This is a genomic window from Clostridium sp. AN503 (genome assembly GCF_040719375.1).
GTDB lineage: Bacteria > Bacillota > Clostridia > Lachnospirales > Lachnospiraceae > Brotaphodocola.
On sequence record NZ_JBFDTP010000002.1, the window covers coordinates 3,193,358 to 3,243,687 of the forward strand.

46 protein-coding genes and 1 pseudogene (1 of these 47 cut by a window edge) are annotated in these 50,330 nt (G+C 46.6%); 1 reads left to right on the top strand and 46 read right to left on the bottom strand.

Annotation, left to right across the window (positions count from 1 at the left end):
• From AB1I67_RS22195 to AB1I67_RS22250, 12 genes are all read right to left on the bottom strand, one after another.
• Positions 1-2,489, bottom strand: partial view of a hypothetical protein gene (locus AB1I67_RS22195; RefSeq protein ID WP_367032518.1) — the 5' portion only. Its footprint begins 793 nt before the window's first position; 2,489 of the gene's 3,282 nt are visible here — the first part of the coding sequence; the start codon lies at positions 2,487-2,489; the stop codon falls past the left edge of the window.
• Positions 2,490-2,866: 377 nt separating this feature from the next.
• Positions 2,867-3,493 carry a L(+)-tartrate dehydratase subunit beta gene (gene ttdB, locus AB1I67_RS22200; RefSeq protein ID WP_367032519.1) on the bottom strand — a complete coding sequence of 209 codons (627 nt, stop codon included), beginning with the start codon at positions 3,491-3,493 and terminating at the stop codon, positions 2,867-2,869.
• Positions 3,493-4,392: a L(+)-tartrate dehydratase subunit alpha gene (gene ttdA, locus AB1I67_RS22205; RefSeq protein ID WP_367032520.1), complete on the bottom strand. Its 900-nt coding sequence runs from the start codon at positions 4,390-4,392 to the stop codon at positions 3,493-3,495. The genes ttdB and ttdA overlap by 1 nt, the downstream gene beginning before the upstream one ends.
• Positions 4,393-4,430: 38 nt before the next feature.
• On the bottom strand, positions 4,431-5,696 hold the full coding sequence (locus AB1I67_RS22210; protein WP_367032522.1) for an SLC13 family permease: 1,266 nt from the start codon (positions 5,694-5,696) through the stop codon (positions 4,431-4,433).
• Between the two features lie 253 nt (positions 5,697-5,949).
• Positions 5,950-6,594, bottom strand: a complete 645-nt coding sequence (locus tag AB1I67_RS22215; RefSeq protein ID WP_367032523.1) for a GntR family transcriptional regulator — start codon at positions 6,592-6,594, stop codon at positions 5,950-5,952.
• Positions 6,582-7,217 carry a GntR family transcriptional regulator gene (locus AB1I67_RS22220; protein ID WP_367032525.1) on the bottom strand — a complete coding sequence of 212 codons (636 nt, stop codon included), beginning with the start codon at positions 7,215-7,217 and terminating at the stop codon, positions 6,582-6,584. Before AB1I67_RS22220 ends, AB1I67_RS22215 begins: the two co-directional genes overlap by 13 nt.
• A gap of 64 nt (positions 7,218-7,281) precedes the next feature.
• The gene (locus tag AB1I67_RS22225) at positions 7,282-7,908 is read right to left on the bottom strand and encodes a DUF1847 domain-containing protein (RefSeq protein ID WP_367032526.1); all 627 of its coding nucleotides are present in this window, start codon (positions 7,906-7,908) and stop codon (positions 7,282-7,284) included.
• Positions 7,909-7,926: 18 nt separating this feature from the next.
• Positions 7,927-9,333 (bottom strand): RNA-binding domain-containing protein, encoded by a 1,407-nt coding sequence (locus AB1I67_RS22230; protein WP_367032529.1) that lies wholly within the window; start codon positions 9,331-9,333, stop codon positions 7,927-7,929.
• 261 nt (positions 9,334-9,594) lie between these two features.
• Positions 9,595-11,331 carry a phospho-sugar mutase gene (locus tag AB1I67_RS22235; protein ID WP_367032530.1) on the bottom strand — a complete coding sequence of 579 codons (1,737 nt, stop codon included), beginning with the start codon at positions 11,329-11,331 and terminating at the stop codon, positions 9,595-9,597.
• A 157-nt stretch (positions 11,332-11,488) separates the two neighbouring features.
• Positions 11,489-12,466 carry a spore coat protein CotS gene (locus AB1I67_RS22240; protein ID WP_367032531.1) on the bottom strand — a complete coding sequence of 326 codons (978 nt, stop codon included), beginning with the start codon at positions 12,464-12,466 and terminating at the stop codon, positions 11,489-11,491.
• A gap of 80 nt (positions 12,467-12,546) precedes the next feature.
• Positions 12,547-13,389 carry a glycerophosphodiester phosphodiesterase family protein gene (locus AB1I67_RS22245; protein WP_367032533.1) on the bottom strand — a complete coding sequence of 281 codons (843 nt, stop codon included), beginning with the start codon at positions 13,387-13,389 and terminating at the stop codon, positions 12,547-12,549.
• 36 nt (positions 13,390-13,425) lie between these two features.
• Entirely contained in the window at positions 13,426-14,613 is a 1,188-nt protein-coding gene (locus tag AB1I67_RS22250) for a CCA tRNA nucleotidyltransferase (RefSeq protein WP_367032534.1), read from the bottom strand.
• 229 nt (positions 14,614-14,842) lie between these two features.
• Between AB1I67_RS22250 and AB1I67_RS22255 the strand changes: the two genes are divergently transcribed.
• Positions 14,843-15,418, top strand: a complete 576-nt coding sequence (locus tag AB1I67_RS22255; RefSeq protein WP_367032535.1) for an HD domain-containing protein — start codon at positions 14,843-14,845, stop codon at positions 15,416-15,418.
• Positions 15,419-15,475: 57 nt separating this feature from the next.
• On the opposite strand, the gene AB1I67_RS22260 is transcribed toward AB1I67_RS22255, so the two are convergent.
• The 34 genes and pseudogenes from AB1I67_RS22260 to AB1I67_RS22425 form a co-directional block, all read right to left on the bottom strand.
• Entirely contained in the window at positions 15,476-16,375 is a 900-nt protein-coding gene (locus AB1I67_RS22260; protein WP_367032536.1) for an SH3 domain-containing protein, read from the bottom strand.
• Between the two features lie 21 nt (positions 16,376-16,396).
• Positions 16,397-17,614 (bottom strand): tryptophan synthase subunit beta, encoded by a 1,218-nt coding sequence (gene trpB / locus AB1I67_RS22265; protein WP_367032537.1) that lies wholly within the window; start codon positions 17,612-17,614, stop codon positions 16,397-16,399.
• Between the two features lie 121 nt (positions 17,615-17,735).
• On the bottom strand, positions 17,736-18,566 hold the full coding sequence (locus tag AB1I67_RS22270; RefSeq protein ID WP_367032538.1) for a GH25 family lysozyme: 831 nt from the start codon (positions 18,564-18,566) through the stop codon (positions 17,736-17,738).
• Entirely contained in the window at positions 18,563-20,218 is a 1,656-nt protein-coding gene (locus AB1I67_RS22275) for a hypothetical protein (RefSeq protein ID WP_367032539.1), read from the bottom strand. The genes AB1I67_RS22270 and AB1I67_RS22275 overlap by 4 nt, the downstream gene beginning before the upstream one ends.
• Positions 20,219-20,299: 81 nt before the next feature.
• Positions 20,300-20,632 (bottom strand): hypothetical protein, encoded by a 333-nt coding sequence (locus AB1I67_RS22280; protein ID WP_367032540.1) that lies wholly within the window; start codon positions 20,630-20,632, stop codon positions 20,300-20,302.
• Between the two features lie 443 nt (positions 20,633-21,075).
• Positions 21,076-21,423 carry a hypothetical protein gene (locus AB1I67_RS22285; protein WP_367032541.1) on the bottom strand — a complete coding sequence of 116 codons (348 nt, stop codon included), beginning with the start codon at positions 21,421-21,423 and terminating at the stop codon, positions 21,076-21,078.
• 200 nt (positions 21,424-21,623) lie between these two features.
• A complete protein-coding gene (locus AB1I67_RS22290; RefSeq protein ID WP_367032542.1) occupies positions 21,624-22,145 on the bottom strand; it encodes a barstar family protein in 522 nt (173 codons plus the stop codon).
• A 20-nt stretch (positions 22,146-22,165) separates the two neighbouring features.
• Positions 22,166-22,246 (bottom strand): annotated as a pseudogene (locus AB1I67_RS22295) (hypothetical protein); the annotation flags it as partial.
• Positions 22,247-23,271: 1,025 nt separating this feature from the next.
• Positions 23,272-23,679, bottom strand: coding sequence for a contact-dependent growth inhibition system immunity protein (locus tag AB1I67_RS22300; RefSeq protein WP_367032544.1), 408 nt, complete (start codon positions 23,677-23,679; stop codon positions 23,272-23,274).
• Positions 23,676-23,825 (bottom strand): hypothetical protein, encoded by a 150-nt coding sequence (locus AB1I67_RS22305; protein ID WP_367032680.1) that lies wholly within the window; start codon positions 23,823-23,825, stop codon positions 23,676-23,678. Before AB1I67_RS22305 ends, AB1I67_RS22300 begins: the two co-directional genes overlap by 4 nt.
• Positions 23,822-25,483: an RHS repeat-associated core domain-containing protein gene (locus tag AB1I67_RS22310; RefSeq protein ID WP_367032545.1), complete on the bottom strand. Its 1,662-nt coding sequence runs from the start codon at positions 25,481-25,483 to the stop codon at positions 23,822-23,824. Before AB1I67_RS22310 ends, AB1I67_RS22305 begins: the two co-directional genes overlap by 4 nt.
• 78 nt (positions 25,484-25,561) lie before the next feature.
• Positions 25,562-26,032, bottom strand: coding sequence for a hypothetical protein (locus AB1I67_RS22315; protein WP_367032547.1), 471 nt, complete (start codon positions 26,030-26,032; stop codon positions 25,562-25,564).
• Between the two features lie 225 nt (positions 26,033-26,257).
• Positions 26,258-26,884, bottom strand: coding sequence for a hypothetical protein (locus AB1I67_RS22320; RefSeq protein WP_367032548.1), 627 nt, complete (start codon positions 26,882-26,884; stop codon positions 26,258-26,260).
• 11 nt (positions 26,885-26,895) lie between these two features.
• Positions 26,896-27,420, bottom strand: a complete 525-nt coding sequence (locus AB1I67_RS22325; RefSeq protein ID WP_367032681.1) for an RHS repeat domain-containing protein — start codon at positions 27,418-27,420, stop codon at positions 26,896-26,898.
• Positions 27,421-27,439: 19 nt separating this feature from the next.
• Entirely contained in the window at positions 27,440-27,676 is a 237-nt protein-coding gene (locus AB1I67_RS22330) for a hypothetical protein (protein WP_367032549.1), read from the bottom strand.
• Between the two features lie 165 nt (positions 27,677-27,841).
• Positions 27,842-28,426 (bottom strand): hypothetical protein, encoded by a 585-nt coding sequence (locus AB1I67_RS22335; RefSeq protein WP_367032551.1) that lies wholly within the window; start codon positions 28,424-28,426, stop codon positions 27,842-27,844.
• A complete protein-coding gene (locus tag AB1I67_RS22340) occupies positions 28,381-28,920 on the bottom strand; it encodes an RHS repeat-associated core domain-containing protein (protein WP_367032552.1) in 540 nt (179 codons plus the stop codon). The genes AB1I67_RS22335 and AB1I67_RS22340 overlap by 46 nt, the downstream gene beginning before the upstream one ends.
• 21 nt (positions 28,921-28,941) lie before the next feature.
• The gene (locus tag AB1I67_RS22345; protein ID WP_367032553.1) at positions 28,942-29,406 is read right to left on the bottom strand and encodes a hypothetical protein; all 465 of its coding nucleotides are present in this window, start codon (positions 29,404-29,406) and stop codon (positions 28,942-28,944) included.
• Between the two features lie 870 nt (positions 29,407-30,276).
• Positions 30,277-30,519, bottom strand: a complete 243-nt coding sequence (locus AB1I67_RS22350; RefSeq protein ID WP_367032554.1) for a hypothetical protein — start codon at positions 30,517-30,519, stop codon at positions 30,277-30,279.
• A 1-nt stretch (position 30,520) separates the two neighbouring features.
• On the bottom strand, positions 30,521-31,399 hold the full coding sequence (locus AB1I67_RS22355; protein WP_367032555.1) for a hypothetical protein: 879 nt from the start codon (positions 31,397-31,399) through the stop codon (positions 30,521-30,523).
• A gap of 298 nt (positions 31,400-31,697) precedes the next feature.
• Positions 31,698-32,183: a hypothetical protein gene (locus AB1I67_RS22360; protein ID WP_367032556.1), complete on the bottom strand. Its 486-nt coding sequence runs from the start codon at positions 32,181-32,183 to the stop codon at positions 31,698-31,700.
• Positions 32,184-32,187: 4 nt separating this feature from the next.
• A complete protein-coding gene (locus AB1I67_RS22365; RefSeq protein WP_367032558.1) occupies positions 32,188-32,526 on the bottom strand; it encodes a hypothetical protein in 339 nt (112 codons plus the stop codon).
• A gap of 17 nt (positions 32,527-32,543) precedes the next feature.
• Positions 32,544-33,608: an RHS repeat-associated core domain-containing protein gene (locus AB1I67_RS22370; protein WP_367032559.1), complete on the bottom strand. Its 1,065-nt coding sequence runs from the start codon at positions 33,606-33,608 to the stop codon at positions 32,544-32,546.
• A gap of 165 nt (positions 33,609-33,773) precedes the next feature.
• Positions 33,774-33,992, bottom strand: a complete 219-nt coding sequence (locus AB1I67_RS22375) for a hypothetical protein (RefSeq protein WP_367032560.1) — start codon at positions 33,990-33,992, stop codon at positions 33,774-33,776.
• 444 nt (positions 33,993-34,436) lie between these two features.
• A complete protein-coding gene (locus AB1I67_RS22380; RefSeq protein ID WP_367032562.1) occupies positions 34,437-34,802 on the bottom strand; it encodes a hypothetical protein in 366 nt (121 codons plus the stop codon).
• Between the two features lie 31 nt (positions 34,803-34,833).
• Entirely contained in the window at positions 34,834-35,709 is an 876-nt protein-coding gene (locus AB1I67_RS22385) for a hypothetical protein (RefSeq protein ID WP_367032563.1), read from the bottom strand.
• A 77-nt stretch (positions 35,710-35,786) separates the two neighbouring features.
• A complete protein-coding gene (locus tag AB1I67_RS22390; RefSeq protein WP_367032565.1) occupies positions 35,787-37,307 on the bottom strand; it encodes an RHS repeat-associated core domain-containing protein in 1,521 nt (506 codons plus the stop codon).
• 205 nt (positions 37,308-37,512) lie between these two features.
• Complete coding sequence (locus tag AB1I67_RS22395; RefSeq protein ID WP_367032567.1) at positions 37,513-37,770, bottom strand: hypothetical protein; 258 nt, start codon at positions 37,768-37,770, stop codon at positions 37,513-37,515.
• Positions 37,767-38,588, bottom strand: a complete 822-nt coding sequence (locus tag AB1I67_RS22400) for a hypothetical protein (RefSeq protein ID WP_367032569.1) — start codon at positions 38,586-38,588, stop codon at positions 37,767-37,769. The genes AB1I67_RS22395 and AB1I67_RS22400 overlap by 4 nt, the downstream gene beginning before the upstream one ends.
• A gap of 171 nt (positions 38,589-38,759) precedes the next feature.
• Positions 38,760-38,972: a hypothetical protein gene (locus AB1I67_RS22405; protein WP_367032570.1), complete on the bottom strand. Its 213-nt coding sequence runs from the start codon at positions 38,970-38,972 to the stop codon at positions 38,760-38,762.
• Positions 38,973-39,397: 425 nt separating this feature from the next.
• Positions 39,398-39,763: a hypothetical protein gene (locus tag AB1I67_RS22410; RefSeq protein WP_367032572.1), complete on the bottom strand. Its 366-nt coding sequence runs from the start codon at positions 39,761-39,763 to the stop codon at positions 39,398-39,400.
• A gap of 543 nt (positions 39,764-40,306) precedes the next feature.
• The gene (locus tag AB1I67_RS22415; RefSeq protein ID WP_367032573.1) at positions 40,307-40,693 is read right to left on the bottom strand and encodes a hypothetical protein; all 387 of its coding nucleotides are present in this window, start codon (positions 40,691-40,693) and stop codon (positions 40,307-40,309) included.
• A 9-nt stretch (positions 40,694-40,702) separates the two neighbouring features.
• Complete coding sequence (locus tag AB1I67_RS22420) at positions 40,703-50,152, bottom strand: RHS repeat-associated core domain-containing protein (RefSeq protein WP_367032575.1); 9,450 nt, start codon at positions 50,150-50,152, stop codon at positions 40,703-40,705.
• Positions 50,121-50,330: hypothetical protein (locus AB1I67_RS22425; RefSeq protein WP_367032577.1), on the bottom strand; the 210-nt coding region annotated here is incomplete at its 5' end. The genes AB1I67_RS22425 and AB1I67_RS22420, both read right to left, overlap by 32 nt.

Below are 50,330 nucleotides of genomic sequence, written 5' to 3' on the forward strand. Positions count from 1 at the left end.
TCCTCCAAAAAACCTTGATACAGCTCTATAAATTTCTGGAAACGTTCCGGCGGCACATTCTGGTAAAACAGCAGGACCAACGACAGCAGGCGCTCCGGATGCTCCTTAAAATTATTCTTTTCCTTTTTCTTCCCCTTCCCCGCTTCCTTTTCCAGCTCCCCTCTGTTTTTCTTTTCTTCTCTCTCTTTTGATTCATAAAGCATGCAAAAATATTCACACCATTTCTCCATGATATCTTTGCAGACTGTCATCAATTCTTCCTCATTGATGGCGCCTTCCCGAAGACTGTCGCGATCAATATTTAAGTACTTGGACGCATCCTCATCCAGTATCAGGATATCCCAATACAGAAATCCCGCATGGAGACGCCCCGAACGGTTCGTTGGCTGATAAATAGCAGTCACATCAGAAATCTTGTTGAATTTGTAGCTGATCTGATACAAATTCTGTACTGCTTCCGGAAGATATACCTGCTTCACACCATCCCGCTCCACGATCGTACATGGACGGATGGTGAGGTGATAACAGCGGTTATTCTTTTGATCCCAGTAAAAAGCCATGTTTTCTATGAAATTATATGGACTCTTTTCTGTTTTTAGTGATGAAGGGTACAATTCGCCAAACGGCAGTACCTCTTTTTTTGAGTCTCCCATCTTCATCACCGGGCTGAAAAAGCTTCTGCGCATAGTCATCTTTCTGCTTTTATCGATCGTTCCATCTTTTTCAATTGTGACAAACTGATAAAAAATATTAAAATAATCATATTGGGATGATTTCAGCTTATCCTCACAGACATGTCCCAGTTCTGCCGAAAGCATATCCAGTGTTCCGCCCTCGTCAAACTCCAGATCATAGTAAATAAAAGGACCTCCTCCTGCTCCCCTGCTCCCATGCATCAGTTTGTTTCTGTCAATGGCAATCTTTGCATTTGTCCCCGGCACTGAATTATCGTAGTACAGTCCATCCTCGTTGGGCGGAACCGGACGAGTCGCGATTTTTCCTTTGCTTTGCAGTGAGATCAGCCGTTCCGAGCAATTATGCTGTCTCGTGTAGAATTCTACACAGTCTGTCATCTGGAACACCGACTGAAGCCCAATACCAAACGCACCAGCCGGTTTCATCCATCCAGGCATACTTCCCAGAAGTTCCCGGAAACGCTCATTTTCTTCCCTGCTGGAACCGATATCCGCTATGTATTCCACATCGCTCGGCGTAATGCCAATCCCTTTATCCTTGACAACAAAGAATACCTTATCCTCTTTTTTATCCTGAATCACTTCTACTGTGATGTCGTAATTTCCAAAAATACTGTACCGCTTTTCATCCAGCAAATCCATAAATTCCAATCCAGTCTTCGCGGTGTTTTTGGACAGTTCAAACGAAACGTAACGATTCTGAACAATATCATACCAGAGCTGCAAAAGCGATGCATCCACCGCATTCTGGACCAGCTCCCGGATTCCTGCATAGCGGTCCCCGTAGATATTGGCTCCCTGCAAAAGCTTCATAACCCGGTCCTGGGACATCTGCATTTTTCTTTTGACGGATGAATATGGCCCTCCATCCACAATGATATTGATCTTGATATTGCTGGGCGGACGCCCAAAATCCGGTTGTGCAATCGCATTCCAGTTTGCTACCAGATTATCACATTCTTCTTTCAGCCAGCTGGTCCATTCGCTTACCAGGCCGGCGACCTCATATCCTTCCTGCCCCCTGCCGCAATCCGCCCTGATCTCAATCCTTTCCGGGGTAATCAGAAGGTGGGATACGGCCTCGTGCTTTTTATAATGAATCCCGGAAAGTCTGGGAATGATACTGCAGTCTCTCGCGGTTTCCCGGGCAAACCACAGTGGAAAACGGCCATTATCCAAATCCAGAAGGTCTCCCAATCTCAGCATGGCCGCAATAAATCTGGGATGAAATTCGTCCCCCGCCATCCCGTCAGCCCTGTCTGAAAGTTCAAAGACAGAGCTCATGGGCTGTCCATGACACATGCATATTTCTACAATCCCCTCAGATCCCTTAATAAATCGGTTCTTTACATATCCCTGGAACAAGCCCTGAAAATCATCCCCGATATTCAGCACGCCTCTCCAGTGAAGCGGTCTCAGATACATCTGTACCGTCATCATAATAGAAAGATACATGTCCTGTAAGGAACACTTTGTTTTCATTTCGTTTAGATATTCCAGCAGATTCTTTACCGCCCACAAGTCCTCGTCTTCCAGTCCTGCGGAATTTTTCTCTGTATCCCTCAAAAAATCTTTAAATTTATCACTGCCAAGGATGTTATAAACTTTGTTAAATGTCTGCGCCATACCATAATCATGTGCATACGCACAGGCAAGGAGCATAAAGGTATCGGTAGCTGAGAGCCGACGGATCCTCTCCTCGCCAAGAAACCGCTCGATAGCCTGGATAATCGTACGGCTGTGACTTGCATCATGAAGACTGTAATTTACAAAAACATTTCGAGAATAAATCATTTCATCCTCAATATGTTTTTTTAACATGACCCATAAGCTGTGCAGCTCTTTCACTGAGTCATAACATTCCCTGAGCTCCTCAAAATGCTGCTCTAATGTCAATGGCATATTATATGCACAAAAATCATCCGTACAAGTCATATTTCCACCCCCGTTTCTATGATCATGCCTCAGATATGGTTACAATATATCATTATAAATATATTATAATATTTAATTGTTTCCAAATAGGTCCATTTTCTCCCCCTAAATACACGTTTTCAGGATAAAAAAACAATAAAAAGCGGCAGGCCGCATAGCTTTTCCCTGCCATGCGGCCCGCCGTATCCATTTATCAAATCCGGCAGAATTTGAATTTTACTTTTTATTTGGCAAACTTACTTGATAAACCCAACCTGCTTACAGATTTCCGCCGTAGCTTTTTCCTTCCGCTCATTGAAGATCACCTTATTCTCCTCAAACAGATTGCGCCCCTTCGTGTCGATCGAGACGATCAGAGGACCGAACTCCTTCACGCGGCAGTTCCAGAGTGTCTCCGGCATCCCCAGGTCACGCCACTCGGCAGCCATGATCTCCTCCACCTCTGTGGCAGCCACGACCGCATTGCCCGCCGGGAACACGCAGTGGATCGCCTTGTAAGTCTTGCAGGCATATTCTGTGTTGGGACCCATTCCGCCTTTGCCCACGATAACCTTGACTCCGGTCTTCTCCACAAATTCCTTCTCGAACTTCTCCATGCGCATGGAGGTAGTCGGGCCTACGGAAACCATCTCAAACTTGTCGTCCTCCAGTGGGCGGATGATCGGTCCCGCATGGAAGATCGCGTTATTTCTCACGTCTACCGGCAGTTCCCTTCCATACTCCACAAGGCGGCGGTGCGCCACGTCGCGGCAGGTGGTAAGGCTTCCGTTTAAATAAATAATATCACCGATATTGATATCCGCCAGATCCTCATCTGAGACCGGAGTTGTCAAAATCTTTTTTCCATCTTTCATCTCTACCATTATAAAGTCACCCCCGAATGTGTTGTGATCGTATAGTTCAAATCCTTATCAAAAATAATATGCCCGCGCCGGTGGCTCCAGCAGCCCACATTCACCGCCACGCCGATCGTGGAAGGATGGCGCGCAGAGTTCTCAATATGTACGCCCATAACCGAATACTTACCGCCCATGCCCTGCGGCCCTAAGCCGATGGAATTGATCCCATCCTCCAGAAGCTGCTCCATTTTGGCTGCATTGGCGTTATCGTTGTGGCTCCCCAGCGGGCGCATCAGCGCCTTTTTGGACAGCAGCGCTGCGGTCTCCACAGAAGTCGCAACACCTACGCCCACCAGAAGGGGCGGGCAGGCATTCAGCCCATAGCTGGTCATCACATCCATGACAAACTGGGTCACGCCCTCATAGCCTGCTCCCGGCATCAGCACCATAGCCTTGCCCGGGAGGGTACAGCCGCCGCCTGCCATATATGCATAGATCTCACACTGGTCACTGTCCGGCACAATATCCCAGAACACGGTAGGCGTCCCTTTTCCCACGTTCTTGCCGGTATTGTATTCGTCAAAGGTCTCCACGCTGTTGTGACGCAGCGGCGCTTCAAAGGTTGCCTTCACAACAGCTTCCTTCAACAGTCCTTCCAACTCCCCGATCAGCGGGAATGCAGTGCCGCATTTTACCCAGAACTGCAGCACGCCTGTGTCCTGGCAGCAGGGGCGGTTTAAAGATACCGCCAGCTCCTGATTCCTAAACATGGTCTCATAGATGACCTTGGCAAGCGGCGAATCCTCCTTTGCCCCCAGTTCCTCCAACTTCGCGATCACATCATCCGGCAGTTTCTTACCAATGTGGCTCACAAAATTCGCCATATATGTAGTCAACTGCTCTACTAAAACTTCTTTACTCATAATAGCCTCCTTCAAAATAATATTCTCTTCCAGTCCCTTTACGGGAAAAATGGAAATGCGATCGGCAGGATCACCATGCTGACGATGGTCGCCAACAGGATAAGCGGCGCTCCCGCTTTCACATAATCCATAAAGCTGTAACCCCCGGCGCTGACCACCATCGTATTTGCGGGCATCCCGATCGGTGTCGCATATGCACAGGAACCACCGATGACACACGCCATAATAACTGCTCTGGGATCTGCTCCCATCCCCGCGGCAATAGAAATACAGATTGGGACCATAAGCGCCGTGGTAGCCGTGTTGGACATAAAATTGGTCAGCACACAGCACAGCATAAACACCACAAAGGTAAGCAAAAACGGGGACGGGTTGGCGCCCAGCGCTCCGATCACCGCGTTGGCGATCTGCTCTCCCGCTCCTGTTTCCTTCAGCGCCGCAGCCAGTGACAGCGTTCCACCAAACAGGAAGATGGTTTTTAAATCAATCGACTTCAGTGCATCTTTTTCACTGATAACGCCTGTCAGAATCAGCGCAAGCGCTCCGATGCATCCGCTGATATGTAATTTGATTCCAATCTCCTTTTCGAAGATCATGGCTAACAGGGTCAGGACCAGAATAGCAAGGGACAGGTTCTGCTTCCATACCGGAACATCAGAAAAATCCTTTACTTCATCAAATGCTGTCCCACCGTCCGTTTTATGATTCGGAAGCAGTTTAAATCCTATGGTTGCATAAAAGATGATCCCAACGATCAGGATCGGCATTCCGACTATGGCATACTCGAAAAATCCGAAGGACAGTCCTATCTCCTGAAGAGCCGTCTGACCGATCAGGTTGCCCGGCGCACCAATCAACGATAAATTGCCTCCCATGGTTGCTGCAAACACCAGCGGCATCAGCAGGCGGGAGCGGGCAAACCCGGATTTCGCCGCAATGCCGATCACTACCGGGATCAAAACTGCCGCCGTACCCGTATTGGACAGCACACCGCTCATCAATCCCACGATCACCATGATCGCTACGATCAGCTGACGTTCAGATTTTGCAAAATGAGTCACAATCCCACCCACTTTGTTTGCCATACCCGTCTCAAATAATGCGCCTCCAACGATAAACATCGCTACAAACAAAATCACGTTGCTGTCAATGAAACCGGAAAAAGCAGCTTTCCAGTCCAGGACATTTGTAATGACCAGGCCTACGCAGACGATCATCGACGTCAGCGCCAGCGGGATCTTCTCCGTCACAAACATGACGATAGCAAATACTAAAAACAATAATGTAATTGTTGATGGATTCATGACATCCCCCTTTCTGATTGGATACGTTGTTTGATTATCTCTCGCCGTTCAGGGAACAGTCTCACATCCAGAACAGTCCTTTTGGATTCAGCGGCCGCTTTGTTTTGATATGTGATATATGATAATGTATCCAATTCATATATCTAAAATAAAACAAAGTACGCTCTTTGTCAATAAATAATTGGCCAAAAAACGCACTTTGTTAAAATCTATCAAAGTTGATTGTGTACTTTTCACAAAACCGTACTGCTTTCTAATGATAATGTGTCAGCATATCCTGCATACTGCGGTAGATATGTTTTTCCATCCGTTCATGGGCCAACTTGACGTCGTGCTTACGGATAGCCTCCAGGATCTCTCCATGTTCTTTCCTGGACACCTTTGCATACTGATCCACAGTCACCACATTTCCCATTGACAGACCGTTCCATAATTCTGAAAGCATGCCAACCAGTTTTTCATTGCCGCTGGTTCTCCAGATCTCGTGATGGAACGCATGATTGTAATCCGCATAACCGGAAAACTGCCCTCTGTGTTCCGCCTCCTCAGAAATCCTATAAACATCCTCCAGCCCACTGATATCTGTTCCCTCCCGCGCCGCTTCTGCTGCGGTAAAGCTTTCAAGCACCGCCCGGAGCTGATAATGTTCCCGGATATATTTTTCCGTCACTCCAAGAACCACCGCTCCCTTATTATGGCGCAGCTCAATCAGACCGTCTCTCGCCAGGATCTGGAATGCTTCTCGCACAGGCGTCACAGAAATCTGCAAAAGCGCCGCTACACTTTCCAGGGTCAGAATCTCCCCCTCCTTCAGGGTCTGGGATATGATCGCTTTCCGCAGCTCGGAAGCCGCGCGTTCCCTGGCCGGAGCCAGGTAGATTGGTTTTAATCCCTGCATGTATGTCTCGTCCTTTCCTCCAATATCTTATCTTCCAACAGCCGGTAATACAGCGCAAACAGGCCCGGAACTTCCTGCTTCTGTTCCTGGATATATGCCTGCCGGACATCCTTAAGGATCGCTGTGGTGCCGCCGCCATCGCCAGCCGATTCCATGCCTGCGTTCTGCAGCCCGCAGGCATACTCCACATAAGTGTCCAGCAGATTGTAAAACTGACGGCTCAAATATCCGTTGTCCAGCCAGTCGGCAAACAGGCGGTGAAACGAAACCTCATTCCTGCCGTCCCACAGAGAAATGGCCTGCAAAAATGCTTCCCGCGCCTGGCTCTCCAAAATAAAGCCGCCATACTGGTACTGCAGCACTCCAATCGTCTGGTAGATCTGGCGGAACTGCTCTTTTGTAATCTCCGCCACCACCATATGGCGGGTAGGAAGACGTTCTGCCAGCCCCTGTTCTTCTAAAATCTGGAGCGCCTCCCGGACTGGGATACGGGAAACCCCGAGAGCCTCTGCCAGTTCCTCCTGGGCCAGGCGCATTCCCGCCGGAAAGTTGCCCGACAGGATCTGTTCCCGGATATTTTTTATGATATAATCCCTTGTTCTTACATTTGCTATTGAATTCATCGTTCTTTACTCCTTACATATATATTGTATCCATTTTTTCAAAAGAAGTAAAGAACTATCTTTCTCACAACCCCAGCCGCTTTTTATAATACCCTTCCGCCACATAAACCGCTCCACAGGGATTATGGGCCAGCACCCGGTCTTTTGCGACCAGGGTAGTCACATAGGCGTCCGAATTCTTGCAGAACACAGAATCATGTCCCACGCACAGCCCCAGCGCAATATTGAACTCTGTTTTCTGTTCGTTGAGGAGTACCGCCTGTGCCATGGGGTTGCACATTGGCTCGAACTCACCGGGATGCAGTTTGTGCTCTTCCGGAATCCCCACCTGCTCCTTGGAGATTCCTCCAACCTTACAGATGACGGAAACCACCTCGAACCCATGAACGCGCAGTACCTTCTCCACGATCTTCGCCTCCCTGCGCAGTCCCCTGCAGAATGCAAGGCCGATCCTGTGATAGCCCATGCGGCTGCAGAACTGCATGGTCTCCTCCAGCCTGGTCCACTGCCCATAGCCCAGCGCTTCGATCTCCGAGCAGGCCACATAGAAGTCATGGACCTCCGGCTTCCCATATTCTTTAAAAATCCCATCCATCAACGCCTGATTCCTCATGGGACAGTTGGCCGGAAGCTTCTCCGGCGCTGCCTCACTGCATCCATGGACCGTACAGCTTGCACATGTGTATATCATGATCCGCTCTCCTTTTCTTCACATTTTTACTGCCAGATATTTACTCAGCTTTCCATTGCCCTCCTGGCAGAGCCTGCCTTCCTCACACAATTCCTTTAGTATGCGGAATGCTTTCGTCGTTTTTATATCCAGCAGCTCCTCCACATCCTTCCGGGTGATAAAACCATTGTCCAGGGCATACGCAAGCACCATCTTCTTTTCCTGGTCAAAATCCCGCCTGGTTCTTTTTTCCCCGGCAGTATAAATAACATGGCCCTCCGCCAAACGGTCCGGGTACTGCGCGCTGCGCTGCACCTCATAATATGCGGTATGCGGCTGTGGATGGGCCACTTGGACCACTTCATTCCTGTTCGGCAGGATCGTCCTGAAAGCCCCTTGTGCAGTCTCAAAAACAGGCGCAGCTCCGGTACCGGCATACAGCCGCTGGATCTTGCTGATCCCTGTCCCATAGCTTTCTATCAGTCTCATGCGGTATAGGACTGCGGCCAGGTTCTGATTCCTGGACTGGGACACTCCCATAAAGATCGCCTCTTTTGACAGGCCGGGGACCAGTCCGCCCAGAGACACAAACTCCATCCGGTCATCATACACATTGATCAGGGTGCTCCCGCTGAAGGAATAATCCCGGTGCACAATACAGTTGAGTAACGACTCCCGGATAGCCTCCTCCGGATAATCCCTGATGTCCGTCCGGTTCAGTCCGGAAAAGGTTGCTTTTGTCTTGTTGGTCAGATCCAGGAATGTGTATACCTCGTCCAGCTGTCTCAGCAGCGACCCGGTAAATTCTTTCCGGCTCCGGAAAACCGCTTTGTCGCTCCCCTGAAAGATCGCCACCTTGATGCTGTGCTCGCACTGGTCAGACAGCAGAAGCCCGAGATTCGTGTAGAGACCGTCCTCTCCCGTCATGCAGAGTGTGCGCAGCTGCGCCTCCCCGAACTCCAGGGATCGAGCAGCAAATTCTTTTCGGAGGCTTTCAAAGGTAAGCTCCTGATTAAGGCTCCGCTCCTTTTCGTAAGATTTCCCGCTGGTCTCTACGATCATCGCTCGGATCCCATCTTCACTCAAGGGCTGGGAAGCGCTTCCTCTCCTGACATACACTCCCGACGGCCTCAAGCCCTTATCCTGGAGGTAATACGGCCGGTTGGTCCCTGTCTGGACCCGGATCTCCACCACAGGCTTATGGTCCTGAGCCACAGTCTGTATCTGGACAAAGGGCATGATATCCGGCCTGATGGCATCTCTCAATGCACTGGCAGCCTGAAGCATCACCTCGTCGCTGTCCTCCACTCCAACCACCTCCCCGTTGTCGCGGACGCCAATATATACCGTACCACCATCTGTATTCGCAAATGCGACAACTTCTTTTTTGACCCCGGATGTGTAGATCTCCTTAAACTCCGTGTTTGTGTTCTCTTTTGGCAACATGGCGGATATCCCCTTTCCTGCTTTCTTGCTTTCTTGCTTTCTTGCTTTCTTGCTTTCTTGCTTTCTTGCTTTCTTGCTTTCTTGCTTTCATTATATATTTTCAGGAAAGAAAAGTCAACGGGGAAATTATGCTGCTGGAAAGAATTTCTACGCTGCCCTTTTGATGAACCAAAAAACACCCTGCGGCAGCAAGCGGAATCAACATCCGCCGCCACCGCAGGGCATACTCACTTTGAAGCGCTGCAGTTCTATCTCCGCCTGTTACAGCAGCTTGTCCACCATCGCCATCAGGGCATCGCCCAGAGCAGCGGATCTCGCATCGGCATCCTCTAAGGAGCTGCCCTTCACGCCGTAATAGAACTTGATCTTCGGCTCAGTACCAGAAGGTCTTACACACAGCCATGCATTGTCATTCATATCATAGTAAAGCACATTGGACGCCGGAAGGCCGGTCGGCTTCACTTCGCCGGTCGCCATATCCCTGACCGTATCCAGCTTGTAGTCCCTGGCAGAAAGTACCTTGTAGTCGCCCACTTCTGCCGGCGGATTGGTGCGGAAAGCTTCCATGATGGACTGGATCTTCGCCAGGCCCTCAATACCGGACAGGCCGATGGACTTCACCGCATCTTTATAATAGCCGTACTTCTCATACATAGCCACCATAGCATCCCACAGGGTCATGTCCTTTGTCTTATAATAAGCCGCAGCCTCACACAGGGCAACCGTTGCGGAAACCGCATCCTTGTCGCGCGCATAGGTTCCGATCAGACAGCCGTAGCTCTCTTCCATACCGAACATATAATGTCCCACACCGGTATTCTCTTCTTTCAGGATCTGCTGTCCGATCCACTTGAATCCAGTCAGGCATTCCACCAGCTTACAGTCATAAGCAGCTGCAACCGCGTCGATCAGATTGGTGCTCACGATAGACTTTACCACCTCGCCGTCTGCCGGGATCGCATTCTGCGCCTTCTTCTGGCTGAGAACATATTCACACAGCAGAGAACCTGACATATTGCCGGTCAGGGAAATATATTCGCCGGACTTTGCATCCTTCACATACACGCCGAGACGGTCTGCATCCGGGTCTGTTGCCAGAACCAGATCCGCATCCTTTTCCTTCGCCAGCTTAAGGCCAAGTGCAAATGCTTCCTCAGCCTCCGGGTTCGGATAGCTCACGGTCGGGAAATTGCCGTCCGGAAGCTCCTGCTCCGGGACCACATATACATGCTCAAAACCAATCTCCTTCAGAACACGGCGTACCGGAAGATTGCCCGTGCCGTGCAGAGGAGTGTATACGATCCTGATGCTGTCCTGCATCTTGTCAATGGCATCCTGGTTCACCACCTGCGCCTTGACATTGGCAATGTACTTGTCATCGATCTCCTTGCCGATCACCTCATAAAGGCCCGCCGCCATGGCATCCTCCGCGCTCATGGTCTTCACAGTGGAAAGATCCTCGATCGCTAAAACCTCCTCGGTCACGCCCTTGTCGTGAGGCGGGGTGAACTGGGCGCCGTCCTCCCAGTATACCTTATAGCCATTGTACTCCGGCGGGTTGTGGCTCGCCGTCACATTGATGCCTGCAATACAGCCCAGCTCACGCACTGCAAAGGACAGCTCCGGAGTCGGACGCAGGGATTCAAACTTGTATGCTTTGATCCCGTTGGCTGCCAGAGTGCGCGCCGCCTCATCTGCAAATTCCGGTGACATGCGGCGGGAATCGTATGCGATCGCAACGCCTTTGCCCTGTCCGCCCTGCTTGATGATGTAGTTTGCAAGACCCTGGGTCGCACGGCGCACCACATAGATGTTCATCCGGTTGATACCTGCGCCGATAATGCCGCGCAGTCCAGCGGTGCCAAACTCCAGATCCATATAGAAACGCTCTTTAATGTCATTCTCGTCATTCTCGATCGCCTTTAACTCCGCCTTGGTGGCATCATCAAAATACGGGTTGGACAGCCATTCCTGATAAATCTTCATGTAATCCTTCATAGAAAAATACTCCCTCCTGTAAATTTCTCCTGCGCTGTACACACCACGCAGGACATTTTCATATGGCTTTATTATATAACAAGCTGTCTGAAAAAGGAAGAAAAACCGCATAAAATTCCGCTATTTTATTTTCGACAAAAAAAGAAATTTTTATTGTTTACCTGATCTTTGCCAGGAAACTGTTGCGCCCTTCCTGCTGGGCTTCCAGATTTTTCAGCTTTTCCACATTCTTTGCCGGAATCCAGGCCTTATTCGCATTATAATAATAATTGAGCTGTTTCCAATATTTCTCCGGATATAAAAACAGATAGTAAAGGCACTCCCGGTCCTCTTTCTCAATAGGCAGGATCCGGTCATATTCTTCCATCATGGCAAGCCCCAGATGCTCATTCCAGTTGTGTTTTTCCATAACTTTACGCATGAACCGGTAGAGATCCGTCATCTGGCTGCCCCGGTGCATCTGATTGAATTCAATAAAAACCACATCCCCGCAGCCCATCAGCACATGATGCTGGTCCAAGTCCCCGTGACACAAAAAAAGCCGGTCCTGGCCCTGCCTTTTTCCAAGTAATTCCAGCCCGTTCTGTGCCTCCAGCGCCTGCCTGTAAAAATCCTCAAAATGCTGCATCACACAGAGCTCAAAATCGCTCTTTTTCCGTTTGTTGCTGATAAAAGTCCTCACCCTCTTCATTTCCCGGCTATGGCGCTTCATCTCCTCGTCAAGCCCCGGCGGAAGGATCGATCCCAGATCCCACTCCTCCTGCCATTTGATCTGGCGCAGGGCCCGGTGCAGCTCGGCGATCCGGCTCACACACGCCAGAATCTCCCTGCCGTCTTTTAAATTGCATTCCCGGTCCAGGAACCAGTTCTTCAGAATATATTTTGTCCCATCTGGTGCAGTGGTGATCAGTTCCCCTTCCCGGTTGCGGACATACTGGTCCACCGATCTTATGCCACGGTCCTGCAGCTCTTTTATCACTGCTTCCTCAAACTCCAGGCGTTTTTTAGTCCCACGATATTCTTTTAAAAGCCTGACCCCGTCGGAGCGCTCGCAAATCCAGGCTCCGCGCCCACGTCTGACCACGATGGTCTCTCCTTCATACTGCTGCAAAACGTCCAAATAACTGTCGTTCACGCCACCCCTCCACTCTTTCGCTTACCAGCTACTTCCAAAGTATGAGACTGTGGACGTAAATATTCTTTAAAATGGGGATCTTATGCTTCCTTATCTCCACCCTCTGCAGGCACAAAATTCTCAAATATAAACACGTCAAACTGCTTCCTGTGTTTCTCCAGCTCCTTCTGGCTCTTGATGGTCCACGCCGCCATCTTGCATTTGTAAAACCTGCGCAGCACCGTCACCGGAAATGTCCTGGTAAACAGATAATTATAAGCGATAAAATCCGGTTTGCAAAAACCGTTCAGCAGGCAGTTGGTCAGGATCCCCTCCATAAACCACGGAGTATCCAGCCCCTCCCTCCGGTGGTTGGTCGCCAGCTGTCCCCTCAGCACATCAGGACGATGATGCTTGAACCACCATAGCGCAAGCGGACTGAAGGATTCGATACAGTATGTACCATGATAATAATCCAGCATCGCCGCCACAAGCTCGCAGGTCTCCCTGTATTTCCGCTCCACCTTAAGCTCAATGATGACAGGAACCCTGCCCGCCACAAGCCGCAGCACCTCCTGAAACGCCGGGACTGTCTCTTCCGACTCAAACAGCGGATAATCCTTAAGCTCCGCAAACGTACAGTCCTCCACCTTCCGGTCGATCCCGGCGATCCGCTTTAAGTCATAATCGTGGACCACCACCGGGACCTTATCCTTCGTCAGCTGGACGTCCAGCTCAATCCCGTATCCGTTCTCCACCGCTTTCGCAAACGCGGGCATGGTATTCTCCGGGCAGTCTGTCTTATTATCATGGAATCCCCTGTGGGCAATATACTGTTTTTCAAATGCCTTCATCCTGTCTTTTCTGCTGTTCTCCGGCATCATGCAGCAGTAAAACAGAGAAAGAAACGATGCTGTCAGCATCCCCGGTATCACAAGTACCATATCCATCACCTCATTCACGCAATCGTAATACTATCATCATCCGCAAAACTTCTTCAGCAGCACATCCCTCTGGTTGTCCTCAGGGCATGCCAGCACATGGTCCAGCATCCTGGCAAGGATCTCCCCGATCCCCTTTCCCGGCTTCACCCCGGCTTCAATCAAATCCTGTCCCTTCACAGCCAGCTCTTTTAAAGAAAGGCAGTCCCCGTCGCTGCGGATCTGCGCCGTCAGCGCACGGATATCAGCGCCATACTCATTTAGGTCCATCAGCACGTCCCACACCTCCGGCTCCATCCGGCTCATGATCCTGCGCACCGCCTCCGCATCGGCTGGAAGCTCCGCTCCGGACCAGAATACCAGGGTCTTCACCTTTCCGATGGTGTCATTATCAAGCTTCAGGTCGCGCAGGATGCCTGCAGCCGTATCAGCGGCCCGCTCCGCATCCGCCTGCTTCGCACATCGCAAAAATGCAGCCCAGCGCACATATTTCACCGCCGGAAGCTCAGCCGGTATCCTCACTTTCTCCCTCGGAAGCCCGGCAAATGCCGGAGAAACATACTGGCTGATCCCCGTCTCATACACTTCGCGGATCCGCTCCGGATGCTTCGAGCATAACAGCTTCGTCAGCTCCATCTGCACCCGCTCCCGGCTCACCTTTGCCAGATTCGGCGCGATCACCGAGATGGCATCCCAGGTCTGCTCCTCGATCGCAAATCCCAGCTGCGCCGAAAAACGGATCGCCCTCAAAATCCGCAGGGCGTCCTCCGTAAACCGCTCCATGGCTTCCCCCACACAGCGGATCACGCCAAGCTCTAAATCCTCCATACCGCCAAATGCATCCACGATCCCGGTCTCATGGCTGTAGGCCATGGCATTGATGGTAAAATCCCTGCGCCGCAGGTCCTCCAGCAGATTCTTCGTAAACTCCACCTGCTTGGGATGCCGTCCGTCCTCGTATTCCCCATCAATCCGGTAAGTGGTCACCTCATAACCATTCCGGTCCATCATGATCGTCACCGTTCCATGCTGGATCCCCGTATCAATGGTCCTCCGAAACAGCTTCTTGACCTGGTCCGGCCTGGCGGAAGTCGTGATATCCCAATCCTCCGGTACCCGTCCCAGGAGCGTATCCCGGACACACCCGCCTACGGCATATGCCTCATAGCCGTTCTCGTTAAGTTTTTCTATAATCTGCTCCACCTGCCGGGGGATCTGTATCTGCATCTGCTCAAATTCCTTTCTTGTCGCCCTGTATCATCATAAAAATATGTACTCCCATTATAATTTGTTTCCGCTGCATTTTCAATGGTTAAATCCCTGGATTCCGCATGCTGCAGCGGCGGCGGGACAGGGGAGGCGGGCAAAAGGGCTGGGCAGCCAGGCTACACACAAATGAAAAGTTGTGGTATACTATGAACACTCGAAATCAAACCGGATAAAAAGGAGATTTTTTATGGATACATTAGAAAAGCAGCTGGAATTTATCAAACAGGCGGAAGGCCTCAAGTCTGTCCTCCGCGAAGCATGGACCACTACCGGACGCAGAGAAAGTACGGCGGAACATTCCTGGCGCCTCGCCCTTCTGGCCGGACTGCTCGCCCCGAACTTCGGGGTGGACATGGGCAGGACACTGATGATGTGTCTGGTCCATGACCTGGGAGAACTCTACATGGGAGATATCTCAGCAGCCACCAACCCTGACGAGACACTAAAACATGCCGAGGAAGAACGGGATGTGCGGCATGTGCTTTCTCTGCTCCCTGAAACCCAGGGGCAGGAGCTTCTGTCCCTGTGGCAGGAATATAACACTTGCTCTACGCCGGAAGCCCGTCTTGTCAAAGCCCTCGACAAGGCCGAAACCATTATCCAGCACAACCAGGGGGAAAACCCCTCCGATTTTGACTATGACTTCAATCTTGATTATGGCAAACAGTATTTTTCTGACAGCCCGCTGCTGCTCAAGCTCCGGGAGCTGCTGGACCATGAAACAGCCGTCCATATCAAAGAGATGAAGGAAACGGAATCGTGATCAGATGTAAGTATACAAAAGGAGAGCGAATCAAACCGCTCTCCTTTTGCTGTTCATTCACATTCCGGGGCCAGCCATCGGGGATGAACTTCCCTGGCTGCCGCCCGGTCCGCCGCCCATGCTGCCGGAAGCGCCCGGACCTGGTCCCGGTGATGTCCCACCCGGTACCGACGCGCCGCCCGGCGCCGATGCTCCACCCGGTACTGACGTCCCACCCGGCAGCGGGTCCACAATAGTCACATTCCCCGGCGTCATAAAGGACGTATCGGAGGAACCGCCCGGCGCCACCACGGTACCCGGTGACACGCTTTCTGTCTGTGACGTCCCCGACGTCTTATTCTCTACGGGGATCGGCCCAGCCGCACTCTGTTTGGGTGCGCTGTCGCTCAAATACTTTTCATACACAAATGCGTCCTTGCCGTTATAAATAATGCGCATCCATCCATTGGCCGAGCGACCGGTCACTTTGACCTTCTGTCCCGGTGACAGACTGGTCAGCACATCGGACTGGGTCGTATAATTGGCCCGTACATTGACTGCAGACGCGGCGTACATAGTCGTCTCAAACGCCTCCACGGAATAAACCTTCACCGCTTCCGTCTCTTTGACCGCAGCTGTCTCTGCTTTCACGGCTGCATTCGCCTCCGCCCCTGCCGCCTGGGCTCCCGCGCTTCCCGCTGCGCTGCCTGTTTCGGCGCTGCCCGCTGCAATCCCTCCTGCTGCCCCGGCGTTTTCACCACCGGAGATCAACGTGCCCGCCGGTGCGCCGGTTTCCTGCGGTGCAGAAGTCTCCGTCTCTCCCAATATCTGAATGTCCGGCGTTCTTGTCTCCGTCTGCACTGTCTCCTGCGCATTCTCTTTTGATTTCTCAGTCGCCGCTTTCCCGGACTTACCCGAACAGGCCGACAAAAGCGCAGCAAACACAACGGCAGTCATCATAACATGGTATTTTCTCATTCTCTTTCCTCCGTTCCTCTATTACTTGAAGAACTGGTCTCCATATCCATAATGCTCCACCACATAGTCAATATCCTTGTCCCCGCGGCCGCTTAAGCACACAAGGATGGAGCCTTTTTTCATCTCCTTGGCACGTCTCATGGCATAGGCAACAGCGTGAGCGCTCTCGATCGCAGGAATGATGCCCTCCAGCCGTGACAGCTTAAAGAATGCATCCATGGCCTGCTCATCATCCACCGTCTCATATCTTACCCGTCCCAGGTCGTGCAGGAATGCATGCTCCGGTCCTACCGACGGATAATCCAGTCCGCTGGCAATAGAATACACCGGCGCCGGTTCGCCCGCCTCATCCTTCAGCATGATGCTCTCAAACCCGTGCATAACGCCCTTTTCCCCGAACTTCATGGATGCCGCATGATCCCCCAGCCTTTCCCCTCTGCCCAGAGGCTCCACACCCGTGATATCCACAGGATCATCCAAAAATGGTATAAACATGCCGATGGAGTTGCTGCCGCCGCCCACGCAGGCGCAGACCTCATCCGGCATCATCCCCGTCATCTCAAAGAACTGGTCCCTGGCCTCATAACCGACCACGGACTGGAAATCACGCACCATCAGCGGGAACGGATGCGGCCCCAGCGCAGAACCAATGCAGTAAATAGAATCCTTATAATTCTTCGCATAGGATTCAAAAGCAGAGTCCACCGCTTCCTTTAAGGTCTTCAGTCCATGGGTGACCGGCACCACCTTAGCGCCGAGGATCTTCATCCTGGTCACATTGGGAGCCTGCTTTGCAATATCCACCTCGCCCATATGTATCTCGCACTCCAGCCCGAAAAATGCCGCCGCAGTCGCCAGCGCCACCCCGTGCTGCCCTGCCCCGGTCTCGGCGATCAGACGCTTCTTCCCCATAAACTTCGCCAAAAGCCCCTCGCCCATACAGTGGTTCAGCTTGTGCGCTCCGGTATGGTTTAAATCCTCACGCTTCAAATAGATCTGGCAGTTCCCCAGCTGCTTGGACAGCCGCTCGCAGTGATACACCGGCGTGGGCCGCCCCTGGAATTCCTTGCGGATCCTCCGCAGCTCATTGATAAACTGAGAGGAATGACAGATAGTCTGGTATGCGTCCGCAATCTCCTCAAATGCCGGGATCAGCTCATCCGTCAAGTATGCCCCGCCATAAGGTCCGAATCTCCCGTTCTCGTCCGGGTAATTTTTCAAGTATGTTCTGTAATCCATAATTTCCTTCTCCTGTTTTGTATTTTGTGATTTCCTGTTATTATCTTTTTATTTTATCATGATTTGGAGAAAATGGACATACTGTTTCAAAAAAATCCGGTATGGGTTCTGTAAAACAACCTCATACCGGATGACAAAATTCTTCCCATTCCGCCTCGCTGCCGTTAAAAACATTCAGATCAATATATTCCTCCGCACCCGAGTAGCCCTTCAGCCGCCCGCGGTTGCTGTACTGCCAGAAGGTCCATTTCTCATCCGGAACCGCAGGCCGATAAAAAACATTGCGAATCCACAACGGATACGCATCAAAACAACCGTTTAAGTATTTCTCCCAGACTTCCTCCGTGGAGTAAACGACCGGTTTCATTCCATAATACTGTTCAAGGGCGTCCAGCATGATCTGAAGCTCCCTTTGAACGTCCTCCACCGCGGGAGGGTTCTGTTTTTTATCCGCATAATACTCTACATCTACTACTGGCGGCAGCATTCCACCGGCTTCCCTGTTTACCCGGATAAGATCTGTTCCATCTGCATCGGCGCCCTTATGGTCCTCGCCCACAGGACCTGCACCTTCAAAGCCCGCATTCACCGCATCTATAAAATTTTGAGCCTGGCTTTCTCCCGGACTGTCAAAGCTGAAGAAATGATAGGCTCCAGCCTTCAGCTCTGTTTCCTTTACCGCCTCCCAGTTCTCCAAAAACCTGTCGTCCCGATGGCGGCTTCCCTCCGTCGCCTTGATATATGCAAATTGGATATCCTCCTGTGACAGCACCTCCCAGTCAATGCTCCCCTGATAATGGGAGACATCAACGCCGCGGACTGGAAACCGCGTTTTGGATGGATGGTTCAGAAGCAGATAGCCATGGTATACTGCGTATATCCAAAGTACTGCGGCAGCGGCCAGAAGCGCTGCCAGACATAATATGATTTTAAAAATATTCTTTTTTCTCATTTTCTTCCAATTTTATTCATCCCCCGGATTATTTTTTGAGTAACTACATATCCATCAGCTTTCTTAGATTGAGAAAGGATCAATACTTCTCCATTTTCCAGCGAATAATCTGCCAGATATAGCCCCTTCAATTTGTGGTAAAAAACACATTCTAAATCTTTTTTCGTATCCAACATCAACAATTCTGCATCATTTAAAACAATCAGCAAAACATCCTCCTCCAATATTCGCCAGGTGTTTATCCATATTTGATTCCTAAGTATAGGAAGAGAAAATTCTTCTTTTTCGTGATTGGCTATGTATACTCGGACTATTTTTTGTTCAGAAATAACATAAAAATATTTGCTTTCCGAGTCAAAATGCAGACCGTAATATTTAGAGTCAAACTTAAATCGATATCGTCCCTTTTCATTCAACTCAAAGTCAAATAACACGACCTCGATCAAATTCGGATTCCCTTCTATCCTCCGCATCATATAAATATATTTTTTTCCAACTCCAACTCTATAATACAGATAAGAAATCTTTAGAGATAAGTTTTTTTCTATATATCCATTTCGATCCATAAGGATAAGATACAAAGTTTTTTGATCAACATTTACTTGCATTACAAACATATCATTGGGCAACTCTTGCCACATTTCCTGTTGTAAAAATTGCTTCCAGGATTTTTTTTGTACCGGTAACGGAAAATCCCATTTCTTCTTTCCACTCTTTATATCATAACACGCCCAGTTCATAAAAATTGTATAATCATCAGGCATAAAGGCATGCCATTTTCCTAATCCATATCCGTTAATATCCGGGAATGATGAAATCTTTTCATTTCTTTCATATAAAACAAAACCTTCTTCTTTTGTCAAAAACCCGATTTTCCCTTTTCCAGCATATGTTTTTTGCGCAAAATTTTGAGCTAAAATTTTTAATGATACACTTAATTCCTGATGTATTTCTCCCGAACAATTGAATAAATAAAAGACCCCTTTGTCGTCTTCTTTATTAAAAAGCACTGGATATTCCGAGCTGAACTCATGCAAAATCCCTTTTGCTTTAATTGCTTTTTCTACAATAAAATTTTCTTTTATATCACTACCATAATTCATTTGTTCCGAATTTTTTTGTTTAAAAAATTCATCAAAATAGCTTATGGGATAAAACTCACCAGTAACAATTTTATTATTTTCAACCGATTCCTCCCATCTCCATAGTTGACATTGCAAAACGCTTTCCATTAATCTTACACTCTGTTCTGCCTCTTGTACTATAAAAATTTTAGAAATCAAACTATATTTTATCTGTAATTCATCCGAAAAAATTCTATTTATCAGCCTGTTCCCTTTTAAAGATGTACCCATATGCCCTATGCTTTTTTCACTCAAAAGTTCTCCGCTTTTCCAAACTCTATAACGCACCTGGTTGTCATCATATTCCACCGATAAAATAGTTGTTTTAATTTGGCTAGAGATTAATTTCACATAAATATCTATATTGCCCCACTCCAGATTTTCATCATATATCGTATTCCATCCCTTTACTCCTGATAAAATGATATAATCTGAAAACCAGTTTTCCTGCTCCAGTAATTCGCACAAATCCATTATCTTTCTTTTGTCAGTTTTATATAAGGCAATTGTCCCAAATTTTGTACTCATATCTTTTCTTCATTAAACAATAAGAACTGCCCGCATACCGTCTGCTAATGATAAGGATTCTATTATTAATGCCACCTACTATCATATCTCAATATCATCAAAATCAATTTTAGATGAATCACTAATTGTCCCTTTATTTTCCTGCATGTGTTTTGTAAATTCAGTGCCTAACACGACATGGTACCTTTTCAAATAATATGATAAATCGCCTGGCCATAACCAGATTCCATCAGTTAACATATCCGGGATACCCACAATTCCATTGTCAGGATTTATAATATCATTTGTGACTCCTCCACATGCAACAAAAATGATTCCTTGCTTTAGATAATTTATCATTTGTTCTTCATCAGCGTTTTCCTCTTTTTGAATAAAATCAAAAATGGATGGATCATCGCTTTTGCCATGTGGCATCTCTTTATAAAATCCTTGTCGTTATAATTTCATACCATCATATCCGTTCTTTCCTATATAGCTTTAACCTGTTACTAAATATCTTTTTGCTATTAACTGATTTTTGGTAAATCTCCATTAAGCACCTTATTTACATTCTAGGTAAATAGCATATACCATTATAGATAGTGCAAATACTATTGCAAAATAAAAATTTTCTTTTTTGGTAAATCCAAGACGTAATATTTTATTTCTAATCCACAAGCATAAATATCCTGCGCAGAAACCTAATAGAGATGTCCCTAATATCCTGAATATGAAAATTTTTATCACGCTCCTCGTATTATTTAAATATAATAGTTTCTTATAATTTGGCGCATTTGTAAAAGTCATATATACGACCACTGATTCTACTGGTGCCCCACCACCACTTGCCCCTGAAAATTGGTTTCAATACACTGCTTTTACTGCCAAATATCCTGTATCTGTATATAATCTTCTCGAATATAGATTGCACTATCAAAAAAGATATAAATTTCTTTTTCGTCACCTTCATACCCTGCAAATATTATTGCGTCTTGACAAGGCTCAAAGTATATTTTATTTCCTCTATACACCAAATACACAGGACTTCCTTTTTTCCCAGACGCGAAAGACAGGTGCTGGTTTTCTGCCATATAATAAGCATTTCCATTATATTCTATATGGTCATATAATAAATATTTAAATACGATTTCATCGCGGTTTTCCATAATACAGAAAAGAGATTTTATCCACAGTGTAATAATTAAAAATGAAACTATCACAATCACAATAAGTTTATACTTTCTTATTTACGTATTCCTCCTTTTGCGATTTATATACTAATAAGTCATTCATTAAATAAAAGGTTCTCCGTGTCATATTGGTATACTACTTCCGCCTGCTTCTGGTAACACTAAGTTCCAGGATATCATACTGGAACTTAGTAATCAGCCTATTGGTCGCCCGGCTTTGCCGGGCGATAAATCTCTTACTTTTTGATTCTATGTGCTTCCTCAAACTCATGTCTGTTCCACGATATCTTATATGCTCCTATAGTATCTGGAACAAACTTTGGGTTATTAGATTGCAGTAATGCTATTAATCTCTCTCCCGTTAGCATACGTTGCCTCGAAGCTTCACTTAATCTTTCCAAAATATCATGTGCCATTCCCTTATCTTTCAAATAAAATAAATCAAAGTTTTTTAAAACTAAAGCATAACCGCCTTCATACGGTATCTTCAAATCGTGAAGCAAACAGTCACTCAAAGCAGGCATATTTTCTCCATAGTAATCTGGAAATTCACATGCATTTTTAATTCTTACATGAAATTCTTCGATGCTCAATATTTCATTAAAATCTAAAATAATAACTTTGTACTGATTGTTTTTCAACCAATCTATATCTTTTATCAATATATTTTCATCACAATATAGTGACATGGAGCCATTAATCAATATTGTCCAGTCTACTTTAGAACAATTATTTACATACCGACTAAATGCTGCCATAAATTACAATCTCCTATAGCCTATCGTATTTGATCCCATGTTTTGTAGTAATCTGGCGTATACCATGCCGAACCATCAGACCCGGTTACAATTCTTTCTGGACCTCTATTTTGTCCAAAGCATCCTTAGCTTTCTGAGGTATATATCTGGAATTACCGGCTACTGCCGCATCACCCCGATATAGACTTTATATCCCTCTGGCGTAACCATAACATTTCCTGCTCCACCTGGATCCGCAGAATTGTAAGTATCCTCCTGGAAAAATCTCCCCTGATTAGCATTATAATACCTCGCCCTTAAGAACTCAAGCCCGGTATTCGGATGATTGTCATAAACGAACAAGAACTGCTGGACATGATGATTTCAGAGCGGATACAAATGCTTCTGAAACCAAAGAATTCCATTAATGAAGATGAAAAAAGCACGTATCACAGCTCATTGATCAGGCAGAAGTGTTTTTAAAACATCTGCCAAATGCTGACCTGGATACCTTAAACCAATACCTTGAACATCTGATGGAACAGATGGCAAAAGATGGCATCCGGGTTATGAATTTGATAGGAAGTCTGCAAGAGATTATCACCAGAAAAAGAACACAGCCGTTGGACTCCCGTACAGGATTCAGCGGCTGTTCTTCTATGTCTGTTGTTAAGCGGCTTTCAGCCGGGAGAAGGGTGTGTTTTCTCCCCCTTAATCCCCCTGGTGTGCACCATTGTACCTTGGGCCCATGGGCATATATCCACCGTCAATTTCTATTCCCTTGCGTTTTTCTTACTAAATCCTCACTGGCGGTCAGGGTCGAAAATAATATTTAAGACAATCTGTGGGTGGCTTACATTAAAAGGTATTTTGTGATCAGGTAGCGCCCACTACACAACAGCGGTCCATATACCTGTTTCTCTTATCCCTGTGACGCACCGTGACCGCCCGTATACCGTTTTTATGCCGCTGCCCTGAAAGACATACCTTGAAACGGTTATCCGGGCTTGTTGGGGCGATGTGAAAACAAGTATTTTTCCAAGATTAGCCCAAATAGTTAAGATCGATAAGTATTCAGGTTAAAGGCTGGGTGGCTTAACGCCACCTCAGCCGGAAGACAGCGTCTGGCAAAACCAGGCGATTACACTTACTCAAATAGTCTTTCCAATTCTTCAGTTAATCTTTTATATTCATTTTTTTCCTCATCACTCCCCCATTCATGTGTTTCGATTTTCTGCGCAATATCTTGTGCAAAAAGCCTATAAAAACTATTCTCTTTCTTTTCGGAATTATTTTCCAATGTTCTTATTAATAGCTCTACCAATTGCCCTTCATACATTTCTCCGCAGAAAGGGGTTTCTAATATTTTTTTCCACGCTAATGGTATCGCAATATCAAGATATATTTCTTGACGAAGAAGTCTGGATAAATCCAACAAAGTAAGTTCGCTTTCTTTCTTCTGAATCATTTCATAGAACCACTGATCCAAAGGACTATTTTGTTTTACTTTCTCTAATTCTATCCCTTTTATTTTATATATATCATCTTCTATCAATTTATACCTCCATATGGCGCAAATAAATCCTCAATTATATTAATATAGTTTGTTATTGAATCATATTTACTTTGTATAAAATTCTTTACATCCAGGTCTAAATTAGGATTTTTAAGTGAACCCTCCAAGGTTTTTTGCGCTCTCACCAAACCAGAATATGCATCTTTAACCTCTTGGGCATGATTCCAATACCCACATTAGGTTTTTCAATTGGATTCCCTTGCAAATCTCCAAGAGCCGCCGATAAGTCACTCTCTTTTAAATGATCACTTATAATGTTATCAGCCGATTCTATGGCTTTTTGCTGACTTCTTATAAGTTTACTCGTATCGAAGACAGGAGTCTCGGATTCCCCCTTAACCACAGATACTTTCCCGCTTGTTAGCAGTTTTTTCCCCAGTTGGGAACCAAATGTCAAAATTGCTTCAAAAATATAATAGTATGCCGGATGATTCCTGAACAGCTCTATCTTGTCACGGATCAGATGCTCCGCCCGCTCAGGATTGTCCTGGAGCGCATTCAGGATGTTTTCCGCCCCTTCCAGGAAATCTGCCCCCTGCATTATTACACTTCCCAGTGACATCAGGAACGTTGACATCGCTGTAGCTACTCCTGCAAGGCTTACCACCTCTCCTGCCAGCAATGCTGCCGCCGCAGTTCCCAGTGCGCCTCCCGCGACCACCAGTGCAGAGATTCCTGCGACAATCAGTATACCGGCTCCAACTACCTGGATCGTCCCGCTTGTGATTCGGCCCACTTTTTCCCAATTGACGCTTACAAGCAAATCATAAAAACCTGTATCACATTCGCCGACGTATTCCTCACTCAAGTTCTTTGCTTCCCTCAAAAGGCTTATTAAGCGCTCTGAAGAAACTGAACCACTACCATCATCAATATCCGCACGGAAACGATCATACCCTTTCTGCTGCTCTAAAAGGTTGTTATACTCTTGTATGTATCTTTCATATGTGCCCTCTTGCTGCATCTTTTCTATTTCTTCTCCAGTGGGCGCATGAAGCTCTATCCGATCAATATAATCCCAATAGGTCCTGTGTCCGCTCGGATCTACATAATTCAACGGACTATTCTTCACATAAGCATACCGGTTCAGCGTCAGCGGATCCGTGATATCCCCCAGATAAGTATCCTCCTGGAAGAACCTTCCCGGATTAGCATTATAATATCTCGCCCTTAAGAACTCAAGCCCGGTATTCGGGTTATAGCTCTCTACGTTATACCCATAGAAATCCGCACGTATTACATGGATCAAACGGTTTAACGGATCGTACTCATAGGTGGTCGCCCATCCGTCACGGTCGGTCAGTTTGGTGATGTTATCGTTTTTGTCATATTCATAAAGCACCGTATAACCATCCGGATACAAGATTTCGGATAGGTTATCCGCTTCATCATAGAAATACTCCACCGCTTTCCCGGAGCCATTAATCGCGGTCTTTAAGCAGCCTAAGAAATCATAGGTATAAGTACTCTCCCCTGTGATATCCTCCATGGAGATCCGCTGGCCCATCACGTTATAGACCATCTTCACCGGGCGGTCATTGCCCAGCTCGTTTGCACTGCTGTAGGACTTATCCGCCAGGGCGTTTAAGGTGTCATAATCGTAGAAGATCCTTCCGCCGGACGGGGTCAGACGCTCGGTCATCCGTCCGCCCACATCATACGTATACTGTTTCTTACGGCCCTTGGGGCTGGTGAGGGAGGTCATGTTGCCTTCAGCATTATACGTGTAAGCGACAGTATAGTTGGTTTTCTTTCCTCCAGCATCGTATTCCGAAAAGCTCAACTCAAACTACCTGCATCATAAATGAATTGTTGCTCCAGTAGGTAAATACTAAACTGGAGCAACATTCCATTGGTACTTTTAAATTTCACCACTTTTTAAACAATAACGTTTTCCATCAATGTCTTCATGTGTTTTTATTAATGTCCATGTCATGCTTTCATCAAAAATATATATATCTTCAGGTAAAAAATCCTGACCATATAGTAACGTTTCAAATTTCAAATGAAGAATGGCATCTTTATCAAACTTCCAATAATTTTGTACAAATATCCTCTCACATGAATGAATATCCCAAAACACATATACTGCATCAATATTTTTTGCTATTTTCTCGATATATTCTATGTCGATAATAGACGGATTTTTAACATAATCCCATAAATATCCTAAATAGCAATATCCATCAAGGAATTTTCTCTTTGATTGTATCTGCTTTTGATATGACTCATGATGGGTATTTATAAATTTTTCTATATATTTTTTTCTAAATTCTCTCCTTTCAGTTTCATTTAAAATTTGCAACTGTGTTTTAAAAGTTTTTAAATCCATATACTTCCCTTCTTAGCACATCATTATTGAATTTTTATAGTCCCTTTCCCTCCACTCGGAGTTGTATAATTAATATGATTAAAATTATGAGGATTAGGCTCATTATGAGGTCCTTCAATTCTATTAACTGTACCGCCTGCCTCATTTATCAGGTCAATTGCTTCTTGCTGCGTAGGCACTTGCCCATTCAAATCCTGGATAGTGCCACCCTCTTTTACTTTAATATCAAGCTATTAAGGCTTTTAGATTTTCATAATTAGCTTTTGAAATATAAACTCCTGTAATAAATTCAGAAACATACACATTAAAATCCGTGAAATCATATAATTCCTCATCACTATATATTTTTTGTATGTTATTAAATGCTTTCAAAAACAGTATTTTACTCTCCTTCACGCATAATTGGACTTTTGCAATATGCCCCAATGCCTTATAAGGATAAACAAATTTGTCATGTAGCGCGATGGATTTATTTAACATCTTTTTCTCATCTTTAATCTCCTTTTTATAACGATAATATAATGATTGTAAATAATAAATAATAGACATCTTATAGGCATCCTCAATATCTACAGATGATAATCTCTCTAACAATTCATCTTCAATAAAGCCAAAATTATGCCATTTGATTCCTGTTTCCAAAATTAACGCATCTACATTATTGTCAGTAATTTTCTTTATTTTTTCAATACAATCTAGTGCACTGACATAATCTTCAAATGGAAATTGTAATTCAGTTAAACTTAATTTTATCCACCACTGTATATCTAATGGATTATTTACCAATTCCATTTTTATGATTTCTTCAGCTTTTTGCACGTTATTTTCTTGAATTGCTATCTTTAAATCCATATGAGCCTCCTTTAGTGGTAAATTGTATTTCCCATATCTCTTGTTGACCAACCTTTAAACATATCAAAATTAATGATTTGACCATCCTTTACAAATATCCTGATTTCTGCTTTCATACCATCAATATATGTTTTTATTTGTGTTGTACCTTCTTTTATAAGACTGTCTGAATCTAATTTTTTCAAAATATTTATTCCTTTATTCATAATATCATCTTGACTCGTACCTAAATCCATAATGCCGCAGACACAGGTATTCTTTGCCTCCAGCACCTGGTTCCTGGCGTTGTAGGTATATGCGCTCTCGCTGCCGTCCGCACGCACTACACGGGTCAGACGGTTTAACGGGTCGTACTCATAGGCGGTCGCCCGTCCATCACGGTCGGTCAGTTTGGTGATGTTGTCGTTTTTGTCATATTCATAGCTCACTTCCCCGCCGTCCGGATAACGGATGGCTGCCAGGTTGTCCGCTCCGTCGTAGAAATATTGGCTGTCATTGGCAAAGTCCGGGGCTCCGCCTCGGACTTTGTCTGAAATCTAATCAAGTATACTTTTTTCACTCTAATTCATTATAGAGCCTTGTAAGTATTTCCAACACTTTCTTGCATTGATTTTCCGGTCGATAACAAAATAACACTTCCTCCAACTGATTATCTACCTGCCTGATTAATTGCTTTCTTTCATTATCATCAACTTCATTTTCCGCAAAGTAGTTTAATTTACTTTGTATGGTTGGAATATCAATTTGCCCTTTTTGATATGAATTTAACATTGCTAAAATAACTTTTTTCAATTTTTTATACCTCATTGCGTAATCACTGTCACAACATATCCTTGGGCATTTGTAATAACTTGCAGACTACCAGGGACATAACTTAAATTTCCGTTCTCTTGGATAACTGGCGCCTCACTATTTATTACATACTCAATATATTCTGGAGCTACACCTCTCCCATAATTATAACTTGGAGCAGAGGAACCCTGATATATTACTGCCATACCGGTTTCCACTTGGTTGCATACGTTCTACTGCATGCCGTGAATACAATCTATCCCCCACTTTAGCATATGTTTGTCCGTCTTTTGTTACATGTTCATAATCGCTCCAATCGCCCCAAGGAATCTTTTGAGAACTACTTTGTCCTTCAGTATCACTACCTGAATTGCTAACACTCCAAGTCCAAAACCTTTCAACTACTTTTTTCGCTGCTCTACTTATCGTTGAAAGCATAATGCCAGTCGCTATTTGCATATATCCTATACGTTCTGCAAGATAATAAGCGTAAACTTCGTCAATAAAGCTATCATCTGCAGCCTCTACTGAATATCCATTAATTATTGTATCTACCAGTATGTTTTCCACTATCAAATAAATTTGTTCAGTTTCTTTTGTATTTGGTATTGAATCATTACCATACAAATAGCGCAAATAATTATTAATTCTAACTGTAACTGCATCCGTAGACTCTAAAGGTAAGAATAACTCCCGATCTGGATTTACACCTTTTTTTCTAGAAAAGCACGAGTAATATCTCTGACACAAAGAGCATGCGTTCCTGACATTTCTGCCAACCTTATTTTCCAGTCAAAGTAAGACTCTCCAGACTTTCTCTCCTGCGTTTCACCTTGGTGTGAAAGTATTTGCTCATCTCGCTCTGATAAATACTGATTTTTATACTCTTGCCTGTCAGTAATTTCTACGCTAATTGAGGGCGATGGAGTACTTGGATTTGTAGGTGCATGAGGATCCGTCAAATTTTGTGGTGCACCAATTCCATACGAACTGTGTCCGCTCGGATCAATATAATTCAACGGACTGTTCTTCGTATATGCATACCGGTTCAGCGTCAACGGATCCGTGATATCCCCCAGGTAAGTATCTTCCTGGAAGAACCTTCCCTGATTAGCATTATAATACCTCGCCCTTAAGAACTCAAGCCCGGTATTCGGATTGTAACTCTCTGCATTATACCCATAGAAGTCCGTATGCTCCGTACTCCCCAGCGTCACCTGTCCATATGGGTCATACTGGTACACATCGGTCCCCCTGCCATTATACTAGGTATTCGCCGTCACGCTCCCCCGTCCGTCATACAGGTAGTAGCTCATCTCATTCCGCACCACATCCCGGGCCTCCGTCCAGATATCATTCCTGGAATTGCGCATGGTACCTGCGTAGCTGTAAGACTCCGTCGCCCCGCTGTTGACTGTGTAGGCCATCAGCACTTCCGTATACTCCCGGTTGGTATCATTCACATACTCGGTCAGGTCATAGGCCCTTCCCGTATCTGAACAGATATAGCTGAACAGCTGGCCTTCCGCCGTCAGGCTCTCATCTTCATTCCGGCTGTGCTCCGGCATGTAGATCTCACCGCCCCAGCCGATCCCGTAGCCGCATTCCGCCGCCGGGTTGTAGTTCAGCTGGAATGCGCGGTTCCCGTCGCCGTCATAGGTGGACGCCATGAGGAGCTTCTGCTGGTCATACACCGCCGTCAGACGGTTCTCTGTATCATACTGGTACACCACTTCCGCCTGCTTCTGGAAACACTCATGGGTCAGGTTGTACTTTACCTCCAGAACCTGATTCCTGGCATTTTAGGTATATATGCTCCCACTTCCATCCGTACGAGTCAAACGATTTAACGAAGTGTACTCACCCCCTGCCGCTCCGATCGTAAACTCGAGTTTAATCTAACCTAAAAATAGACAAAGTCCAGGCACAAAAGTCGGACTTTGTCTACAATCTGCATCGCCCGGCAAAGCCGGGCGAATAATAATAATTATAATAATAATTAATCAGAATGGTCATTCAGCATTCCGGATCACCTCCAGGACCTGCGAAAGGAGATGCATGGAGGATGTTTTCGTGAGATGGATGAAGACGCCTTTTATGGAAACTTCCAATCCACAGGTGGACGGCCTCTCTGAGACCGGTCCTAGAGGATGCAGCATTTCTGCAGCGAATGGCACAATCGGCTGTGAGAGCGCTTCCTGCGGAAGTGATCTCAGGCGGACTTCCCTCACGCGCCGCAATCGATAGTAATAGTTGGCTTTCGTTATTCCATGCTGATTACACCATTGGACCACGCCCATCCCATCGGGACGGCTCTGACAATCCCTGATTTGTGCGGCCCATTCCAGCAAGCGGAACTGTGCGGCAGCCATTGTTGCTTCTGAACTCCTAGACAAACCTCCATATAGTGGTATGAAAAGTTGAGTGCTGAACTTTTTATACTTTGATTTGAAGTCTGGTCTATTGTCTCATTTTGAACAGGAAAAAACAGGTACAGATTATTTACCGTTTACGAAAAAGGAGCTGATGTTCCATGACTGATTTCTCAGCTATTTTGCAACAGCTCCTAGAAACATCGCCCGGCAAAACCAGGGGGAAATCTAGTCTTTTTCTAAAACATATTTCATTATAGGCATATCTTTCCCCTCCTCGAAAACATATATTCTGTTACAATTAGGACATTTCCAAACATCATATTGGGGTAAAGGAATTTTCCATGGTTCTATAATATCGCAATCTAATATTTCTTCCCACTCCCTGTCTGTATAAACTCTTAACTGAATATCGTTGGGAGCTTGCATTGTACTTAAAATATAACCACATTTACAATTCATTTTTGCCATACTATCTTATTACCTTTCCTCCTGTCGTCCAAATTTCTACTGTACCTGGAAGTTCCCCTCCGTATACCCCTGCTGCACGATCAATTATAGCTGTTGCCTGTTCAGTCGTGATACCAATTTTCCTTGCATCAACAATAACTCTTTCTGCACCTTGTTTAAAGCCATCTTGAATTCTTGTAACAGGTATATTTAAGCTAGTTCCATTCAATGTTTTTAATTCTGTTTTTACGCCATTGACATAATAATCTGGCATTTTAGCAGTATCAGATCGTGGAATAATTTCAACATCATTTCCTGCATCAAGTAAATCATTTACTACTTTTCGTTCATCTGCTGTTAATCCATCCAGTTTTCCTGTCAGTGTTCCTTTAGCAACCTCAACTTCTCCCTTAACCACAGATACTTTCCCGCTTGTTAGCAGTTTTTTCTCCAGTTGGGAGCCAAATGTCAAAATCGCTTCAAAAATATAATAGTATGCCGGATGATTCCTGAACAGCTCTATCTTGTCACGGATCAAATGCTCCGCCCGCTCAGGATTGTCCTGGAGCGCATTCAGGATGTTTTCCGCCCCTTCCGGGAAATCTGCCCCGCTCATTATGATACTTCCTAATGATGCCAGGAATGTTGATAGCGCTGTGGCTACTCCGGCAAGGCTTACCGTTTCTCCAGCAAGTAATGCTGCCGACGCAGTTCCCAGTGCACCACCAGAAACCGTCAGTGCTGATATCCCCGCCACAATTACAACGCCAGCCGTAACTACTCGAACAGTTCCACTGGTTATTCGACCAACCTTCTCCCAATCGATACTTACGAGTAAATCATAAAAGCTCGTGTCACATTCACCGACATATTCTTCACTTAGGTCCTTTGCCTCTCTCATAAGATTCATTAGACGCTCTGAAGAAGTAGTACCAGTGCTGTCAACGCTATCCGAAAGGAACTGCTCATAGTCTGTCTGATGACTTAAGAGCTCTTTGTACTCTTATATATATGTCTCATATGTGCTCTCTTTCTCTCCATAAAGTTCTGGCCCAAAATTACTGTGACTAAACTTACATTGATTGGTATAGTCCGACTTCGCTGGGTTCACTGCGGGTTAAAGAGATTATATTGAAAAATGCATAGCCTCTGAGGGTATCGCCCAGCAAAGCCGGGCGAACAAATCTACCTAAGCTTGACTATTCCTCGTAAACTGTAATAGTCAAGCCTAGTTCTCCCATTATTTCGTCACCTATTTCTACTATCATTTTTTTATTGGGAAACAATTCATTTATTCTTCGTTTCCAATTATAGGTTAAAACCTCGCAAAACTGCATTATTAATGATTCATCTTGATAAGATTCATCTGTACAATTTATAAATAAATCTCCTATGCTCCAACTATTTACCCATTTTTCTATATTCTTTTTATTCTTTCCAAATCTTTCTTCTAATTTTTCTACTTTATTAATAGCCTCCTCTCCAGTTTCTTTAAAAAATTCAGAAACAAAGACATATTCTCCTATTTGAATAAAATCTGGGCATAATAAATGCGAAATTGCAATAACATCTTCCAGCGAATTGCAATTGCATGCTTGTTCAAATAAGTTACATCCCTTAGGTTTACTGAACTTACGAATAATTTCTTGTTGTACAATACTCCTATAATATTTAATTTCATACATTTTATCACCATCCAAATAAATCTAATATAAACTGCGGTACTGAACCATCCAATTTGTAAGGACTAAAAAACTTTTCTCCTGTAGGGTTAACATTAATTTTAAACCCTTTTACTCTACTTGAGCTTATATCATAAATCAGGTCACTATTACCATCATATACAAATACATGTTCACCATTTTCAGTTCGAAGAAAACTATTTGAATTACTCTTCGTTGGTCTATTTGCCCCTGCTTTATTTATTTTAACAGTTCCATCATCCTTTAAACTTTTAAAGTCGAAGCCGTTTAGTTCGCTCATATTATGTAAATTTCTTTCCCAAGAATCAGCCTTTCCCTTAACCACAGATACTTTCCCGCTTGTTAGCAGTTTTTTCCCAGTTGGGAGCCAAATGTCAAAATTGCTTCAAAAATATAATAGTATGCCGGATGGTTCCTGAACAGCTCTATCTTGTCACGGATCAGATGCTCCGCCCGCTCAGGATTGTCCTGGAGCGCATTCAGGATGTTTTCCGCCCCTTCCAGGAAATCTGCCCCCTGCATTATTACACTTCCCAGTGACATCAGGAACGTTGACATCGCTGTAGCTACTCCTGCAAGGCTTACCGCCTCTCCTGCCAGCAATGCTGCCGCCGCAGTTCCCAGTGCGCCTCCCGCGACCACCAGTGCAGAGATTCCTGCGACAATCAGTATACCGGCTCCAACTACCTGGATCGTCCCGCTTGTGATTCGGCCCACTTTTTCCCAATTGACGCTTACAAGCAAATCATAAAAACCTGTATCCGCACGGAAACGATCATACCCTTTCTGCTGCTCTAAAAGGTTATTATATTCTTGTATGTATCTTTCATATGTGCCCTCTTGCTGCATCTTTTCTATTTCTTCTCCAGTGGGCGCATGAAGCTCTATCCGATCAATATAATCCCAATAGGTCCTGTGCCCGCTCGGATCCACATAATTCAACGGACTATTCTTCACATAAACATACCGGTTCAGCGTCAGCGGATCCGTGATATCCCCCAGATAAGTATCCTCCTGGAAGAACCTTCCCGGATTAGCATTATAATATCTCGCCCTTAAGAACTCAAGCCCGGTATTCGGGTTATAGCTCTCTGCGTTATACCCATAGAAATCCGCACGTATTACATGGATCAAACGGTTTAACGGATCGTACTCATAGGTGGTCGCTCGTCCGTCACGGTCGGTCAGTTTGGTGATGTTATCGTTTTTGTCATATTCATAAAGCACCGTATAACCATCCGGATACAAGATTTCGGATAGGTTATCCGCTTCATCATAGAAATACTCCACCACTTTCCCGGAGCCATTAGTCGCGGTCTTTAAGCGGCCTAAGGAATCATAGGTATAAGTACTCTCCCCTGTGATATCCTCCATGGAGATCCGCTGGCCCATCACGTTATAGACCATTTTCTTTGCAAGGTGTACTGCCAGTTGAAAGCTGGATGGCTTAATGCCACCCAGCTAAAAGACTCTTTCCAATAAAGTTACTCAAAATACATCAATCATGTTTTACCCTAAATACATAAATGTGATTAATTGGTGCTGTCAGTTCATCCCGATTATCTACATCTTCTAACTCGAAACAAATGCCTTTTCTACACCTATTTGATCAACTTTTCCATCGCTCGCTATCCAAAATTTTGCATTATCAATCGCAAGTATTGCCCCCATTTCTAAAAGTTGTTCTTTATAATCTCTACCAATTATTTCTAAAAGATCTTCTCGTGTAATGCCAAGTTTAATATTTCCAATACAATCTCCTGGAATTATTGGACCGCTTTGTAATTTCATTTATTGTACCTGCCTTATATTAATAAATCCATTTAAACTCGTTCCCTCATAGAAATCAATGATTTGACCTGTTGCTTTATTGAAATAGCTTGTTTCCCTTGTGATCTTATTATGATTTGTGTTTGTCCACTTTGACCTCCTACTTGAATTCCATACTCCTTCAAATATGTCAGCAGAATTTTTGTTATCCTCAATTGTTCCTCGATATCAACACCATACTTCTGCTATAACTGCTGCCTAATCCCATTTTTCTATATTCATTACAGGTAATTCATGTAACTATACCAGATATGCAGCTTATCGTTAACACATTTCTGGGGTAAATTCATGTAATGCAGTAAAAATTCCAAATCATTTACTTCAATAATTAATTTTGGCAAATCAGACCCATTAAATCTTCACTTGCCCTCAGCAAATATCCTCCTGGAAAGCCTCCTGTGATTATCATTCCTCACTTTCCACCTGCATATCAACATCTACTCCATAACGTTCCATTAACCCAATTGCCACCTCTGACATACACTTTTCTATACTATCCCTGTCTAAATCTATCAGAAAATCCATCCAGAGGCTTTCATTTTCAAAATAACATTCTCTTTGAGCGTCACGCTCATTTCCTTCGGAAGCACTGCGAAACAGGTTGAAATCCACATGCTCCGACTCTCCTCCTGCACCTATAATTATTTCTGCATTTTCTTCTTCAATATCTATAATTACGCTTATTTTCTCCAGATTTCCTGACATATAATATTTCGCAAATAAATCTATAGAGCGTATTAAAAATTCTTCAATTACATTTTTCCAATCCATTATTCAACCTCATAATTAAAACTATTATAATTTATAATGTAATAACTGGAACTAAATAAAAATTTTTCCCTTTACAATGTTGTTCCATTAAAAATTTCACTTTTTTACTTACAACAATATAGGCCCATTCATAATTTAATTCCCCTGTCTTTTGTAAATCGTTTTCTTTAAAGAAACGCTCAGATGTAGTGTTGAAATCTAGAGCTCCTTCTAAGTTTTCCGCAGAAAATACTATATTTCCATTTAACTCTGTATACTTTTTACCACACCTTCTACAAATCCGTGATTCTGTCAAGGTTTTGCTATGCATTTCAGGAAGTTGATTCAGTACTTTTAACCTGAATAAATTATCAACATCTTTTTTATTTCTAGAGTCTACAACACTATCAAATTCCACCCCAGAAATTTTCTCTTTTTCGAAAAGTGTCTTTAACTCTCTTGTCACTATTATTTCAGGTTCTAACGGAAAAATATCATATTTATCAATTCCTCTTACAGGAACGCGACATTTTCCTTTTAATATCATCCCACCCTTGCACCAGTCACATCCGCCCTCATATTTGTTACCTCTAAGCAGCGAATAAAATCCATACTCGATTACCCGTTCAAGTTTAAGTTGATAAAAATTTGTAGTTTCCAGTTCATCTTCTGACAATATGTATTTACACTGCTCCCACATCACCAAATTAAGTTTTTCTGCATCTTTTATAAATTGCACATATTCACTTGTGTCTTCATAAAAATAAAAATATGCATAGTTTAAAGAATGCAGATACGGCTGTACTGACAGTTCTGCATATTTTTCTATTATTTTATCCAAATTGCGTGATATTACAGGATTTCCCGAAGTACTTTTGTCTAAAGTTATGTTATCACTTTTCACTCCTACTCGTACCAATTTTCGCATAGACTACTCCTCCTCTTTAGATGTGCGGACATTAATATTGCTTAATAAATGTCCGCACAATATAACCAAATTACAAATCATCCAACTGGTACTATTTGTGACAAAGCAGTTAATGCTTCTGCGCCATATTGTTTAATAAATCCGGCTGTGGCTGAAATACTATTTGCACCAACCATTACAGTGACTGATGTAAATACATAATCAATAATCGCTTCTGATACATCAAAATGTTTCTTTACTACTTCTGCCGCCTCAGCATTTGTAACCCAAACACGCTCTTCAGCACTTCCCTGGTAATATAAGCCATAGAATAAAAATCCTGGATATACCATAGACTCTACTACTGCCATTTTAATCTTTCCAGCAATAGGAATATTATCAATAAGCCCTACTGATCCTGGTGGTCCAGGTAACATTTTTACATTGGGATCCGACGTCAACATGTCTTGAAACTTACTATTGGCAGTCGTCATTCTACTATTGCTCAAATACCAAGTTATGGGTTTTACCTCCCATGCATACGGTTGAACATGCGGCAATTTCCATGCTATAATATCCGCTTCATAACACCTTGTTGTATTATTAGCCGTTAATTCACCTGCCCGTTCTACATGAAGTTCCACAAATGGCGAAAAACCATTTTCAACTAATCTCTTTGCTGCATATAACTGCGCAATTTCATGAAATGCTGTATAAATTGCTCCTGTTCCATTTTCAGAAAGTGCCTTTTTTGCAAGATCCTCCGCTGTTATAGTACCATTTATCAACCACTCTTTAAGCAATGTTAACATGGTTTCGGTCATGTGTCCGCTAGGATCCACATAATTCAACGGACTGTTCTTCACATATGCATACCGGTTCAACGTCAGTGGGTCCACGATATCCCCCAGGTAAGTATCCTCCTGGAAGAACCTCCCCTGATTAGCATTATAATACCTCGCCCTTAAGAACTCAAGCCCGGTATTCGGGTTATAGCTCTCTGCGTTATACCCATAGAAATCTGTATGCTCTGTGCTCCCCAGCGTCACCTGTCCATAAGGATCATACTGGTACACATCGGTCACTCTGCCATTATACCAGGTGTTCGCTGTCACACTCCCCCGTCCATCATACAGGTAGTAGCTCATCTCATCATGCACTACATCCCGCGCCTCCGTCCAGATATCATTCCTGGAATTGCGCATGGTACCTGCAGAGCTGTAAGACTCCGTCGCACCGCTGTTGACTGTGTAGGCCGTCAGCACTTCCGTATACTCCCGGTTGGTATCATTCACATACTCGGTCAGGTCATAGGCCCTTCCCGTATCCGAACAGATATAGCTGAACAGCTGGCCTTCCGCCGTCAGGCTCTCATCCTCATTCCGGCTGTGTTCCGGCATGTAGATCTCACCGCCCCAGCCGATCCCGTAGCCGCATTCTGCTTCCGGATTGTAGTTCAGCTGGAACGCGCGGTTCCCGTCGCCGTCATAGGTGGACGCCATAAGGAGCTTCTGCTGGTCATACACTGCCGTCAGATGGTTCTCCGTGTCATACTGGTATACTACTTCCGCCTGCTTCTGATAACACTCATAGGTCAGGTTGTTTTTTGCCTCCAGCACCTGATTCCTGGCGTTATAGGTATATATGCTCCCACTTCCATCCGTACGAGTCAGACGATTTAACGAAGTGCACTCCCCCCTGCCGCTCCGATTGTAAACTCGAGTTTAATCTAACCTAAAAATAGACAAAGTCCAGGCACAAAAGTCGGACTTTGTCTACAATCTGCATCGCCCGGCAAAGCCGGGCGAATAATAATAATAATAATTAATCAGAATGTTCACATATTAGTTGAATATGAGCATCCCATCCTTCTGGTGGTTTTCTTGATTTTGAAAACCATTTGCAACCACTGTCTATCCATTTCTGCTTCCACATATCTTGTTGTTTTTCTTTATCTGGAAAATCATCACATCCAAATTCAAAGTCACAGCAAGGGCAAATCTCATAAGAGCCATTACCATTCTCATCATACGGTTTTTCAAACAATCCATTATAATTGCATATAGGGCACATATACTTCACAAATAACCCACTCCTTCCTTACTGATGCAATAGTTCACCCGGTTGAGAATCAAAATATGCTTGTCTTTTTTAGGTGGGTAGTAGCTCATCTCATTCCGCACCACATCCCGCGCCTCGGTCCAGATATCATTCCTGGAATTGCGTATGGTACCTGCGTAGCTGTAAGACTCCGCCGCCCCACTGTTGACTGTGTAGGCTGTCAATACTTCCGTATACTCCCGGTTGGTATCATTCACATACTCGGTCAGGTCATAGGCCCTTCCCGTATCTGAACAGATATAGCTGAACAGCTGGCCTTCCGCCGTCAGGCTCTCATCTTCATTCCGGCTGTGCTCCGGCATGTAGATCTCACCGCCCCAGCCGATCCCGTAGCCGCATTCCGCCGCCGGGTTGTAGTTCAGCTGGAACGCGCGGTTCCCGTCGCTGTCATAGGTGGACGCCATAAGGAGCTTCTGCTGGTCATACACTGCCGTCAGACGGTTCTCTGTATCATACTGGTACACCACTTCCGCCTGCTTCTGGTAACACTCATGGGTCAGGTTGCCGTTGGCGTCGTAGGTGAAGGTGTAGTCCTTCGTTAAGTTCCCTTCGCAGACCGTCGCCGCTGTCATCTGGTTGTCGTCGTTGTAGGTGTATGTATTCTGCCAGGATTCCAGATAGCTGTATGGGAAGGTCTTGGCCTTCTTCGCAAAGGTCCGGTTCCCTGCCTCATCGTACTTATAGGTATAGGTCACCTTATGGAACTGCCCCTTACTCTCCTCACAGCCGATCATCTCATAATTGTGATTAATAGCTGATTCAGCGCGTTTTACAACCAACTCTAATGTTTGCGCTTACGAGAAAAACACTAGATACTTAAGTTTAATTGGTTAGGCGTTTACTTTATGTTCTTTCTGATAGCTATTTTACCTCATAGATAAAGAGAGGTGCTGTTCACTCCACCTCTCTTTACATAGAAATTCAAATATGATCGTTTCTATACACTGCTTTTACTGCCAAATATCCTGCATCTGTCTATAATCTTCTCGAATAAAGATTGCACTATCAAAAAAGATAAAAATCTCTTTTTCGTCACCTTCATATCCTGCAAATATTATTGTGTCTTGACAAGGCTCAAAGTATATTTTATTTCCTCTATACACCAAATACACAGGACTTCCTTTTTTCCCAGACGCGAAAGACAGGTGCTGGTTTTCTGCCATATAATAAGCATTTCCATTATATTCTATATGGTCATATAATAAATATTTAAATACGATTTCATCTCGGTTTTCCATAATATAGAAAAGAGATTTTATCCACAGTGTAATAATTAAAAATGAAACTATCACAATCACAATTAGTTTATATTTTTTTATTTACGTATTCCTCCTTCTGCAATTTTTATACTAATAAGATTGTTTGCTCCCTTCCAGGCTACTTGATCCATCCGCTTAGCACCCCACATTACTGTGACGCACCGGATTTAACTACACGGCTCACTGGCGATTACCGTGACCAGACTTACACTGGTTGGCATGGTCCAGCTTCGCTGGACGCACTGCAGGTTAAAGAGGTTATGCTGGAAAGCGCATAACCTCTGGGGACATCGCCCGGCAAAGCCGGGCAAATACTTTTTTGATAATATCTACTTTAATCCTATAATAAGGCACTTTAAATCCTCATGTGTAATTGCAAGAAGCCATTCAAGCGTATTATCAAATACATATGCATCTATATACTCCCACGGTTCTAATTCATCTATATACTTGCATATGTCATTAAATGTTGTACTATAAACTTCATTTTGCCTTTCTAAATAAAATATTACAGACTCGGGAAGACGTAATTTCCTAACATCCTCAAATTCTAAGCAAGTTCTTTTCACCTTTAAACAATTCCATAAGCGATTTGATTTGATATCATATTCTTGAGCAAATGTTTCTATCAACATTTTTTTATAATTTGATAATTTTTCGTTGGACAATCTTTTCCCATACGTGTATTCAAACATTGTTTATTATCACCATCTTCCTGTTCTAAATTAATTTTTCCAATGTTCAAAGCCCAAATTTGTTATGCTGGAGGCCCCTGTTTTTTGAATAACTTTTTCCTTCATTCCAGAAAAACTTATGCCACCAGACAACGCTGATTCCGCCCAAACCAACGGTTTTAAGGCATTTCCCGGCATCCGGCAGGGGAATCCTTTGATTCAATCGCGATACCAAGCAGATTACTGGCTTTTTCCTACAAAACAGAGCGGATATCCCTGTTGGATGCCGTCAAGTGATTCCTCCCCGCCATTTCTTAGCCCTGTGACGCGCCGTGTCGGCCTGTGTGCCAGTTTTAAGACACTGCTCGGAAAGATGTACCATGGAGCAGGTATCTCGGCTCGTTGGGCCGATGTGAGGCGGAGGCATTTCTCTCCAAATCCGCCGATATTGCCAAGGTCGAAAAGTGTGCAGGTTAAAGAGGTTATGCTGGAAAACGCATAACCTCTGGAGACATCGCCCGGCAACGCCGGGCGATGTAATTGTTTCAAAAAATAATGCAGACATTAATCAAATGGATTTTCTTTATAAATAACACATTTAACATCAGATGCTGCTATGTAAATACCCTCATCAAAATCCTCCATATTAATTCTAAAAAGGTATTTACCTTGCTCTATTCTATACCTTTTATTAAATTCGATAAACTCTGATGGTTTCGCCAAGCTAATGAATTCCTTTGAGTTATCCAACCCCCAAGTTAGTAATCCGTAAACTAAATATGGTTGGTTGAATTCAATAGAAATAGAAAAGTCATTTATACTTCTATCAATTCGCCCTGCTACCTCTATTTTGATGAAACTCATCTCACAGATTTCAAAATCCATCCATAAGCAATTTTTTAAATAGTTATTAATTTTGCTTATTTCATTTTTAATTTCATCTAATCTCATTATTTCCTCCTAGTCAACTGGAATATGCGTTACTTTAGCACCGTGTTCGTTGTACAAGGGATTAGGTGTTCCGTTTTTATTAAATTCGCTCAGCTCACTTTCGTGATACCACTTACCATCACTTCCTAAATACTCTTTCCCTGAACCTTGTACTTTAGGGTTCGGATCTGGAACTTTTTGCCTGGATACGCGATATATACTATCCGCATCAGTATATTTACTATTTCCCTCATGAACTCGGACTTCATAATTATATTCTCCATCTGTCCATTTTTCTTTTAATTTCTTTGGCGTTTTTTCTAACCCTTGTCGCTCCAGAGCCTCGTCCAAGTAATCTTGAGGATTTTCAGTCTCAGATTCCCCCTCACCATTCTTGTTGATAGTTGAAATATCCGGAACTACCGGCATACCACCAGCTACTGCCGCATCGCCCCCGATATAGACTTCATACCCCTCTGGCGTAACCCTAACATTTCCTGTTCCACCAGGATTCGCTGTATTGTTAGCTAGCGCGGCCCCAATTATTGATGCGTATGTCCAAAACCGTGTTATACCCCCTACATTATAACCTAGATTAAACGCAGTTTCATTCTCAGCTTCTGCTTTCGCATCATGAATATAAATATATATATCGTGATCTCTAACATAAGCTCTGCTCCAATAACCATTTCCAAATGTTAGAATATCCACAACAAGGTTGTTGACTATTGCATCTGCTTCATACACCCCAACCCTATACCCTGAATGTGCATCTTCACATAAACTAACTACTTTCAATCGGCCTGATTCGATTCCCTCTATCAGATCTTCAATACATTTTCTCAACTGGCTGTTATCAGGATATATTCGAGCATTTTTCTCATCGACCAATGCCCATCTTTCATCATTATTATTCGCCGCTTGATATCGTAAAATCCAATCTTGATAATATGAATCTCCTAAAGCGTCTATTTCATATTGACCCGGAAGATAATTACTGGGACTGTCGAACTCGTCACGAGGATCATGTCCGCTCGGATCAACATAATTCAACGGACTATTCTTCACATAAGCATACCGGTTCAGCGTCAGCGGATCCGTAATATCCCCCAGATAAGTATCTTCCTGGAAGAATCTCCCCTGATTAGCATTATAATACCTCGCCCTTAAGAACTCAAGCCCGGTATTCGGGTTATAGCTCTCTGCGTTATACCCATAGAAATCTGTATGCTCTGTGCTCCCCAGCGTCACCTGTCCATAAGGATCATACTGGTACACATCGGTCACTCTGCCATTATACCAGGTATTTGCCGTCACGCTCCCACGTCCGTCATACAGGTAGTAGCTCATCTCATTCCGCACCACATCCCGCGCCTCGGTCCAGATATCATTCCTGGAATTGCGCATAGTACCTGCGTAGCTGTAAGACTCCATCGCCCCGCTGTTGACTGTGTAGGCTGTCAATACTTCCGTATACTCCCGGTTGGTATCATTCACATACTCGGTCAGGTCATAGGCCCTTCCCGTATCTGAACAGATATAGCTGAACAGCTGGCCTTCCGCCGTCAGGCTCTCATCTTCATTCCGGCTGTGCTCCGGCATGTAGATCTCACCGCCCCAGCCGATCCCGTAGCCGCATTCCGCCGCCGGGTTGTAGTTCAGCTGGAATGCGCGGTTCCCGTCGCCGTCATAGGTGGACGCCATAAGGAGCTTCTGCTGGTCATACACTGCCGTCAGACGGTTCTCTGTATCATACTGGTACACCACTTCCGCCTGCTTCTGGTAACACTCATGGGTCAGGTTGCCGTTGGCGTCGTAGGTAAACGTGTAGTCCTTCGTCAGATTTCCTTCGCAGACCGTCGCCGCCACCATCTGGTTGTCATCATTGTAGGTGTAAATATTCTGCCAGGATTCCAGGTAACTGTATGGGAATGTCTTGGCTTTCTTTGCAAAAGTACGGTTTCCCGCCTCATCATACTTGTAAGTATAGGTCACCTTATGGAACTGCCCCTTGCTCTCCTCACAGCCGGTCATCTCGCCGTTATCGTCATAAGTGAAGGTGCGCACTGTGGTCTCCCACTCCGGGTTCTGGTTTTGCCACGGGTTCTGGCTGTCCCATCCGTTCCACCACGGGTCATTGCCGCTGCCTCCGCTACCATTTGCATGGGCGCACTTGTCCTTCTCTCCTCCATTGTGACCATGATCCTTGTTGGAGGTGAACAGGTCTTCCTTCGCCACTTCCTTCGTGACCAGTCCTGCGTCATTATACGTATACTGGTAATCACTGATCAAAATGCCGCAGACACAGGTATTCTTTGCCTCCAGCACCTGGTTCCTGGCGTTGTAGGTGTATACGCTCTCGCTGCCGTCTGCACGTATTACATGGGTCAGACGGTTTAACGGATCGTACTCATAGGCGGTCGCCCGTCCATCACGGTCGGTCAGTTTGGTGATGTTGTCGTTTTTGTCATATTCATAGCTTACTTCCCCGCCGTCCGGATAACGGATGGCTTCCAGGTTATCCGCTTCATCATAGAAATACTCCACCACTTTCCCGGAGCCATTAGTCGCGGTCTTTAAGCGGCCTAAGGAATCATAGGTATAAGTACTCTCCCCTGTGATATCCTCCATGGAGATCCGCTGGCCCATCACGTTATAGACCATCTTCACCGGGCGGTCATTGCCCAGCTCGTTTGCACTGCTGTAGGACTTATCCGCCAGGGCATTTAAGGTGTCATAATCGTAGAAGATCCTTCCGCCGGACGGGGTCAGACGCTCGGTCATCCGTCCGCCCACATCATACGTATACTGTTCCTTACGTCCCATGGGGCTGGTGAGGGAGGTCATGTTGCCCTCGGCGTCATACTCATAGGTGGTGGTCTTCAGCTTCGCATTGGTCATGGACGTGATATTGCCCATCACATCATACTGGTAAGCAGTCTGATAACCCATAGGATCGGTCACACGCACCAGCTGGTCCAGGATGTCATACTGGAACTGGGTGATCAGACCGTTAGTGGTCCGGCTGGTCAGCACATTTCCATGCGGATCATAGGTGAATGCCTGGGTAAGGCCCATCTTGTCCCTCAGCTCCGTCACGCGGCTGCCCGGGTCATAGGTGACACTCTGGGTCTGGTTTAACGGGTCCACAGTTCCGGTCAGGCGGTTATCCCGGTCGTAGATGTCCCCGTAGAGATAGCCCTTCGGATCGGTAATGCTGGTCTGATTATAATTCTGGTCATAGGTATAGCTGGTGGTCCGCTCGCCCGGCCTGGTGATGCTGGTGATATTGCCCACCAGGTCATAGACCGCCTCCGTCGCTTTCCCTTCCGGGTCCACGCTGGCCGTCAGCTGGTCGATCAGGTCATACTGGTAGTTCCAAGTATGGCCCATGGCGTTGGTCATCTGATTCTGGTTACCCCGGATATCATAACCGAATTCCGTCACGCCGCCTTTTGCATTGGTGGACTTCGTCATCCGGTGCATGATATCATACTCATAGGTGGTGGTGCGGCCTAAGTTGTCCGTATCCTTTATCACGTTATCCGCTACATCATAAGTCAGCTCCTGTTTGAGACCCAGAGGGGTAGTGATGCTGGTGAGCCGGTGCACCGGATCGTACGTATAGGCATACTTCGCCCCGTTCTTCTGGGTCATCTCCGTCACCTGGCGGTTTAAGTCCACCGCATAGCGGGTGACGTTGCCTGCCGGGTCAGTGATGCTGGTCAGTTCATCGTGCTTATCATAGGTGTAAGCAGTCCTTGCCCCCTTCGGGGAAATGGTTTCCACCAGGTTCCCCATCACGTCGTACTGGTACTCGGTGATCAGGCCGTTGGGATCCTTTGCCTTTGTCATGCGGCTCAGTGCATCGTAACGGTATTCGGTCTTATTGCCCTCCGGCGTCGTGTGGGACAGCAGACGGGACAGCTCATCGTACTCGTAGGCCGTGTCGTTACCGCGCCCGTCAGTCAGGGTGGTCAGGCGGTCGATCACGTCATAGACGTAGACATTGGTATTGTCTTCGCCGTCCACAGTACCGGTCAGGTTACCCTTCGCGTCATACTGGAAGGTGGTGGATGCCCCCAACGGGTTCACCTTATTTGTCAGGCGGTTGATGGCATCGTAGGCATAGGTGTAGACTGCCTCGCCCGGCTCTGTGGTCTTGATCAGGTTCCCTACCGGGTCGTACTCGTAGCTGGTCACCGTTCCGTCCGCCTGGGTCACAGATGCGAGCCGGTCTAACGGGTCATACGTGTAAGTAGTGGTCGCCAGATCGGTTCCGGTCACGCTGATGAGGCGGTTGAACTTATCATACTCATAGATAGCGTCCCGCCCGATGGTATCGGTCTGTTTCACCAGGTTACCGCTCTCATCGTACTGATATGTCATCACATTACCCGCGGTATCCTGAGCCTTTGTGATACGTCCCATGGAGTCATACTCATAGCGGGTCACCACGCTCGCCTCATCCCGGTAGTAGGTCATCCGGTTATTGGCGTCGTAGGACATGCTCACCGTATCCCCGTCGGGCATGGTCACCTTTAAGAGGTTCCCATTCTCATCGTAATCGTAGGTGTATTCCCCGCCCAGTGCATCGGTCATCTTCACGGTGCGGCGCAGGGCGTCCACATCCATGGCGGTCTCACCCTTTAAGGCATCGGTGACCTTTGTTACATTGCCCAGGGAGTCGTATTCCATGGCGGTGATATTCTCTGCGGCGTCCACCTGGGCCAGTACCTGCCCGATCACGTCGTAGTGCCAGGTGGTGGTATGGTCATTCTGGTCGGTGAAGCTCAGTGTCCTGCCGTTTAAGTCATACTCAGAAGAAGCGGACCCGCCCAGGGCGTCCTGCATCTCCTTTAAGCGTCCCACAGCGTCATAGGCATAGGCCGTGCTGTTGCCGTTGGCGTCCGTCACAAGGGTCTGGCGGCCTGCGCCGTCGTAGGCGTACTCCGTCACGCCTCCCAGCGGGTCGGTGGCCTTCACTAACCGGTTGTTCCCGTCATAGGCAAAACGGTAGACGCGGGTCTCATTATCGGTGATGCGGGTGATGTTGCCGTTGCCGTCGTAGCCGATCTCCGTCACCAGGCCGTTCTGGGCGGTGGTGCGCACCAGGCGTCCGGCGCGGTCGTAGGCATAGGTGATGGATGTGCCGTCCGGGTAGGTGATCTTGGTCAGGTTGCCATTATGGTCGTACTGGTAGTAGGTCTCATTCCCCAGGGCGTCCTTCATCATGGTGGACAGGTTTAAGACCTTATGGTACCAGGACTCTGTCGTGTTGCCGCGGCGGTCGGCCATCCCGGTAGTGTTGCCGTTGCCGTCCAGGGTGTAGGCGATGGTCTGCCCAAGGGCGTCGGTCACGTTCACCATCCGGTCGCGGGCGTCGTACTCATAGGCGGTCTTGTCCCCCTTGGCGTTGGTCTCCGCCACCTTGTTATAGTTGGCGTCATACTCATAGTGGAGGGTATTGCCCAGTGCGTCCTCGCCGGAGAGGATGTTGTGCATGGCGTCGTAGGTGAAGGTGGTCGCTACGCCCATGGGGTCGATGATGGAGAGCACTTCCCCTGCGGGGCTGAACTCGTAGGCGGTCACGCCGCCGTCCGGGGCCGTCACGGCGGTCTCCCAGCCGTTTGCATTGTAATCATGCTCTGTGGTATTTCCCTCCGGGTCGGTCTGGGTCAGGACCCGGTTCATCTCATCGTAGGTGAAGGTACTGGTATTGCCCTCCGGGTCGGTGTAAGCAGTCACTGCCGCCCCATCATACTCAAACCTGCTGGTCCCGTCATTGGCGTCTGTGATAGAGACCAGACGGCTCATCTCATCATACCCGTATCGGGTCGTATTGCCTTCCCCGTCGGTCATGGAGGTCAGATTGCCCTTTTCATCATAGGTGAAACGGGTGGTATTCCCCTCATAATCCGTCGCCGTCAGCGGCAGGTTGGACTCATTGTAGGTATAGACAGCTTTGCTTCCGTCATCCCGGGTCTCGGTCAGGATATTTCCACTCTCATCATAGGTGTAACGGGTCACGGCTCCGTTCTCATCCGTGTGGGATGCCAGATGCCCGTCCGCATCGTAGCTACTCTCGGTACCGGTCCCGTCCGCATACTCCACGCGGATGCTCCGGCCCAGCTCGTCTGTGTATACGACCGTGTCATTTCCACGGTTATCGGTCATGATGCTGCGGCCATCCTCGTAGCGGATGGAGGCCGTGCCGCCGTTCGCATCCGTCTGCTGGGTCACCCGGCCATTTTCATCGTAAAGATTCTCTACAACGGTATTGCCGTTCTCATCCTGCCATGCGGTCATATGATGCATGTCATCATACTCGTAGTGGCGGGAATCGCCCTTCTGGTCTGTGAAGGATATGAGGTTGCCGTCATCGTCATACTCATAGGTAAGGCTGGTGCCGTCCGGAAGGCCGATCTCCGTGATCCGGTACTCCTCGTCCATGGTGATCTCCAGGATCTTGTCCGTCGGGGAAATGACCTGGAGCAGGTTATAGTTCTCATCGTAAATAAATGTGGTGCGGTTCCCCTTGCGGTCCTCCCGGTACTGCATAAAGCCCAGGGCATCGAACACGCGCACGCTGCCGTCCAGGGAGGTCAGCTTAAAGCCCGCCACGTTCGGCATAGCCGGTACGGGTTCTTCCTCTTCCCCGCCTTCTTCTGTATCGCTGTCCGGATCTCCGTCAGCATCATCCTCTGCGGCAGGGTCCTGCGCAGATCCGGCCGCCGCTGTGCTGTATCCGGCAGAGCTTCTGTACGCTCCGCTCTCCCCTTCTTCGTCTTCCTCTCCGTCCCCGTCGTCCTTCCATGCGTTGGAACGGGTCGCCATATCCACGTCCAGGGAGTCCAGGGTCTCTAAGACCAGGTCCCGTCCGTTCTCCCCTTTATAGACGTCCCCGTCCTTCTTCAGGGTGATGAACGCGCCGTCCTCCCGCTTATAGAGGATACGTCCGTCCCCCAGTATGGTCAGGCGCTCGCCAAGGGGCGATGACCAGCCCATGCCGAACTCGGAACGGCGGTCCGGGATCAGGGAGTTGTAGCTTCTGGAAACGCCGAAGTCACCGTTTAACTCCGGGATCTCCGCGTCCGACTGGTTCATGTAAAAGTTACCGGTATTGATGTTCACCGGCTCTAAGTCGATCAGGCACTCCGGGTTCGCTCCTAAAAGCAGGCCGTTTAAGATGTCCTGCTCCAAGGTCGACATGGGCTTTGGCGTATAGGGATCGCTGGTCTGCGGTTCGCGGATAAACAGGATCGTGCCCGCCTCTGTGAGCTGTCCCCGGTACAGTGAGTTGTCCCTGCCGATGACATTGGGATTGACGCCGTAGTGCTGGGCGATCCGCTGTACGATGTCATTTAACTGGACCTCGTAGAACAGGAACGTGTCGGTGTCCTTCGGGCCGAAGGTCTCCGGCTCCTCATCGCCGCCGTCACCGCCCTCTTCCCCTTCTTCCTCCTCAGGCGGGGCTGTGGCTGTGACACTGAAATGGTACTTTGTATCCAACTCCAGGCTATCCGACGGATAACCGGCGCTCTGCCAGTTGGACTGCTTTAAGAATATCTGGCCATGCTCCAGGCCTGCCTCGTCAAAGTCCGGACGGTCCAGGGAACCATGGGCCGTATCCTTGCCGTTGTCAACCTCATCTTCAGATTCGTCGATCAGTGTATACTCTACCTCTGCATCCGCGGTGGTCTTGCCATGGGCGATCACGCCGGTGGCTGTCCTTCCCTCGATGCCGGTCTTGATGATGGATGGTTTTACCTCCGTCGTGGTGTCTGCCAGCGGGTAAGATGCCATATCCGTCTCGATGGCCTCGCCGGTCCAGTGGACCTCGATCCGCGGCCCCATGGACTCATGGTTCTGGTTGTAGAAACGCTCCGCCGGCATGATGTCTTCCGGACGGTGGTCCGGCCCGGCCTCGATCATGGCCTTGACCGCAAATCCCGCCTGGAGCTTCGTCCCCTGGATCCATTCATTTAAACGGTCCGTGATATGAAACTCGATGAACTGGTCCGGCCCCGGAGCGGGCGCGCCCTCGGGCTGTTCATCTAAGGCCGGGGCATGGTTCCAGGTCACGGAATGGGCATTCCATGCGGTGGTCGGATAAGCAAGCTGGAATACCGTCTTTCCCACAGCGTTCCCCGTCTGGGTGGTCATCCGCAGGATGGCTTCCTCCGCCACAGCGCCCGACCCGTCAAAAAATGACAGGATGGACGGGCAGTTGGTCTCATTGAACGCAATGTAAAGGCGGCAGTTGCCCATACCATCCAAATATCCCACATAAGCGTCCTGGTTCCAGCCCAGGACCTGGCCGGGTTTATCTTCCGCCGTCAGGCACAGGAGGAACTCATTGGACGGCACCATGTTCGCAGGGTCGATCCGCACCGGATAGCTGCGGTCCGCCGCGTTCAGCCAGTCCTCATCTGCCTTCAGCCGCACCGTGTAGTTCCCGTCCGTGCCGGTCAGGGCAAGCTTTAGATCCGCGCTGGTCTCCCCCGCGTTATCGATCATCACAGGAGCCTCCAGGGTAAAGAGCGGCTCGGATTTCCTGGACTTGTAGACGATGATGGAACGCCCTTCTTTTGCCGCTTTCAGGCCCGGAGTCTTCAGACGGTAAGTAAAGGTGTTCCTATCGGACGGCTCCAGAAGGATGATATCCTCCTTTAAGGTCTCGCCGAGCACCGTGTACTGGTAGTCGATGTTTTCGTACACATCCGCAAAGCGCACTGCGTTGCCCGCAGCCAGGCTCCTGGTAAAGTCGCCTTCCGGGACCAGCTCGATGCGGATGTCGTTATTCTCCATGGTGATCCCGTCGGAGGACGTGATCTGCGCCGGGATCACGATATCCCAGCGTCCCGCGGTGTTGTAATATTTCATGCCGGATGCAGAGCGGGAACGGTTCCCCGCCAGACGCAGGGTATTGTCGGTCTGGCAGACCTCGCCGTTCTCATCCTGGTACATGCCGCTGTAGCCGCCCATCACGGTGATGTATTCGTGCTCAGCGATCTCATAGGTGCGGTAATAGTCGTTGAACTGGATCAGCTCGCCGTCCGGCTCATCGATCAGGCTGTCCAGGTCATAATAGTCCTCCGGCAGACGCCACTCTGCGTCCGTAGCCAGGTCAGAGTCGGATGCATAGGGGAGCATATAGCCATAACCCAATTCCTCCAGCTCCTCCATCCAGTTGTCCTCATCCAGGATCAGGTCGTTCATATCAATGACGTCATAGCTTCCCTGGGCGTTGGAACCGGAGGCAGAGCGCAGGCCGATATCCCTCAGGGTCAGCGCCTTCTGCCTGGAAAAATCCACCCGCCGGGGCATGTTGTCCAGAGCTGTCGCCGCCTGGGACACGATCGGCGCCATATTGGGCGCGATCATGCTGATGCATAAAAGCCAGCTGACTGCCTGTTTGCAGGCGCGCCGTGTCCATGTATGCTGTTTATGCTGCTCCTTTTTTGGTTTTGTACTCATACAGAATCCCTCCCGAAATATAATACTTTAACTTTATATTTCGGGAGGGATTTCGACAATATTTATGGAAAAAACTGTATTGTTTTTGGAAAAAATGGTATTCCGGATCAGTGATATTTTTCTGCAAGGCTGCCTGCCAGGCTTCCTGCAAAACGTTTGCGCATATTCCGGGACACCG

Bases quoted from the DNA above. Each gene is read 5' to 3' on its own strand.
- AB1I67_RS22255 (WP_367032535.1), top strand. From the start codon at position 14,843: ATGGATACATTAGAAAAGCAGCTGGAATTTATCAAACAGGCGGAAGGC.
- AB1I67_RS22350 (WP_367032554.1), bottom strand. From the start codon at position 30,519: ATGGCAAAAATGAATTGTAAATGTGGTTATATTTTAAGTACAATGCAA.
- AB1I67_RS22375 (WP_367032560.1), bottom strand. From the start codon at position 33,992: ATGAAATTACAAAGCGGTCCAATAATTCCAGGAGATTGTATTGGAAAT.
- ttdB (WP_367032519.1), bottom strand. From the start codon at position 3,493: ATGGTAGAGATGAAAGATGGAAAAAAGATTTTGACAACTCCGGTCTCA.
- ttdA (WP_367032520.1), bottom strand. From the start codon at position 4,392: ATGAGTAAAGAAGTTTTAGTAGAGCAGTTGACTACATATATGGCGAAT.
- AB1I67_RS22385 (WP_367032563.1), bottom strand. From the start codon at position 35,709: ATGCGAAAATTGGTACGAGTAGGAGTGAAAAGTGATAACATAACTTTA.
- AB1I67_RS22245 (WP_367032533.1), bottom strand. From the start codon at position 13,389: ATGGTACTTGTGATACCGGGGATGCTGACAGCATCGTTTCTTTCTCTG.
- AB1I67_RS22275 (WP_367032539.1), bottom strand. From the start codon at position 20,218: ATGAGTACAAAATTTGGGACAATTGCCTTATATAAAACTGACAAAAGA.
- AB1I67_RS22230 (WP_367032529.1), bottom strand. From the start codon at position 9,333: ATGTTGCCAAAAGAGAACACAAACACGGAGTTTAAGGAGATCTACACA.
- AB1I67_RS22260 (WP_367032536.1), bottom strand. From the start codon at position 16,375: ATGAGAAAATACCATGTTATGATGACTGCCGTTGTGTTTGCTGCGCTT.
- AB1I67_RS22225 (WP_367032526.1), bottom strand. From the start codon at position 7,908: ATGATATACACATGTGCAAGCTGTACGGTCCATGGATGCAGTGAGGCA.
- AB1I67_RS22280 (WP_367032540.1), bottom strand. From the start codon at position 20,632: ATGCCACATGGCAAAAGCGATGATCCATCCATTTTTGATTTTATTCAA.
- AB1I67_RS22370 (WP_367032559.1), bottom strand. From the start codon at position 33,608: ATGGTCTATAACGTGATGGGCCAGCGGATCTCCATGGAGGATATCACA.
- AB1I67_RS22210 (WP_367032522.1), bottom strand. From the start codon at position 5,696: ATGAATCCATCAACAATTACATTATTGTTTTTAGTATTTGCTATCGTC.
- AB1I67_RS22380 (WP_367032562.1), bottom strand. From the start codon at position 34,802: ATGGATTGGAAAAATGTAATTGAAGAATTTTTAATACGCTCTATAGAT.
- AB1I67_RS22405 (WP_367032570.1), bottom strand. From the start codon at position 38,972: ATGGCAGAAAACCAGCACCTGTCTTTCGCGTCTGGGAAAAAAGGAAGT.
- AB1I67_RS22290 (WP_367032542.1), bottom strand. From the start codon at position 22,145: ATGGCAGCATTTAGTCGGTATGTAAATAATTGTTCTAAAGTAGACTGG.
- AB1I67_RS22235 (WP_367032530.1), bottom strand. From the start codon at position 11,331: ATGAAGGATTACATGAAGATTTATCAGGAATGGCTGTCCAACCCGTAT.
- AB1I67_RS22315 (WP_367032547.1), bottom strand. From the start codon at position 26,032: ATGGATTTAAAAACTTTTAAAACACAGTTGCAAATTTTAAATGAAACT.
- AB1I67_RS22270 (WP_367032538.1), bottom strand. From the start codon at position 18,566: ATGAGAAAAAAGAATATTTTTAAAATCATATTATGTCTGGCAGCGCTT.
- AB1I67_RS22320 (WP_367032548.1), bottom strand. From the start codon at position 26,884: ATGGATTTAAAGATAGCAATTCAAGAAAATAACGTGCAAAAAGCTGAA.
- AB1I67_RS22415 (WP_367032573.1), bottom strand. From the start codon at position 40,693: ATGAGATTAGATGAAATTAAAAATGAAATAAGCAAAATTAATAACTAT.
- AB1I67_RS22215 (WP_367032523.1), bottom strand. From the start codon at position 6,594: ATGCAGGGATTAAAACCAATCTACCTGGCTCCGGCCAGGGAACGCGCG.
- trpB (WP_367032537.1), bottom strand. From the start codon at position 17,614: ATGGATTACAGAACATACTTGAAAAATTACCCGGACGAGAACGGGAGA.
- AB1I67_RS22420 (WP_367032575.1), bottom strand. From the start codon at position 50,152: ATGAGTACAAAACCAAAAAAGGAGCAGCATAAACAGCATACATGGACA.
- AB1I67_RS22250 (WP_367032534.1), bottom strand. From the start codon at position 14,613: ATGCAGATACAGATCCCCCGGCAGGTGGAGCAGATTATAGAAAAACTT.
- AB1I67_RS22360 (WP_367032556.1), bottom strand. From the start codon at position 32,183: ATGTATGAAATTAAATATTATAGGAGTATTGTACAACAAGAAATTATT.
- AB1I67_RS22355 (WP_367032555.1), bottom strand. From the start codon at position 31,399: ATGAGAGAGGCAAAGGACCTAAGTGAAGAATATGTCGGTGAATGTGAC.
- AB1I67_RS22220 (WP_367032525.1), bottom strand. From the start codon at position 7,217: ATGAATTCAATAGCAAATGTAAGAACAAGGGATTATATCATAAAAAAT.
- AB1I67_RS22410 (WP_367032572.1), bottom strand. From the start codon at position 39,763: ATGTTTGAATACACGTATGGGAAAAGATTGTCCAACGAAAAATTATCA.